Genomic DNA, 57,402 nt, shown 5'->3' on the forward strand with positions numbered 1-57,402 from the left:
GCCACGCCCTTCAGGTAGAACGCGGCCGGGCCGAACGGCGGCGACAGGAACGACACCTGCATGTTCACCGCGAACAGGATGCCGAACCAGATCGGGCTGTAGCCCAACTGGGTGATGATCGGCACGAAGATCGGCAGCGTCAGCATCGCCACCCCGATCCAGTCGAGGAACATGCCCAGCACCAGCAGGATCGCCATCATCACCAGGATGATCACGATCGGCGCCACGTCGAGCCCCATGATCATGCCCGAGATGAAGCGGTTGCCGCCCATCAGGTTGTAGACCCCGACCAGCGCCGCCGCGCCGATGCCGATCCAGATGATCATGCCGCAGGTCATCAGTGTCTGGCCCAGGCTCTCGTGCATGGTCCTGAACGAGAACTCGCCCCGCAGCACCACCGCCATCAGCACGCCGAACACGCCCATCGCCGCCGCCTCGGTGACCGAGGCCACGCCGCCGTAGATCGAGCCCAGCACCAGCACCGCGATCAGCGCCGGCACGATGATCGCCTTGAGCGCCTGGCCCTTGGTGGCAAACGTCTCGGCCCGCGCCTCATCGGTCAGCGGCGGCCCCATGGCAGGGTTCTTCAGGCAGCGCACCAGCACGTAGCCGATGTAGGAGAGCATCAGGATCACCGCCGGGGTGATCGCGGCGGTAAACAGGTCGGCGATCGACACGCTGGCGATCAGGCCGTAGATGATCAGTACGATCGAGGGCGGCATCATGGTGCCCAGCGAGCCGCCGGCACACACCACGCCGATCGACAGGTGCTTGTCGTAGCCCAGGCGCAGCATCTGGGGCAGCGCCAGAATGCCCAGCAGCACGATCTCGCCGCCGATGATGCCCGACAGTGCGGCGAGGAAGAACGCCACCACCACGGTCTGCACCGCGACCCCGCCGGGCAGGCGGCCGGCGAACACGCGCATGGCGTTGAACAGGTCCTTGGCGATGCCCGAGCGGTCGAGCAGCGAGGCCATCAACACGAACATCGGCACCGCCACCAGCGAATACTCGGTGACGAAGCCATATACGCGGCTGGTGACCAGCGGCAGGGCGTTGGTGCCGAACCAGCCGAAGGTAAAGGCCAGCGCCACCAGGCCGGTGATGAAGGCCAGCGGCAGGCCGGTGATCAGCAGGGCGAAGATCGCCCCGACCATCAGGATCGTTCCGTCGGCGATATCCATTACACGGCTCCCTCGTTATCGCTCGGGGGGATGGCGGGCTTGCCGCGCAGCGACTGGATCAGGTGGATGAACGACTGAATGCACATGAGGATCAGCGCGATCATGATGATGCCCTTGACCAGGGCGGGAAACGGCGGGTTCCAGGAGGTCCCGGAGCGCTCCAGCGACCACTCGCCCAGGGGATTGTGCGAGGCGTCCCAGAACATCACGTAGGCGGCGTAGCTCATCGCCAGGCAGAAGCCGAAGGTGACCAGGTCGTTGAAGCGGTCGAGCCACAGCTTGAGGCGCGGGCCGGCGCTGTCGTAGAGCACGCGCACGCGGATATGGCGGTTGCTGGCCAGGGCCGCCGGGCCGCCGAGGGCGAAGCTGACGGCGACCAGCATGACCACGCTCTCGTGGACCCACGAGGTGGGCGAGCCGAAGCCGTAGCGCATGATGACCTCGAAGACACTGATCGCCATGGCGGCGAAGACCAGCCAGGCGGCGCCGCGGGCGCACCACACCACGCCACGGTCGAAGGTGCTGCGCACGGGATCGGGGACCGTGGTGGTCTCGCCGGACGTCGGGCCGGCAATCTCGTCCTCATGCGTCACGGGGGACGCGTCTCGACGACGGGGATCTCGGGACATGGGTTTATCCTCTACATCAAAAACCAGGAAGCCCATCAAGGCTTCCCGGTGAGGTCTGGCAATGGGTGGCGAGGCCGTTCAACCACCTCGCCACCGGACGGTCAGTAATCCTTAGGATTTCTGATCGGAGGACTGAGCGCCGGAAGACTGCTCGCTCTGCATCAGGTTGTGGTTTTCCAGGTACTTGACCACGGACTCGTAGAACTCCTTGGTGATGTCGTTCTTCTCGGCCCAGACCGCCCACTCGTCCTTGGCGATATTACGGAACTTGGCGCGCTCTTCGACAGACAGATCGATGATCTCGATATCCGGGTTCTGACGCGCTTCACGCACTGCTTCCATATCACGCGTCTTCAGTTCGGCGACCATTTCATAAGCCAGAGCGTCGACGGACGTGGAAAGGATCGCCTTCAGGTCTTCCGGCAGGCCTTGCCAGATTTCGTTGTTGATCGATACCGATACCATCGGCAGCGAGTGGAAGCCGGGATACAGCGGATACGGCGCGAAATCATGCAGCCCCTGGGCCTGGTTGGTGGCAAATACGGTGTAATCGGCCGCGTCGATCACGCCCTTCTCGAGACCGGTGTAGACCTCGGAGCCCGGCAGGTTGACCGGTGTGGCACCCGCCTTTTCGAAGATGTTGTAAACCATGCCCTCCGGCGCACGCAGCTTGAGGCCCTTCATGTCCTCGACGGAGCGAACCGGCTTGGTGGACGGCAGCGACTCCAGACCGGTCGCGGCGGCGCCGATCAGGTGCAGGCCATAAGGTTCGACCAGCTTGTTGTAGAGTTCTTCGCCCCCGGCATTGTTCATGTAGTCGAGGAAATCGTACGGATCGCTCCAGGCACCGACCAGGTTACCGATCATGCCGAACGCCGGGTTCTGGCCGGTGAAGTAGCTGGGGTCGGTCAGGTGGCCCTGAAGAATGCCGGACTTGACGGCCTGCAGGGTCTGGTTGGCCTGAACCACCGCGCCTACCGGCAGGATTTCGATGGAGATGCGACCGCCGGACATCTGCTCGACGTTGTCGGCCCATTCCTTCTTCATTTCGAACTGCGGTTCCCCGGAGGTTTCCGAAGTCTGGAAAGTCCACTCGTATTCGGCTGCCTGAGCATTGAGAGCCAGGGCACCGAGTACGGCAGCGGTGAGCGTCTTGAGCGGAGTGCGTGACATCATGAGCGTTTCCTTAGCCAATTGTTGTCTGGTCTTCGAGGATGGGAAGTGCACGGATCAGGTCTTCAAGACCCAGATCCCGTCCGGTGCGTTCGAGCACCGCCAGCGCCGCTGCCGCGGCCTGTTCGGGTTGCCGCAGACGGATAGCTTCCATCACGCGGCGATGACGTTCCATACTGTCATTGAGTTCGTGCGCACTGTGGTTGGATTTCTCGACCAGCAGCGCGATCGCAGGCTTGAGCACGTGGCTGATCTGCGCCCAGACCAGATTATGCGACGCGGCAAACACGGCTTCATGGAACGCGACATCGTATTCATCGTGAGTTTGTCCCTTCCAGCGTAGATCGTCCCGCTCAAGAGCGTGAATCATGCCTTCATAGGCCGTCTCGATGGCCAGCAGGTCTGCAGCCGTGGCGTGCTCCGCCGCCAAGCGGGCAACGAAGGGTTCGACAGCGACACGAAAGGCGAAGATTTCACGTTGAATACGCGGGTTGGGCTGGGCGAACTTGGCCATCCAGGCACTGACCTGAGGATCCAGCAGGTGCCAGTTGGCCAGCTCGCAAACGCGGGTTCCCTGGCCCGAGATACGCTTGATCAGACCCGCCGCCACCAGAGTCTGCAAGGCACTACGCACCGTGCTGCGACTCACACCGAACTGTTCGCAGAGATCGAGTTCCTTGGGGACGAAATCACCCGGCCCGTAACGACCGCTGAAGATGGATTCAGCCAAGTATTCGGCAATGTCGGGCCGGGCGTTGCGGCTCGCTGTCGTTGCGGCGTGACTCATGGCGACTTGGCGCGCTCCTTGTAGGACGAAACTCCTAGTATGTCCGACATAGGATCGGACAAGTACGCAAAGATTGCCTTTAGACGTTAGTCAAAGGCGTCAAAGGCAGGTTTTATAGATTGGTTGCAAAAGAAAAGACCGCTCCGGCATCCGGAGCGGTCTTGTTCAGACGGGGGCCAAGTCAATCAGCCACGATACACCGGGAAACGCGCGCAGATGGCCTCGACCTTGCTCTTGACCTCGGCTTCGGCAGCGCTGGAGTCGCCCTTGGCCATGGCATCGAGAATATCGCAGATCCAACTGGCCAGATCGCCGCACTCGGCTTCGCCGAAGCCGCGAGTGGTGACCGCCGGGGTGCCGATACGCAGGCCAGAGGTAACGAACGGACTCTGCGGATCGCCAGGTACGGCGTTCTTGTTGACGGTAATATGGGCGCGACCCAGGGCGGCATCCGCATCCTTGCCGGTCAGGCCCTGCTTAATCAGCGAGAGCAGGAACAGGTGATCCTCAGTGCCACCGGAAACCACGTCATAGCCGCGCTCGATGAAGACTCTGGCCATGGCCTGGGCATTCTTGACCACCTGCTGCTGGTAAGCCTTGAATTCAGGCTCCATGGCTTCCTTGAAGCACACTGCCTTGGCAGCAATGACGTGCATCAGCGGGCCGCCCTGCCCGCCCGGGAACACAGCAGACTGCAGCTTCTTCTCGATGTCTGCATCGCCCTCGGCGGAGAGGATCAGGCCGCCACGCGGACCGCGCAGGGTCTTGTGGGTCGTCGTAGTCACTACATGAGCATGGGGCAGCGGGCTCGGGTAGCACCCTGCCGCGACCAGACCGGCAATATGTGCCATGTCGACCAGCAGATAGGCGCCCACCTCATCGGCGATCTCGCGGAACCTGGCCCAGTCGATGATCTGCGAGTAGGCCGAGAAGCCAGCAATGATCATCTTAGGCTGGTGCTCGCGTGCCAGACGCGCCACCTCGTCATAATCGATCAGGCCGCCCTCGCCCAGGCCGTACTGCACCGCCGTGTAGTGCTTACCCGAAAAGTTGGGCTTGGCACCGTGAGTCAGGTGACCGCCGGCGTCCAGGCTCATGCCCAGCACCGTGTCGCCCGGCTTGACCAGCGCCTGGAAAACCGCACCGTTGGCCTGCGAGCCGGAGTGCGGCTGCACGTTGGCGTAGGTGGCATCGAACAGTTGCTTGGCGTACTGGATCGCCAGGTCCTCGACCACGTCGACATGCTCGCAGCCGCCGTAGTAGCGCTTACCGGGATAGCCTTCCGCGTACTTGTTGGTGAGCTGCGTACCCTGGGCCTGCATCACACGCGGGCTGGCATAGTTCTCGGAAGCGATCAACTCGATGTGCGCTTCCTGGCGAGCCACTTCCTGCTGCATGGCATTCCACAGGGCGTCATCGAATCCAGCGATCTGCATGTCACGGGTGAACATCGGCGAGAGTCCTCGAATCACGGGAAAATCTGAGTTCGCAATGATACCTCAGCGGTCCCGCCCTTTCACATGAAAGGGCGTCATGCCTGGCCGAGAATTTCTCACGTTGGCTTTAGCACAGCTCAAGCCTCACCCAGCAAGCCCAGACTGGCCATCGGGGTCTGGCGACGTACCCCGCGTGACAGCGCGTGCCCGATCACCCCAATGAGCAAGGCTCCGCCCAACGGCAGCACTAGCCACATCATCCAGTGGATGCGCGGCACCAGGTCGAGCCAGCCGACATAGACCCCGGCGGCGGCTAGCTCAGCAAGCAAGGCTCCCATCAAGCCACTGGTGAAGCCGAGCAGTGCGAACTCGACGCCCTGAACGCGCGAGATCAGGCGATCCCCGGCGCCAAACACCCGCAGCAGGCCGCTTTCGTGGGTACGCAGCGAATGGCTGGCGGTCAGCGCGGCATAGAGCACACTGACCCCGGCCAGCAGCACGAAGGCCAGCACGAACTCCACGGCCCGTGTAACCTGGCTGAGCAGTTCACGGACCCGGCCGAGAATCGCCTCGACGTTGATCAACGACACGCCGGGATAGGCCGACACCAACTCGCCGAGCACCTGCCCGCCGCTCTCCCGGTCAAGGTGGAAGGCGGTGATGTAACTGTGCCCGAAGCGCTCGAGTACACCAGGCGGGAAGACGACGAAGAAGTTGGGTCTGAAGCTGTCCCAGTCGAGATCGCGCAGGCTCATGATTTCGCCGGTGACGTTCTGGCTGCCGATGGCAAAGGTCAGGGTATCGCCCAGCCCCATACCCAGGCGCCCGGCCAGGCCGCTCTCCATCGAGATGGGTACCGTCTGCGCCCCGCCTGCGTAACCGACGCCAGCCTCGGGGCCGAACCACTCGCCGGCCACGATGCGGTTGCCCTCGGGGATATCCTCCTGCCAGGTCAGGTTGAGTTCGCGGCGCAGCGAGTTGTCGCCACGGTGTTCTTCCGGTACCACGTCACGCGGCGGCTGTCCGTTGATGGCCGTGATGCGTCCGCGCACCATCGGATAGAGTGCCGACCGGCTGTCCACCGCATCATCGAGAATATCAATAAAGCCGTCACGTTCAGCGGGCTGAATGTTGATGGCGAAATAGTTGGGCGTGTCTTGGGGCAGCTGGGCCTGCCACGTCGTCAACAGATCACCACGCACCAGCGTGATAATTGCCATGGCGGCAAAGGTCACGGCAAAGGCCAGCAACTGACCCAGGCTGGCCTGGCGCCGCCGCGCCAACTGACGTGCCCCCAGGCGAAGTGCCTGAGCGCCGCCGCCCTGCCCGTTGCTCCAGCGTCCGGCCAGGCGCAACACGCCACCGAGCAGCAGCCACCCCAGCCCCCAGAGCACGACAAGTGCCACCAGACCGCCTGCCAGCAGGCCCAGAGACAACTGCAGATCGCCGGAATAAAGCCACAGCAGCCCACCGAACACCAGGCTGGCCACGCCGATCACCAGCCACGCCGAGGCTGGTAACGGATCGAGCTCGCGCCGCAAGACCTTGAGCGCGCTGACCTGCTTGAGGCGCAGCAATGTCGGACCGGCAAAGCCGATCAGCACCGCCACAGCAGTCAACACGCCCATCAGCAACGGCAGCCAGCCCGGCGGTGGCAATTCCATCGGCAGAAATTGCATCAATAAGGCCAGCAGACCAGCCTGTCCAGCCAATCCCAGCAAGGCGCCAACCGTCGCCGAAGCCAACGCTAGCCACAGCAGCTGCAGCGCGAACAGACGCGCCAGTTGGCGCTGGGAGGCGCCGAAACAGCGCAGCAGTGCAGCGGTATCCAAGTGTCGGTCGACATAGCGCCGTGTCGCCATGGCTACCGCCACACCAGCCAACAGCACGGCGGCCAGCCCCGCCAGACTGAGGTACTTTTCGGCACGCTCGAGCGCACTGCCCAGCTGCGGGCGGTCCTCGCGCACGTCCTCGACCTCGATGCCTTCGGCCTGCAGCCGCGACAACAGGCCTTGAACGCTTTCCACTGCCTCAGGCGAGCCCTTGGCCAGCAGCTCGAACTCCACCCGTGAGCCGGGGCGTATCAGGTCGGTCGCATCAAGGTCGTCGACGTGCATCATCAGGCGCGGATTGAAGCTGCCGAACCCGGCAGACTGGTCGGGTTCACGCTCGATCAGACCGCTCACCGCAAGCGACACCTGCCCCACCTGGATTTCTTGACCGATGCTGACATTCAGCAACTGAGCCAAGCGGGGTGCGATCCACACCTTCCCCCGGGCCGGGCCATTCGGGACCTGGACGACACCCTGCCCTTGGTCGACATGTACCTGCCCATACAGCGGGTAGGCATCGCCGACCACCTTGAGACTGGCCAGCTGGAAGGCATCGCCATGACTCGCCATCGACACCAGGTCAACCTGGTCGGCCAGGGTCAGCCCTGCCTGCTCGAGCTGGCGTCGAAGCTCGGCATCGAACGGCTCGTCCTGCTCGAGCTTGATGTCGCCGCCCATCAGCTGGCTGGCCTGTCGTGTCAGACCGCGGTCGAGGCGATCGAGAAAGAATCCGATCATCGTCGAGGCCGCCACTGCCAGCGCCAGGGCGACGAACAGGGCGCGAACGTCGCTGGCACGTAGATCGCGGCGCAGCCCTTTCAGGGACAGGCGGAAGATATCGTCGCGTCTCGCATGCCCTGTCATGCTTCCACCTCATCGCGGTCGAGTTCGACGAGGCGGCCACCATCGAGCTGCAGGCAGCGCTGACAGCGGCGGGCCAGGTGGTGGTCGTGCGTTACCAGGACCAGGGTGGTTCCCGCTTCCCGGTTCAGCGCAAAAAGCAGGTCAATGACCTTGCGGCCCGTGGTCCGGTCGAGGTTGCCGGTGGGCTCGTCAGCAAAGACCAACGCCGGCTCGGTAACGAAAGCACGTGCCACTGCGACACGCTGTTGCTCACCGCCGGATAGCTGCTTGGGCAGATGACCGAGCCGTTCACCCAGGCCAACCCGCTCCAGCCAGTCACGCCCGCGAGCCTGGTGGTCCTTACCAGGCGTCAGCTCGAGTGGCAGCAACACGTTTTCCAGTGCCGTCAGCGTCGGCAGCAGTTGGAAATTCTGAAACACGAAACCGACGTGTCCGGCCCGCAACTGGGCACGCCCATCCTCATCGAGCGATGACAGCGACTTGCCAAATAGCATGAGCTCGCCACTGGTCGGCGTGTCGAGGCCAGCCAGCAACCCCAGCAATGTCGACTTGCCAGCTCCCGAGCTTCCCAGAATCGCTACACTCTCGCCAGGGAATACATCCAGGTCGAGGCCTGTCAGGATATCGAGGCGGCGCTCGCCGCTATCGACCTGCTTGCCCAGGCCACGGGCATGTAGAATGGGAGTATTTTCACGCGCATGGGAGTCGGACATGGTGCAAGGTTTCCCTGTAGTGATCGGGTTCAGTAGGTCAATGCGATTAAAGCGACTCTGGCAACTGGCGCTGGCGACCGCCCTGCTGTGGGCGAGCGCGGCGCTGGCTGCCCCGACGACCATCATGATCATGGGCGACAGCTTGAGCGCCGCCTACGGTATCGAACGTGAATCTGGCTGGGTCAGTCTGCTGAGCAAGCGCCTGGGTAACGATGTCGAAGTCATCAATGCCAGCATCAGCGGAGAAACGACATCCGGTGGAGCGGCGCGTCTGCCCGAGCTATTGGGACAGCACGATCCCGACATTGTTCTGCTTGAGCTGGGTGGCAACGATGGCCTGCGCGGCTTGCCACCAGGCCAGATGCGCGCCAATCTGGCACGCATGATCGAGGCCAGCCAGGACGCCGGGGCCCGAGTCCTGCTGCTGGGCATCGAAGTACCGCCCAACTACGGACAGGCCTATACCGATGCCTTCCGGCGTGTTTACCAAAGTCTTGCCGAGAAGTATGACATTCCGCTGGTGCCATTCCTGCTTGAGGGCATCGCCCTGGATAAGACATTGATGCAGGACGACGGCATTCACCCCACCTCGGCGGCTCAGCCCAGGATTCTCGATAATGTCTGGCCGACTCTGGAACCGCTACTGAAAGAGCAGCAGCTCGCTGAACATCGTTAGGTGGCTTCGGCCGCCGGCGCCTTCTGCAATTGCTGAAGCCCCAATCCAGCCAGGATAAGTGCCAGACCGATCAGCGTCGAAGTCAGGATCGGCTCGCCGATGATGACATGTAGCAGGAATAGCGAGATGGGCGGCGACAGAAAGATCAGATTGGATATCTTGGCGGTACGCGAGACAGTATGCACCGCCATTTGCCACAGCACGAAGGCGACCCCCATTTCGAACAGACCGACATAGATGCCGGCGCCGACACCTTTCCAACCATACCAGTCGAAGCCCGGGCCAAGCGCCACGATAGCCGTCAGTACCGGTAGTCCCACAGAGAAATTCTGCCACTGGGCAACCAATGGTTCACGATGATCGCGCGCGTTGAGCAACCAGTACAGCGCCCACAGCAGCGTCGAGGCCAAGGCGGCCCCCACTCCCCATGGATCGGCGAAGGCCACGTTGAACACCTGGCCCCGAGTGGCAATGGTCCATACCCCGGCATAGGCAATCAGCCCGGCTAGCAGGTCGGTGCGGGTCAGCCGCTGACCGAGGACCGGCACCGCCAGGAATGCCATCGCCAGCGCCCAGGTATAGTTGAGCGCCATGGCTTCCTGGCCCGGTAACCGATCATAGGCGGCAAACAGCATCAGATAGTACGTTACCGGATTCATCAGCCCGGCCCATAGCGCCGTGCGCCAGCCACGACGCAGGGCGATCCCCATCTGCTTGCGACGCCAGACCAGCCCGCCCATCAGTAGCCACGAAACCAGGGCAGCAATCCACATCAGCTCCACTGGAGACATGCTCTCCAGTGCCAGCTTGAATGCCGTAGCCACTGTCGACCACAATCCCACGGCACCCACGCCGTACAGCATTGCCCGCTGATCCTGCGTCATCCCTGCTCCCATTCGGCTTTCGCGAAAACACGTTCCATTAGGTAAGGTGAGTAGCCTAACCGTACCGCGCGAGGCAGGCGAGCCTGTCGCGCCTGGTTTTCGCCCTTATTCATGAAGAGCTCATCTCGTCATGGCGACACCTTCCAGTACCGTGCCGGCTACCCCCACTACCGCACCTCCCGCACAGGCCCAGAATGGGGCCTTCGTGGTTGCCTACCGCCTGGATGGCAAGGGCGGAGGGCAGGCCCTCGATACGGCCCAACTGCACCAGGCCTGGAATCACGACGAGGCACCCCTGTGGCTACATCTGGATTTTCGCCACGATGACGTCATGGAGTACCTGCACTCGTTAGCTGGGCTCGACGAGGCGGTCATCGAGGCGCTGATCGAGGAAGATACCCGCCCACGCGTTGCACGTTTCGGACGAGGCGTGGTCACCACGCTGCGCGGCATCAACTTCAACCCAGGCGCCGCTCCGGAAGACTTGATCTCGCTTCGCGTCTGGGTCACTCCCAAGCGCCTTATCACCCTGCGCCGGCGCTCACTGCATGCCGTCAGCGTGGTGCGTGAGCGCATCGACAGCGGCCAGGGGGCGCTATCGGTGCCCGACTTGTTGGCCTGGATGGTGGAGACGCTGGTCGATCAGGTCGGCGACGTCACCCATCAGCTCGAGGAGCGAATGGCCGAACTGGAAGACGCTCAGCTCGCCGACGATGGCAACTTCGATGCCGATGACCTGACGCGCCTGCGCCGTCCGTTGATCACCTTACGCCGCTTCATGGGGCCACAGCGCGACTGTCTGGCGCAACTTGCCCAAGGACCGATGTGGCTGGACGAGGAAACCAAGGTGTCGATACGTGAAAGCGCCAACCAGCTCTCGCGCTACGTCGAGGACTTCAACGCCATGCAGGAACGCGCGCTGATTCTGCAGGAACAGCTATGGAGCGAGCACAACGAACAGCTCAACCAGCGTATGTACATGCTCGCCATCGTCACTACCGTGTTCCTGCCGCTGAGCTTTTTGACTGGCCTGCTTGGCATCAACGTCGGGGGTATTCCCGGTGCCGAAAGCCCGTATGGCTTCGTCATTTTCTTTGGCATTACCATGCTCGTCGGTGTGCTGGTGCTGGGGCTGCTCAAGCGCAAGCGCTGGTGGTAAGGCATGGCCGAGCGCAACCTTTTTAGCCAGCGCTAGCGATCGATATGGCCCAAGTCCCGCTCCGGGTCCAACCGGTCGCGAACCCGGCGCTTGAGCTCCTTGACGTCTGGAAAACCGCCGTCACGCTTGCGCTCCCAGATCACCTCGTCGTCGAAAAACACCTCGAAGTGGCCGCCGTGGCTGGGTGCCAGAGCGACCTGCTCGAGATCCTCGCCGAAGGTGGAGAGCAGTTCCTGGGCATACCAGCCCGCACGCAGTAGCCACTGGCACTGCGTGCAATAATGGATGCGAACCCGTGCCATCGTCTTTGTCTCCGCTGCGGTCTCGATGGCCATCATAACAATTCGCCATGAACCCGGCGAAATGACAGCAAGGAGGTCATGCATGGCCGAGACCGGCATCAGCCAGTCGAGACTGTTCGAGAAACTGACCGGCGATGAAGACAGCCGCCTGTGTCAGGACATTTCCGACGACGCCTGTCGCGAGCAACCGGGGAATTTCGTGCGCCAGTTGTTAGCTTCGCTGGGCAACAAGCTGGCTGATGAGTTATCCAGTGCGCGCCTGATCCTACCTTGGCTGCTCGGGGCGATCGGTGCGCCAGTGTGGATGGTCGGCTTGCTGGTGCCGATTCGCGAGGCCGGCTCACTCCTGCCCCAGATCTTTGTCGCCGGCGTCATCCGCGGCATGCCGCAACGCAAGTGGCTGTGGGTGGCCGGCGGTGTAGTGCAGGCGGTCTGCGCCGCCCTGCTCGCCCTGACTGCTCTGTTTGTCGGTGGTGCCTGGGGCGGAACCCTGGTCCTGGGATTGTTGATCCTCCTGTCACTGTCACGCGGCCTGTCTTCCGTTGCCACCAAGGATGTCATGGGCAAGACCATTGCCAAGGGACGTCGCGGCACTCTACAGGGCTGGAGCGGCAGCGTTGCGGGTGCCGTCACACTATCTGCTGGAGCGGTCCTGATTCTGCTCGAAGACCACGCCAGTACGCGCGCCCTTGCCGTCCTGCTCACTGTCGCTGCGCTGGGGTGGATAGCCTGTGCCTTATGCGTGGCTCTGATTCGGGAGGAACGCGGTGCAACGCAAGGCGGCGAAAATGCCTGGCAGAGCATCAAGCGCGGCATTGCCCTACTGCACGAGGATCGCGCCTTCCTGCAGTTCAATGTCGCCCGGACCCTGCTGCTTTCCAGTGCTTTGGCGCTGCCCTACATCGCCTTGCTCGGCCAGCAGCATAGTGGCGAAGACCTCGGTGGACTGGGTATCCTCATCGTTATCTCGGGTCTTGCCAGCATGCTCGCTAGTCCGTTGTGGGGCAAACGTGCCGATGCCTCGAGTCGCCAGGTCATGCGCGATGCCGGTGCCATCGCAGCGGTGTGCTGCCTGGCTGCGGCAACGATTGCCTGGGCACCGGGAAACTGGACGGCCTCGATCTGGCCGTTTGCGTTTGTTTACGGCCTTTTGGTCATCGCCCACGCTGGTGTACGCCTGGGCCGCAAGACTTATGTCGTCGACCTGGCCAGTAGCAATAACCGCGCCTTGTACGTCGCGCTGTCCAACACATTGACCGGGGCCCTGCTTTTGGTAGCGGGCGTTATCATCGGCCTGCTTGCACAATGGCTGGGCAGTGACATCCTACTGCTGGCCCTGGCACTGCTCGCTTTGGCGGCATCGATCACGGCGCACCGGCTGCCCGAGGTGGAATGACACCCCCTGCAATTGAAAAGCCCAGCGCGGCTGGCCATGATGAAAGTTGACCGAACTCACAGGACCGCCAGGCGCATGAGAAACCCTCCGATGATCAACGCAGAACTGCTGGAACGGATCGTTAACTCCTCGGAGGATGGCATCACCGTGGCCGAGCAGGAAGGCAACGACACCATCCTCATTTACGTCAATCAGGGGTTCGAGCGTCTGACCGGTTATTCAGCCGACGACATTCTCTACCGCGACTGCCGCTTCCTGCAGAACGATGATCGCGACCAAGCGGCATTGGCCAACATTCGCCGCGCCATCACCGAAGGTCACCCCTGCCGTGAAGTTATCCGCAATTATCGCAAGGACGGCAGCCTGTTCTGGAACGAACTCTCCATCACGCCGGTATTCAACGAGCAGGACCAACTGACGTATTACATCGGTGTGCAGAAGGATGTTTCGGCCTATATGGAGGCGATACAGGAACTGGAAACCCTGCGAAGCAAACCGGAGGGTATCGAGGGATGAAAAAAACTCTCACGGATCTTGTCATTGACTCTAACTAACGTTATATAGCGGACAAAGGCATCGATGGGATGCCGGCTCGCTATGCAGCGTCTGTGGAGGGTCTAGCATGAGCCGTGAAACACTTGTTGAAGAACAGCTTACCGATGAACAGGATTTCTTCGACGCAGTCAATGACGCGCAATTCTCCCGTTCACGCAGCAATCGCACCGATACCCTGCGGGCTCGTCGTCAAGTCGAGGCCCTGCTGGAAGAACGCCGGCTGAAGCGGGCCATCGAGGATGATTGGCTTAACGATTTCAGCGACGAGGAAGACGAATAATCCCGTTTCGTTTATCTATAAGGTCGCTTCCCGGCATTTAACATTCCCTTCAAAGACAACGGACGCTTCGGCGTCCGTTTACGTTCATCCGGGTGTCGACTGGCGTTTCGTCCGAGCGACCACTATCATCTGGCCATTCTTCACTTCAAACCAGACCGGATTTCCATGGCGCAATACGTCTTCACCATGAACCGGGTGGGCAAGGTCGTGCCCCCCAAACGCGAGATTCTCAAGGACATTTCACTGTCCTTCTTCCCGGGTGCCAAGATTGGCGTGCTCGGTCTGAACGGGGCCGGCAAGTCGACCCTGCTACGCATCATGGCTGGCGTGGATACCGAGTACAACGGTGAAGCCCGTCCGATGCCCGGGCTGAACATCGGCTACCTACCCCAGGAACCTGAACTCGACGACAGCAAGACCGTACGCGAGACTGTCGAGGAGTCAGTGGGCGAAATCAAGGCAGCCCAGGCCAAGCTGGACGAGGTCTATGCCGCCTACGCCGAACCCGATGCCGATTTCGACGCCCTGGCCGCCGAGCAGGCCCGCCTGGAGAATCTGATCGAGGCTGCCGACGCGCATAACCTGGAACGCAAGCTCGAGGTCGCCGCCGAGGCCCTGCGCCTGCCGCCCTGGGATGCCAATGTCGGTGTGCTCTCCGGCGGCGAGCGTCGGCGTGTGGCGCTATGTCGCCTGCTGCTCTCCAACCCGGACATGCTGCTGCTTGACGAGCCCACCAACCACCTTGACGCTGAGTCGGTGGCCTGGCTGGAACGCTTCCTCCACGATTACGCGGGTACCGTAGTGGCGATCACGCACGATCGCTACTTCCTGGACAATGTCGCCGGCTGGATTCTCGAGCTGGACCGCGGCCACGGCATTCCCTTCGAGGGCAACTACTCCAATTGGCTTGAAACCAAGGAAAAGCGCCTTCAGCAGGAGGCCAAGCAGGAGGCATCGCGCCAAAAGGCCATCAAGGAAGAGCTGGAGTGGGTACGCCAGAATCCCAAGGGCCGCCAAGCCAAGAGCAAGGCGCGTCTCAACCGTTTCGAAGAGATGCAGTCCGGCGAGTACCAGAAGCGCAACGAGACTAATGAGATCTACATTCCGCCCGGCCCACGCCTGGGTGACAAGGTGATCGAACTACATAACGTCTCCAAGCGCTTCGGTGACAAGCTGCTGTTCGAGGACCTGTCGTTCCAGATTCCCAAGGGCGCCATCGTTGGTATCGTCGGTGGCAACGGCGCCGGCAAGTCGTCGCTGTTCCGCATGATTACTGGCAACGAGCAGCCCGACGAGGGCGAGGTGATCATCGGCGAGACCGTCGACATCGCCTACGTCGAGCAGTTGCGTGACAACCTCGACAACAAGCAGACAGTGTGGGAGGCGGTCTCCGGCGGTCAGGACATCCTCAACATCAACGGCTACGAGGTGTCCTCGCGCGCCTACGTCGGTCGCTTCAATTTCAAGGGCAACGATCAGCAAAAGCGCCTGTCGGATCTGTCCGGTGGTGAGCGCGGTCGCCTGCAGCTGGCACAGACACTCAAGCAGGGCGCCAACGTACTGCTGCTTGACGAGCCCTCCAACGATCTCGATATCGAGACCCTGCGCGCCCTGGAAGAAGCGCTACTGGCCTTCCCCGGCTGCGCGATGGTGATCTCCCACGATCGCTGGTTCCTGGACCGTATCGCCACCCACATTCTCGCCTATGAGGGTGAGTCCCAGGTGGTGTTCTTCGAAGGCAACTACAGCGACTACGAAGCGGATCATCGCAAGCGAGTCGGAAACGACACACCCAAGCGGATGAAGTACAAGCGCATCGACGCCTGACGCACCTCCCTTGGTTCTGACCGACGCCCTGCCTCGTATCGAGGCAGGGCGTCGTCGTTTCAGCGCTGTTGCGAGGAAGGTGCCCATATCCGTACGCATCTCTTCTCGAAGCGTTACGGCTACCCTCTTATCCTGCTATCAATAAAAACCCGGCTCACCTCGCGGCCGTGTCTTGAAGCGACGGTGAAGCCACAAATATTGCTCAGGATGACGTCGTATCGCCGCTTCTATCACGGCATTGACTCGCGTCGCGTCAGCGACCTCGTCCCCGGTAGGAAAGTTTTCGAGGGCAGGCAGGTATTCCAGCGTATAGCTACGGTTGTCAGGGTTACGATGAAAGATCAATGGCATGACTGGTGCACCGGTCATGCGGGCGATCTTTGCTGTCAGCTTGACGGTTGCGGCCTCGACACCGAAGAACGGCGCGAACACGCTGGCCTCACGGCCGAAATCCTGGTCCGGCGAGTACCACACGGCATGCCCCGCCTTGATGCGCCGTACCACACCCCGCAGATCGTAGCGGTCTATGGCCTTGCCGAAGATGTGCGATCGCGCCCGGGTCATGAAGCGCTCAAACAGAGCATTGTCATGCGGACGGTAAACGACATCAGCGGGAAAGAACAGGGAGTGTAGCGCTCCACCGAGATCCAGCGTCGAGAAATGGATGCCGATGATCAGCGCCCCCTTCCCCTGCGCCATGGCCCGGTGCATATGCTCTTCGCCCTTGAATGTCACCCGGTGCCGCAAATGCTCGGGATCACGGCACCAGCCGGTGGCCGTCTCGACGATTCCAATGCCGTTGGCGACGAAGGTGTCTCGCACTAGCCGGCCCAGTTGCGACTCGTCAAGCTCCGGAAAGGCCAGGCGCAGGTTGGTCTCGGTGATATGGCGACGACGCTTGGCAAAGCGCCAGGCCAGCAGCCCGATCGCCTTGCCCACAGCGAGCTTCATTCGCCAGGGCAGCCAGGCACTCAGGCGCATCAGCCCGATCGAGCCCCAGGTCGGCCAGTAACGCGGATGCAGGAAGGAAGATGTCTTGGACAAACCGTATCCTTGGGTCAATTAAGTACCGGGCGTCATTGTAGCCGCCCGGGAAGATACCGTCAGGCCTCGTCAGCCTGAACGCCCCCATGATAGTGGCGCGGGACCCGCGGCAGGATGCCGGTGAGCAGGGTGTAGCTGATGGTGTCGCAGTAGCTGGCGACCTCGTCGATCGACAGGATCTCCCCATCGCGGTCCTGTCCCCAAAGCACGACCCGGCTGCCGATACCGGCCTGTGGCAGGTCGGTGAGATCTACCGTGAGCATGTCCATCGAGACCTTGCCCACTAGGCATGTTCGCTGTCCCTCGACCAGCACTGGGGTGCCGTCGATGGCATGCCGATCGTAGCCGTCACCGTACCCGGCGGCAACCACACCGATACGTGACCGCCGTGGCGCCTTCCAACGACCGCCGTATCCCACCGGTTCTCCCGCCTCGATGTCACGTATGGCGATGATCTCGGAACGCAGGGTCATGACCGGTTTCAACTTGCGGCTGGCATCGTTGCCCCCCTCCAGCGGGTTGCTGCCATAGAGCATCACTCCGGGGCGATTCCAGGCACCATGGGCCCGCGGCCAGGCCAGGGTGGCTGGAGAATTGGCCAGGCAGGTCGGAGCATCGAGAGAGGTAGCCAGTTCGTTGATCCGTGCCAATTGGTGCTGGAAATAATCGTCGTCAAGGAGATCGGCCGTTGCGAAGTGACTCATCAGATGAAGGCCGCTCACGCGGTCCGGTGCGTCCTGTAGGCGGTGCCAGACCGAGGGCAGATGCTCTGGCGCAAACCCGAGCCGGTGCATGCCGGAATCGACCTTGATCCAAGTGGGAATCGGCGCGCGAGGCCGGAAGGCCAACAGGGCCTCCACCTGCCACTCGCTATGCACCGACAACCAAAGACCCAACTCCTCGACTCGAGGCAGTTCATCGCGGGAAAAAATGCCTTCCAGCAGCACTATGGGCTTGTCGATACCGCCACGACGCAGCGATTCGGCCTCTTCGATGCAGGCCACGGCAAAAGCCGGCGCCAGATCGTTTAACGCATGTGCGCAGGCGACGGCACCGTGTCCGTAGGCATCGGCCTTGATGACCGCTAGCGCCTGGCTGGATGGTGCCAAGTCACGGGCCAAGCGATAGTTGTGTCGCAAGGCATCGAGATCGATATCAGCAACCAGCGGGCGTCCCATAGCACAGACCTCTCCGATGAAAGCCACAATTATTTGCTAAAACCGAGCATTTTTCATCTCGTAGCTCACTAAAAAGCGGCGGAATATCAGTCTTAACAACCAATATTCCACCGCTTTATAGAACAATCGCATCAAAATTATTACTGAGGCGGCCTGGGTGGCGCACCGATGTCTAGGTCAATACTCATGCCACTCGCCTGCTCTCCTTCCTGCAACTCGAGGCGCACCGCGTCATCTTCCCGTAGCCAGTCGTTGAGCGCACGCACGTTACTCGTATCAAGCACACCAGCCTGCTGACGCAACGCTATCATGTCGATCACATAGGCGTAGCGTGCCTCGGCATAGTTGGCCAGCGCATCGTAGAGATCCTGCTCGGCGCTAAGCACATCGACAATGTTACGTGTGCCCACCTCATAACCGGAGCGCGTCGCTTCCAGGGCGCTACGACTGGAAATGATGGCCTGACGCTGCGCTTCCACGGTCTGTACATCATTGACGACCTGGGTGAACAGCGAACGCACCTGCTGCACCGTTGAACGACGTTCGGATTCGAAATCGTACTGTGCGGACTCGAGCAGGTAGGTCGCCTGATTGACCTGGGCACTGGTTCGCCCACCGGTAAAGATCGGCAAAGTAGCGGACAGGCCGACTTCGCTCCCCGAGTTATGCCCCGTCACGTTGTCCTGATCGGTATCGGAAAAGTTGTACTGGGCATAGGCATCGAGCGTCGGCAAGTAACCAGCCTGGGCAATGTCGACGTCACTACGGGAAATTTCGACGGCCTCCTGACTGGCGAGCAGTGCCGGATAGTTTTCCAACGCCAGCGCCACCCAGGCATCGCGCGAACTCGGTTTCGGCGACTCGACGGGGAGCTCCTCGGTCAGGCCATTGATGGTTTCGTAGTCCTTGCCGGTCAATTGCTCCAGAGCTTCGAAGCTGATCTGCAGATCGCTTTTCGCAGCGATTCGCTGCGCGCGGGCCTGGTCAAACGACGCTTGGGCCTCGTGGACGTCGGTGATCGCGATCAGCCCCACTTCGAACTGCTCGCGCGCCTGCTCGAGCTGGCGCTCGATAGCCCGCTCCTGGGCGATGCGTGCTTCGAGCACATCACGGGCACGCAGGATCTCGAAATAGGCCTCGGTCACGTTGTAGATCAATTGCTGCCGGTCGCCTTCGAGTACCAAGGCTTGCTGATCGATCTGATCGGTGGTCTGCCTGTACTGGTACCAGTTGGTTGCGTCGAAAATCGCCTGGGTCGCCTCGATGCTGACGTTGGCGCCATTATAGCCATCGTCACTCGATCCCGCGGTGTTCCCCGCCTGCTGCTGGCTTTCGAAAGTATCGTTACGGGCGATGCCCGCAGAAGCACTGACCTGTGGCAGCAGGTCGGCACGCTGGATGTCCCGGGTCGCCTCGACACTGTCGTAGATCGAACGGGACGAGGCCAGCGCAGCGTTATTTTCCAACGCATCGCGGGTAATGGTCAGCAGGTCGGCAGCCTGCGCCTGGGGCGCGAGTGCGGCTGCGACTAGCAGGGAAAGCCACGTGCGGCGCAGCGGGTGCATTTCACTGCGGGTGCGCTGAAAGAGCCCTTGGGACGACATCGACGTTTTTCCTTTCATGAGACTTGCGCAATATCATACATACAATGACGCATGTTAGCTTGCCAATCAATCTAGCAAATGTCGTGCACGGATCGTGCAAGTCATAACGACAAACGCGAGCCCGTAGGCTCGCGTCTGCACCGAGAGACTCCTTTCAGAACACCCTCACTCGAAAATGGCATCCAGGGAGAGCCCCTGCTTTTCAAGTACACGGCGGAGTTTCTTCAAGGCTTCGACTTGAATCTGGCGTACCCTCTCACGGGTCAATCCGATTTCCTCGCCAACTTCCTCCAGCGTTGCCGCCTCGTGACCACGCAAACCGAAGCGCCGGATCACCACTTCCATCTGCTTATCGGTCAACTCGGCAAGCCACTCATCGACATGTTGCTTGACATCGACATCAACCAGTGACGACTCCGGCCCACTCTCGTTCTCGTCAGCCAGCGTCTCGATCAATGGCTTGTCGCTCTCGCCACCCAGCGGATAATCCACCGACGAGATGCGCTCGTTGAGCCCCATCATCTTCTTGACGGTACTCACCGGCTTGTCGAGAAACTCGGCGATCTCCTCGGCAGTCGCTTCGTGATCCAATCTCTGGGTCAGCTCACGCGCTGCACGAAGATAGATATTGAGTTCCTTGACCACGTGGATCGGCAGGCGAATGGTTCGGGTCTGATTCATCAGTGCTCGTTCGATAGTCTGACGAATCCACCATGTGGCGTAGGTTGAAAAGCGAAACCCTCGCTCCGGGTCGAACTTTTCTACGGCCCGGATCAAGCCCAGGTTGCCCTCTTCGATCAGATCGAGAAGCGAAAGCCCCCGGTTCAGATAACGGCGTGCAATCTTCACCACCAGACGCAGGTTGGATTCGATCATCCGCTGGCGTCCGGCGGGGTCGCCCTTCTGGGCCAGGCGCCCGTAATGTACTTCCTCTTCTGGGGTCAGCAGCGGTGAGAAGCCGATCTCATTGAGATAGATCTGGGTGGCATCCAGACTCTGGTGGTAGTTGTTCTCTTCTCGGCTCAGCGCCTTTTCAAATGCCTCTTCAGCCTCCTTGCCATCCGCTTCGTCGTCGACAACGTCTTCGACTTCATTGAGATCCACATCCTGAAGGTCCCGTTCAAGCATGCTCATTTCGCTACCCCGTTGTCTGCTACTCGTAAGATGCAGTCGTTGACCGGCTCATATTGTTGTTATGCCCTGTCTGGGGCGACCACCGGCAGGCCGGTGGCCGTCCTTTCCCTGCGATTACTGACCCCTCAACGTTGCGGAAGGAACTTGAGGGGATCCTGAGGCTGGCCATCCTGGCGAACCTCGAAATGTAATTTGACGCTCTCGGCATCGGTGTTGCCCATGGTGGCAATCACTTCACCCGCCTCGACGACGTCGTTCTCCTTGACCCTAAGACTGTCATTATGCGCATAGGCGCTGAGATAACGGTCGTTATGCTTGAGGAGAATGAGGTTACCGTAGCCGCGTACGCCGTTACCGGCATAGACCACGATACCGGGCCCCGCTGCCTTGACAGGTTGCCCCTTTTGGCCGGCGATATCAATGCCGGCGGTGATATTGGAACCGTCACCAAAACGGCCCACCACCTGGCCATCTACTGGCCACTGCCAAGGGATGTCCTCGACCGGCTGGAATGTCCGCTGCTCGCGGGAGGGGCCGCTCGCCTCGCCCGCCACGGCGGTCCCGGCATCGGCCGTCCCGCTATTCGTGGTCGTGTTGGTAGCAGTATTGCTCACCGATGATGACGGAGTGGTTGCAGCTTGACTACCAGCATCGGCGACATCCACAGAGGACGTCGACGCACTCTGATCGGCAACGCTCACGCCGCGCGTGCTGTCTGTCGTGGATCCCGCTTGCGACGCGCCTGTCGAGGAGCTTGCCTGCCGGGATGCACGCTGTTGCGTCACTGCCTCACGCTCGGCCTGATCACGTGCACTGAGCTGCCCGTCGGAGCCGGGGCTGTCGTAATTGTAGATCGGCCCGGGCGCATCGCTGCCGCCGGCACGGCCAGCGGCTGATAATGCTTCGACGCTGGGCTGAGTCGAGGCCGCCTGGGCAGGTGCCGCCTGTTGCTCATCTCCCAAGGGGCGGCTGGTCAAGCGACGATTACGTTCGATGGTCTCGGTATCCGGAGCCAGCCAGTCCGGCGTCCCGGTCGAGGCTGCAGTTGTGGAGCCATCGGTGCCGGCCACGGTGACACCCTGAGCGTTCTGGCTAGACGTTCCCTGGGGTGCGCTTCCGGCCGCCGCGCTGGCGCTCAGTCGCAGTGTTTGCCCGGGCTCCAGCCGGTAGGGTGGGCTGATGCTGTTGAGCTGCGCCAGCTCACGGAAGTCCATATTGTTTCGCCAGGCGATCCCGTAAAGCGTATCGCCGCTCTGTACGGTTACCGTATCGCCACTCGGCGTGCTGCGACTCGCTGACAGATCGCGCACCACAGGCGCGTGATTGGGGGGTGCGGCACAGCCGGCAATGCCCAGCATCAGCGCCGAAACCACGAATGCCTTGCGCATGTAAGGTCAATCCTCCTTGCGATTCGACGTGGAGCGTTCGCCCACGACCAGGACGAGCAGCAGCCCCAGGATCATCAATGCAATCACCGGCACCAACTGGGCGGAATCGCCGGTCAGCAGGGCATAATCGTCCGGCAGCAGGTAACGGTAGTCCAATGGAATCAGCTGATCGTCGGGACCAAGACGATAGCGGATCATCTCGCGCCATGGCCACAGCGTAGGTAACGACCCGACGATGAAGCCGATGAGTAACTGCAATGTCAATTCATGATAATGGCGAAACAACCACGACAACAGTCTCGAGAACGTGAACAGACCGATCGCACAGCCAGCCCCGAACTGCAGGATCAGCCCGATATCGAAGCTCTTGATCCCCTCCATGACGGTGCCGTAGAGCCCCATGGTGAGCAACAGGAAGCTACCTGACACTCCGGGCAATAGCATCGCACTAATGGCGATGGCGCCGCTCGCCACCAGCAGCAAACTTCCCAACCCGGTTAGATGCGGCATTAGACCGGGCAGGGCCTGGGCCACCAACAGGCCGGCCACTAGCGGCAGAATGTACCACCAGCGCCATCCTCTGACCTGGCGACTGACGACGAATGCCGATGCCGCAACCAGCCCAAAGAAAAAGGCATCAAGCAACAGCGGCTGTGCATCGAGCAGATAGGTCACCAGGTGCGCCACGCTGATCAGGCTGCAAGCAAGGCCGACTACCAGAGGAACCAGAAAGCGCAGGTTAAGATACTCGACCAACCCGGCCAGCCCTCCGCGCCGCCAGGCGGGATACGCTTCGGGGCCGAAGCGGCGAATGGTATGAATCAACTCCTCGTAAATCCCGGTAATGAAGGCAATGGTTCCTCCCGAGACACCGGGTACGGCATCGGCGGCGCCCATCCCGGCGCCCTTGAGAAACAGCGCTAGCGCTCGCTTCAACGTATGACTCCTTCCAATAGCGGCACGAAACGTACCTGTTCGAGCCGCTGATGATCAAAACCATCCCCTTGCCGCTGAATACGGGTCAACCATTGGTTGCCGTCCTCGTCCTCCAGCGGCGTGATCAGTACACCCTCTTCGCTCAACTGCCCCAGTAGTGCCGAGGGCAGCTCGCTGGCGCAGGCCGTCAGCAGAATGACATCGAACGGCGCCGCTTCGGGCCAGCCGTGGGCGCCGTCGGTGAGGCGCATGCGCACGTTGTGCGCCGCAAGTCGATTCAATCTCGCTCTGGCCCGAGATTGCAGTGCCAGGATGCGCTCCAGCGACCACACCTGATCGACCAGGCGCGACAGTATCAGCGTCTGGTAGCCAGATCCGGTGCCAATCTCGAGGACATTGCGCGGCTCGGCAGCCAGGACCAGCTCACTCATGCGTGCAACCATCCAGGGCTGCGAGAGGGTCTGCCCGTGCCCGATGGGCAGCGCAGTGTCCTCATAGGCGCGATGTGACAACGCTTCATCGAGAAACAGATGGCGCGGCTCGCAGGCCATCACTTCGAGTACGCGCCAATCCTGGATACCTGCCTCGAGTAGCCGCCCCACCATGCGATCGCGGGTGCGCTGTGAGGTCATGCCGATACCACTGAATTCAAGAGATTCGTGACAGCGCATCCAGCCAGTCCTGTACATCATGCAGTGCGGTATGCCGGGTCAGGTCGGTTTGCAGCGGCGTGATCGAGACGTAGCCCGCCTCGATGGCGGCGAAGTCGGTATCGGGACCATCATCGGCGTTCTCACCAGCCGCGGCGATCCAGTAACGAACACGGCCTCGCGGATCTCGCACTTCCAGCGGCCGTGCGGAAGGGCCACGGTAGCCCATGCGTGTCACCCGGAAACCCTGAATCTGATCCCAGGGCAGGTCTGGCACATTGACGTTGAGTAGGCTGCGTGGCGGCAGCGACAACTGATCGGCGGCACCGACCAGGCTCGAGGCCACACGCCCCGCCGTATCGAAGTGGCGCGAGCCGACCAGCGACATGGCAATCGCGGGCATACCCAAATTGCGGCCTTCCATGGCGGCGGCAACGGTACCCGAGTAGAGCACGTCGTCGCCCAGGTTACCGCCATGGTTGATACCCGAAATCACCAGATCGGGGCGCTCATCCCAGACGCCATTGACGCCCAGGTATACGCAGTCTGCCGGCGTTCCGTCGACACTGTAGAAGCCGTTTTCCAACGCCGTCAGGGCCAGCGGGCGCGATAGCGTCAGTGAATTGCTGGCACCACTCTTGTCGCGATCGGGCGCTACCACCCTGAGTCGCGCATGCGGCAACAAGGCATCGTGAAGCGCCTTGAGCCCCGGTGCATGAACACCGTCATCATTGGACAGCAAGAGCTTGCGCATCGTGTCTCCTCGGTCGACCCGTTAGTGAACTAGCAGATCGACTTCATTGTCCGTTCCGCTCTGTCAGGGGTGTGCCCGGTGACAGGGTCGGATGGTCCATCAATTCTCTTAGTACCGAGGTGGCGAACGCGCCTCGCGGCAGTTCGAAGCTCAGTTCGCACCCCTCGGCATCACACTGCAGCGAGGCGTCGGTCAGGCGAATACGCAGCGCTCGACGGGCCAGGCGTACTCCGGCTCTCTCCAGTCCGGCACACAGCTCGACATGGCGCTCGCCCAGACGGGCTTCGTAGGCTCCCGCCTCATCCCGCGCGCTTGACGCACCGATCCCCCAAAGCACTCCGGTGGGATGCAGGTCAAGATGTGCCGCCCGCGCCATCAGCGCGGGATCGGGCTGCTCGACCGAGAATATGCTGGCGCTGCCGTCAAGCATCAATACATCGCCATGGAGCGGGGTCGCCCAGCTTCCATCGGCCAGGCGCGCTGCCAGTAGCTCGTTGAACAGATAGCTACGGGCGGCGGAGAGCATGAGCCCTTCACGGTCGTCTCGCTTGCGCCAGCCGCGAGCCAGGGTCGCCCGGGCGCGCTCGAGGTTGCGCCCTTGGGGGCCAAAACGCTGCGGGCCGAAATAGTTGGGCACGCCATGCTCGCACAGCCATTGCCAGCGCGCCTCCAACCCGGGATGCTGGGCAACCGGCCCACTGATCCGCAACCGGAAGCGGTTGGCACGATGCACGCCTCGCTTGAGCTTGCGCGGATGACGGCGTTGCTTGAGCAGCCGCACCGGCGTTCCGGCCAAGCGTTCAGCCATAACCTCCGGCGCCTCGCGCCCCGGCAGATGGACCGACAGCCACTGGCGGGTCACCGCCGTGCGATCCTTCATGCCCGAGAACCCTATATCCCGGGGCGTCACATCACATGCCCGAGCCAGGCGACGCACCAGTTCCAACGTAGTCAGATCGCGCTTCTCGACCCACAGCCAGAGATGCTCGCCCTCTCCCTCCGGCTCGAAATCGAGTCGCTCCTCGACCACGAAATCCTCGGGCATTCCCCGGTACTCCCCCGCTGCCAGCGGTCCGCCGTGCGCATAGGGCCAGGCAGGTGGCCAGTCGACACTCACTGGCTGAGACCGGTGTCGCTGGCGGGCTGGGGCTCGAACAACGCCTCGGGCTCGAACGGTTGACGCGGCTGCGAATGATCGCCATGTGCTTCAAGCAGGGCTACCGCTTCGGCGGCAATGCCTTCGCCCCGACCAGTGAAGCCCAACCGCTCGCTGGTGGTGGCCTTGACGTTGACGGCTCCGATCTCGAGTCCGAGATCCTCGGCGATCGCGGCGCGCATAGCGGCAACATGAGGTGCCAACTTGGGTGCCTGAGCGATAACGGTGGCATCGACATTGCCGACCCGGTAGCCGGCTTCGCCGACCAGATGCACCACATGGCGCAGCAGAGCGCGGCTGTCGGCTCCGGCCCAGCGCGCATCGGTATCCGGAAAGTGATGACCGATGTCACCCAGGGCACAGGCACCAAGCAGGGCATCGCTCAGGGCATGCAGCAGCACATCGCCATCCGAATGGGCGATCACGCCCCGCTCGTAGGCGATACGTACGCCCCCGATCATTACATGGTCGCCCTCGCCAAAACGGTGCACATCGAAGCCGTGGCCGATCCGGATCATGTCAGTCCTCGATTACGAAATCCCGCTCCTGCGCCTGGGCGTCCAGAATGACGGCGGCCAGTTGCAAGTCTTCGGGATGGGTGATCTTGAGATTGTCGCGACGTGCGGCGACCAGGCGGGGCGCCAACCCCAGCGCCTCTATCGCCGACGCCTCGTCGGTGACAGCAATACCGGCGCGCCGTGCCGCAGCCAGCGCTTCACACAGCATGCCATAGCGGAACCCCTGGGGCGTCAACGCATGCCACAACCCGGCACGGGATTCGGTGCTTGCTACCCTCCCCGCATCATCGGCGCGTTTCATGGTGTCCGCTACCGGCGCGGCCAGCAGCGCCCCGACCCGCTCGTCCAAGAGTATGTCGAGCAGACGGCGCAGGTCCATGGGATGCACACAGGGACGGGCCACATCGTGTACCAGCACCAGATCCTCGGCGGCCGCGAGCCCGGCCAAGTCATCCAGCGCCCGGGTAACCGAGTCGACCCGCTCATCCCCACCGGCTACGCGTCGCCAGTCGGCGAATGGCACCCAGGCGGGATCGAACCAGGCATCCTCCTCATCCAGGCACAGACACAGGGAGGCCTGAGGATACGCGCCATGCAAACGAGCCAGCGTATGCGCCAGCACGGGCTGGCCATTAAGGTCCAGGTACTGCTTGGGCCGATCCGCTCCCATGCGTCGGCCCTGCCCGGCCGCAGGCACTACCAGCCAGAGTCTCGGCAAGCTCATGGCCGGCTCCCCTCGGACGTAACGGGCGGTGACGTGGCGGGCACACCGGACGGCGTCAGGCCCTCGCCTTCCGGCCCGTCGACCGGTGAATCCTCGGGCTCGACACCCGGCACCCAGAAGAACTGCTCATCGCTGCGCACCATGCCGATATCGCTTCGCGCACGCTCCTCGATGGCGTCCAGCCCATTCTTGAGATCCACCACTTCGGCGGCAAGACGCTGGTTGCGTGCCTCCAACGTTTCGGTCTCGGCGGCCAAGGTATCGACCCTGGAACGAATATGCGTCAGCTCGCGCAAGCCGCCTTCTCCCAGCCAGAGGCTGTACTGCAGCAGGCCGAGCAGAGCGATCAGCACGACCGCAAGCCACTTGAGCATCGGGATTTCCAGACATTGAAAAGCAAAGAACCAGAGGCCGGCATTATGCCATCATCATAGGGGGACGCGCAGGTCGAAATCGCCTGCCGAACCCACCGACCCTATGGCTATCGCGACAAGGAGAGCATATGTACAAGCTGGCATTCTTCGTACCCATCAACGAGGCCGAGCCAGTCAAGGAAGCCGTCTTCGCCACGGGGGCCGGACGCATCGGCGACTATGAGGCCTGCTGCTTCCAGACCCGTGGCGTCGGGCAATTTCGCCCACTTGACGGCGCCGACCCGCACATTGGACAGGTCGGCGACCTGGAGCGGGTGGTGGAACTCAAGGTGGAACTGGTCTGTCGCGACGACCTGATCCGCGACGCCATCGCCGCCCTCAAGGCCGCGCATCCCTATGAAGAGCCGGCCTATGAGGTATGGAAGCTTGAAGAGTTCTGAAGCCGAATCGGGGAGGCGTCATCAAATCGGCGAGTGAGATGCAGCACAAGGCGCACGGAGCACGGAAGGCGAGACATAGCTGAAGTTAGGCGAGTCTCGACCGGGCTGGCGCACCAGCACCGCGCCACGCCGTGATGTACTCGCGCAGCCATTTGATTCTCAGGCGGAGCCGAAATAACGCTCCCTATCCTCCTCGCCGATATCGCTGATATGCAGCGGAAACACCTCACCGAGCCTATCGTCGAAGTAATGGCGCAGGGTTCGCTCGATGGTGGGAAACGCCAGCTCATCCCAGGGAATCTCTTCCTCGGTGAACATGGCCACTTCCAGGCTCTCGGGACCGGCGGCAAAGCCTCCCTTGAGATCGGCGAGGAAGATCATGTAGACCTGATTGATATGCGGCAGGTTGATCAGCGTATACAGGTTATGAACCTCGACCCGGGCACAGGCCTCTTCCCAGGTTTCCCGTGCCGCCGCCTCGAGTGTCGTCTCGGCGTTTTCCATAAAGCCTGCCGGCAGGGTCCAGTAGCCCTTGCGCGGAGAGATGGCACGACGACACAACAGCACGCGCCCATCGCGCACCGGAAGTGTACCGGCCACGATGCGCGGATTCTGGTAGTGAATGGTACCGCAGCCGTCGCACAGGTAGCGCAAGCGATCATCGCCTTCGGGAATCGCGAAACGCACACGTTGACCACAGTGGCTGCAGAAATTCATGAGGCACCTCGCGACTTGGCTTGACGCTTCTCGGGGGGCTGGGTACAAGGAACGAAACCCGACGGATGCTCCATGTTAGAGAAACTCTACGAACGCCTGCAAGCGCATCGCCCACGCAAGCTCAGTCCGGCGCTTCGTCAGGCCGCCGTACTGATCCCTATCGTCGAGCACGACGAACCGACGCTACTCTTTACCCGCCGCGCAGCCCATCTCAAGCAGCACGGTGGCCAAGTGGCCTTTCCCGGCGGCAAGCGCGACCCTGAAGATCCCGACCTGCTGACGACGGCACTGCGCGAAGCGCAGGAAGAGATCGCCCTGTCGCCCCGGCGCGTGCGCCTGCTCGGCCAGTTGGGAGACCTGATCTCGCTGCACGGATGGCGCGTCACCCCTTTCGTCGGCCTGATTCCTCCCGGCCTGTCGTTACGCCCCGAGCCGGGGGAACTGGACACCATCTTCGAGGTGCCGCTATCGCTGTTCCTTGAAGATCAACGTAGTCACACCGATGTTATCGTTGCTGGGGATCGCACCTTGTACGTGCCCAGCTACGAAGCACAGGGTCACGTCATCTGGGGATTGTCGGCCATGATGCTGGTGGAACTGCTGGCGGTGGGGTTCGGCAAGTCGATCAGCCTCGATCACGCCCCGCCGGGCAGCCGATTGAATTATCGTCCCGAACGGCAGCGCGCCGTCCCGGATATCGATACCGACGTATAGGGCCTCTGATGAACGCGACACTCATGGTACCCGGCGGCCTGACTGGACTTGACGGCAATGCCCTCTCGCAACTGGTCGACGCTCTGGTCGAGCGTGGCTGGTTCGCGGGCGAGCGCTTCATTGACGCTACCCTGTGCCAAGCCCTGCGCGACGAGCTTCAGCGACTGTCTGCCAACCAGGCGCTGAACGAGGCCGGCATTGGCCGGGGCGATCAGCACCAGTTACGTCGCGATATCCGTGGCGATACAATTCGCTGGCTCGATCGCGAAAGCCAGGCGCAACGTCATTATCTGGCATTGATGGCGGAGCTCCAGCAGCAGATCAATCGTGCGCTCTACCTGGGACTCTTCGAGTTCGAGGCGCACTTCGCCGAGTACCCGCCCGGCGCCTTCTACAAGCGCCATGTAGACAGTTTTCAAGGTCGCGCCAACCGCATCGTCTCGACCGTACTCTATCTCAACCCGGACTGGCCGGACGATGGCGGTGGCGAGATGGCCGTCTATGCCGTGGAAGACGAGTCCCGGGAAGTCGCGCGAATCCGGCCCGAGGCCGGTACATTCGTGTGTTTCCTGTCTGACCGGGTCCCACATGCCGTGTTGCCGACCCGCTGTCCAAGAGCCAGCATTGCTGGCTGGTTCCGGCGCAACGCCTCACTGGGTGGCCTCATCGACCCGGCTCGCTAGCGGGACTCCGCTGGGCGCGAATGATGCGTGCCATCTTCCTCGTCCACGTATTCGATGATTCCATCTTCACGACGCGGTGGTCCATGCAGCGGCTCGGCAACGGGCACCTCGGGTACCGCATGGGACAGGTCCTCGACATGCTCATGCTCGATCGCGCCCTGCACCAGCTCATCGGTAATCACCAGCTCAGCCCCCACCGAGGTCATCGGAGACGAGGCCGTGAACGGCGCAACCGGTATCGGCGCTGGTTTCACGCTACGCCGCCAGAAGAAGAAACCAACCAGGACCAGGCCCAACGCGCCCAGCGACCAGAACAAGCCGCTATCGCCCACGGCATCCATCACCGGCGTGATCAGCGGTGGACTCACTGTAGAACCGACGGCGTTGATGAGCAGCAAACCCTGGCTCATGCGCACCAGCGCTCCGGCCGGTGCCCGGTCGGCAGCATGACTGACCGCCACAGGATAAAGGGCAAACACTCCGCCCCCCAGCAGGAATAATAGACTGGCGAGCATCCAGGCATTGAGCGGCAGCCAGAGCATGCCCGCGGAGATCAGCGCGCAGAAGGCCCCGATCAAGATCAGTACCAGCTGACGATCATGACGATCGGACCAGCGGCCAATGGGGTACTGCAGTAGCATCGCACCAAGCACCACTACCGCCATCATCTGACCGATCTGGCTTACCGATAGGCCGATCCGCTGTAGATAAAGTGGCAGCAGGCTGTAGACCGCCGCTACCGCCAGACCGGAGCCAAAACTGCCCATCACCCCGGTGGGGGTCAGGGTGATCAGGCGCAGCGGTGACAGCGGCTCGGCCTGCTCGAGCAGCGGTGAGACACGCGGGATCATCGCCATGGGCAGCACTGACAGCGAGGCCAGCAGGCCGATGACCATGAAGGGCGCCGTCACGCTCATGGCATCGGTAACGCCCAGCAGCAGTTGGCCGACTACGCCAGCGGCATACAGTGAAATCATGTACAACGCCAGCAGGCGTCCACGCACCTTGGTGTCCGAGGCGGTCAGCAGCCAGCTTTCGATGACCAGATACACGCCTACCGTTGCCCAGCCGCCGATCAGGCGCAGCACGAACCATGCCCACGGATCGAGCCACAACCCCTGCAGCAACACGGTAACCGCCACCAGCGAGGCAAAACAGGCATAGGCGCGGATATGCCCGATGCGCAGTAGTAGCCGGTCGTTGAGCATGGCACCCAGCGCCAGACCGATGAAATAGGCCGACGACACCCAGCCGATGACCACTGCGGGTTCGCCGGCGGCATCGAGACGCAAGGTGATCAGCGTAGCCAGAAAGCCATTGCCGATACCCAGGATGAATAGCCCCAGCAGGGGGGCCAGAGCCATGGCCAATAACTGCCGCGACATGAACGGAGCCTCACGCTTGTCTTGAACAAAACACACGGGGCGCGTCCACGCAGCCCCATCATCGAAATGGATGGATCGCCGCCGTGAACGCGCCCCGGTAGAAAACCGCTGCCGGCTCGCATATGTTGCGCCGAGCCAGAATTTCGCGCGGCGCAATATAGCCCCACGCCAGCCACCGGGCAACGCTTTTTTCACACCTCGGCATGTGCGCTTCACGGCCTCTCTACCTTGCCCACACCATTGTAGAAGATGCTAATAAGCGCAAGCGCCACGCAACGGCTACGGCTACGGCTACGGCTACGGCTACGGCTACGGCTACGGCTACGGTGCCAATAGCGGCTTGTAGAGCAATGCCACATCAGTGTCAGGAAACTCGACCTGCATGCCCAGGTGAGCCGCGAGCCACTCGAACGTTGCCTCGCTGAAGAAACTGATATGGGTCGGGTCGAGAATGTAGTGCCAGCGGGCGAAATCCTCCCGAACCTGGACACGCTTGGTCATCAATCCCAGCCAGCCACCCGGTGCGAGCCGATCGGCCAACTGGGTAAGCACCAGGCCCGGCTCGGCAAGGTGCTCGATGACTTCGCTGGCCGTGATGAAATCGTAACTGCCTTCAAGAACCTGGCGATCCGGCGCGTAATAGACGTCGTAGAGCGCCATAGGATGTCCCGCTTCCTCGAACATTACGGAAAGTGTCGGCCCCGGCCCGCAACCGAAATCCAGCCCTTGGGCGCCCGGTACCAGGCGTTCATTCAACGGCGTGAAAAGACGCGACAGAAAACGCCGATACCTGACGTCCTCTGGAGAGTTCTCATGGCGGTCGTAGACGGCTTTCTCCTCGGCGGGCGCCAGGTGCTGGCTACGTTCGACGTACACCAGCTGGCAGGTCTGGCACTGCCAATAGTCCCGGCGGCTATCGCCATGGTAATGGCAAATGTATGTGTTACTGCACAGGGGGCACGACAGGGACATGGACGGCATCGTATCCTTGAAGAAAACAGTCACGGAGTACGCCATGTTAACCGGCCCGGATCATCTGGTCGTCACCGTCGCCGATATTCCCGTTGCAGTGGATTTCTACACTCGCGTACTGGGGCTGGAAGCCCGTTATCGTGATAACGAGCGGGTGGACCTGATGCTCGGCGACATGGCACTGCGCCTGCATCAGCTCGAAACGCCGGTCAATCCCAAAGCCACGCACCCCACGCCGGGCAGCCTCGACCTGTGCGTCAGAAGCGTCCTGCCTCTCGAGGAGGTGCAGGCCCACCTGCGAGCGCTGCAGATCCCCATCGAAGTCGGCCCGGTTTCAAGACAGGGCGCCAACGGCCCCATCGTGTCACTTTACCTTCGCGATCCCGACGGCAACCTGATCGAGATCAGCCGCCCGGAGCGCGATTGAACTTATGCCGGTTATAATGATTACCCTTTTGATTCATCTTGTGGAGCCATGAGCCAGACCGATTCCGCTTCGTCCCTCCAGGCCAAGGCCAAGGCCATCGCCACGACATGGCGCGTGTTATCGTCATGTTCGCTACCTGTCCTTTGGTGCCTGGCACGCCTACTCGGGCCATTGATCTATCGTTTCAGCCGCCGTGAGCGTCAGGTTACCGACATCAACCTCCGTGAGGTCTTTCCCGAGCTGCCTCCCAAGCGACGTCGGGCCCGAGGGCGCCAGAGCATGGTTCATTCAACCGCCACCATGCTGGAACTGGGTTTTGCCTGGATGGCCGCCCCTCGCCGCGTCGAGGCTTCGGTGAATGCCGTGCACGGGCGCGAACTGCTCGACGAAGCGCGTGCCGAAGGCCGCGGCGTGATCGTGCTGGCGCCGCACTATGGCAACTGGGAAATTCTCAATTTCTGGCTGTCCAGTCATTTCCCCTTCACCGCCATGTACGAGCCGCCCAAGATCGCCGGGCTCGACCCCGTCATCCGTCATGGCCGTGAGCGCATGGGCGCCAGTCTGGTTCCCACCAACCCGCGCGGTGTAGCTTCGCTGCTCAAGGCCCTCAAGCGCAGCGAGGCCGTGGGCATCCTACCCGACCAGGTACCCAGCTGGGGCAGTGGCGTATTCGCCGATTTCTTTCATCGCCCGGCCTACACCGCCACACTGCTTCCCAAGCTGGTCGCCCGCACCCAGGCCCGAGTGGTGACCGGCGTCGCCAAGCGGCGTGACGGCCACGGCTTCGACATTCATTTCCTCGCCGCCGATGAGCGTGTCTATGCCACCGACGAGGTCACCTCGGCGCGCGGCGTCAACGCCAGCGTGGAAGCAGCCATTGGCCTGGATCCCGCGCAGTACCAGTGGGAGTACAAGCGTTACCGCAAGACGCCGGAGGAAGAGCAGGGTCACCCGGAGTTTCGACGCTTCCGGCTCTACCGCTAGGCAAACGCCGGTTCGGCTACACTGGGGGCAAACCGGATTCATGGAGTCGAATCATGCCCCCACACTACCCGCGGCACCGTCAGGAAACTCGGACACGTACAGTCCTCGGCCTGCTCGGAGCCATGCTGACCCTGCCCTCGGCAGGCCTGGCCCAGTCCGAGGCACTTCAACCGATCGATGTCGCCGGGACCGAGCATCGCCTCAATGTACCGGGGGACGTTCAGGTCGAGAAGGTCGTTTCCCTGGATGCCCCCCGCATGATCAGCATCGGCCCGGGTGGCGAAATGTTCATCGGCTCCAACGCCTATCAAATCTATCGGCTGGCCCCGCCTTATGACCAGGCCGAGACACTGGCCAAGTTCGATGCCTACCCCAACAGCGTGGTGCAGCGCGACGACTACCTGTACGTTGCGACGACCGATGCACTGCTGCGCGCACCCTATCAGGCAGGCGACTCGCTCTCACGCGATGATTTCACGACATATGCCGAACTGCCCGGTGGCAGTGGCCACGATACTCGCACGGTCACGGTGGGTCCGGACAACCGACTCTACGTATCGCTGGGGATTCAGGGTAACTGTTCCGATCAGTACATCGGTGAGAGCTACGACTTCGAGAACCGCCGGGGAGGCATTCTGGTACTCGACGAGAGCACCGATCCGCCGCAATGGCAGGCCTACGCCAGCGGCCTGCGGAATCCGGTCGGCCTCGCCTGGGACGACACGGGAACACTCTATGCCATCAACAACGGCCCGGATCATTGGGGATACGATGCTCCCCGCGAGGTGTTGGTACGCGCCGAACCGGGCAGCTTCCATGGCATGCCATGGTTTCAATGGATAGACGGCGAGTTTCAACGCGACGACTGCGTGTCCAGCGAACCGCCACGCCCGGCGAGCGAGATTTCGAAGCCGGTAGCGAGCTTACCGGCACGCAGTGCACCATTGGGCCTGGACTTCCTCCCCGAAGGCAGCATGCTCCCTCTTGATGCGGTCACTGCCGTACACGGCAGCTGGGGAACCCAGCCCGACGGTAGCGCTGCTGGCGATCCAGCCACGCGCCGCGAACCGCGCATTGCCGGCATTGTCATCGATGCGCAGGGCAACGGCCAAGTCAGTGATCTGATCACCGGTTTCCAAGACGATCAGGGTAATCGCTGGGCGCGTCCCACCGGGATTGCCTTCGGTCCGGATGGGGCGATGTATTTCACGTCGAACAGCGGCGAGACCGGCCTCTACCGGGTGACCTTTGGAAACGGCCCTGTCGGCGCCGAACCGGAACTGCTCGACACGACCACCGGCACCGAACAGGAAAATGCGCCACGCTCGTAACAACGATAAAGTAGTGGGAAACTAGGGTTTTGATTGCGGAGCCAGACGATGACGCAAACATCGCCCACCTCACAGGAAGCACAGCAGGAACGGCCGCAGGAGAGGCAGGAAGACCTCACTGTTCCCCAGGTGATCTATGTGCTGTACTTGGCCGGTTTGATTACCGTCAATGCGACCATGCTGATCGGGGTAGTCATGGCCTACGTCTACCGGGGCGAAGCCCCGCGCTGGCTACGCGCGCACTATCGCTATCAGATCCGCACCTTCTGGATCGGGCTGACCTATTCCATCGCCGCCTTTCTTCTCAGCCTCGTCGCGGTAGGCGCGCTGGCCTGGCCGCTGCTGGCCATCTGGTTGGTCGTGCGCTGCGCGATTGGCCTGCGCAACGTACGCCGGCGCCGGTCGCCACCCAACCCGTACAGCTGGCTGTGGTAAATACTGTGGAGTCAGGGAATGCCAGCTAGTACTGGCAACGTCACACCAACCTGCTAGACTCGAGCCGTTATCGAAAGCTTGACGGGGTGCCGGTGGAACCGGCTGAGATAATCCGTGAGTGTTTTGCACTCCAGGATTGATCCCGTAGAACCTGATCCGGGTAATTTCCCAACTTCCAGCAAGAAGGGAAAGTGAACCGGCGTAGGGATCAAGCCTGGGCAGACCTTCCCTTCGCGAGATTCCCTGCGTGCCTATTCGCGGCGCCGATGCGCCCCGACAGGAGCACGACGTGACCTACCGTTTCGCCGATCTCAAGGCCACCTGCCAGGATGACTGGCGTGCCTATTGCGAACATGACTTCGTCACCCAACTCGGCGCTGGCAACCTTGCACCCGAGGCGTTTCGTCATTATCTGCAGCAAGACTACCTGTTCCTGATCCACTTCGCCCGCGCCTATGCCCTGGCGGCCTACAAGAGCCGCACGCTGGCCGAACTGCGCCAGGCTTACGATGCGCTCAGGACCATTCTCGACGTAGAACTCGACCTGCATGTCGGCTATTGCCGCGAGTGGGGTATCAGCGAGGACGACTTGGCCAGGCTGCCCGAAGCCCGTGCCACACTGGCCTATACCCGCTACGTGCTGGATACCGGCAGCCGGGGCGACCTGCTCGATCTTCATGTCGCCCTGGCGCCTTGTCTGATCGGATACGGCGAGATCGCCAACTGGCTCACTGCCCAATCCTTCACACGCCATGACGGCAACCCTTACGCCAACTGGATCGCCATGTATGCCAGTGACGACTTTCAGCAGGCCATGCGTGCTGAGATCGCCTGGCTGGATGAGCGCCTCGCTGCACTCGATGCCTCGCGCTTCGAGCAACTCGTCACGATCTTCCGTGACGCCACCCGGCTGGAAATCGATTTCTGGCAGATGGGCCTGAATCAGTCTTTCTGAGTCCATCTGTCTAACGCCGGGCAAGGATGCTTGCCCGGCAAATCCGGCGCCGCCTGGCGGTGCCAACGCTTGACGGGGTGCCGGTGGAACCGGCTGAGACCACCCTACGGCATAGCAGTCGCTGCGTCGTCACGGTGGGGCCCGTTGAACCTGATCTGGCTAACCCTTTCCAGGGACGAACCAGCGTAGGGATCAAGCGACACGCAGGGCGACGCCGTACCCCCGCCTTGTCCCTGTCCTCCTCCGCTGTCCTCCCTGACGACTGTCTATTATTGGGAGAACAACTGTGGCAAAGACCGATCACTTCCTCGCCGAAACGGCCCGTGTGGACGAAGCGGCCATCCAGGCCCTGCCCGGCTCACGCAAGCTCTACGTCGAAGGCTCGCGTCCCGACATTCGCGTACCGTTTCGCGAGATCAGCCTCTCACCGACTAGAACATCCGGCGCCGACGAGGCGAATCCGCCGTTGCTGGTCTACGACACATCCGGCCCCTACACCAATCCTGACGCCCGTATCGACCTGCGCAAGGGATTGCCCGAACTGCGTCGTGCCTGGATCGACGAGCGCGACGACACCGAGTTTCTCGACGGCCCCACCTCAGAGTATGGCCGGCGCCGCGCCAACGATCCCATGCTGGCCCCGCTGCGCTTCGACCTGACCCGCACGCCAAGACGCGCCAAGCCTGGGCGTAACGTCACTCAGCTTCACTACGCACGCCAAGGCATCATCACACCGGAAATGGAATTCATCGCCATTCGCGAGAACCAGCGTCGCCAGGCGTTGGGCACGGAAGAGGTCGAGCGCATTCTCGGCCATCAACATCCCGGCCAAGGCTTCGGTGCCCGACTGCCCGAGGAGATCACGCCGGAGTTCGTGCGCCGCGAGGTCGCCGAAGGCCGCGCGATCATTCCCTGCAATATCAATCATCCCGAGTCCGAGCCGATGATCATCGGCCGTAACTTTCTGGTGAAGATCAACGGCAACCTGGGCAATTCGGCGGTCACCTCCTCCATCGAGGATGAGGTCGACAAGATGACCTGGGGCATCCGTTGGGGTGCCGACACCATCATGGACTTATCTACCGGCGCCAATATTCACGAGACCCGCGAGTGGATCATCCGCAACGCCCCGGTACCCATCGGCACCGTCCCCATCTATCAGGCCCTGGAGAAGGTCGGTGGCGTGGCCGAAGACCTGACCTGGGAAGTCTTCCGCGATACGTTGATCGAACAGGCCGAACAGGGCGTGGACTATTTCACTATCCATGCCGGTGTGTTGCTACGCTACGTGCCGCTCACCGCCAAGCGCGTTACCGGCATCGTCTCGCGTGGTGGCTCGATCATGGCCAAATGGTGCCTCTTCCACCATCAGGAGAGCTTCCTTTACACCCATTTCGAAGAGATCTGCGAGATCTGCAAACAGTACGATGTAGCGTTCTCGCTGGGCGATGGCCTGCGCCCGGGCTCGGTGGCGGATGCCAACGACGAGGCGCAGATGGCCGAATTGAAGACGCTGGGCGAACTGACCCACATCGCCTGGAAGCACGACGTGCAGGTCATGATCGAGGGTCCCGGGCACGTGCCCATGCATCTCATTAAAGAGAACATGGACAAGCAGCTCGAATACTGCGACGAGGCGCCCTTCTATACGCTCGGGCCATTGGTGACCGACATCGCTCCCGGCTACGACCACATCACCTCCGGCATCGGCGCGGCGATGATCGGCTGGTACGGCTGCGCCATGCTCTGCTACGTCACGCCCAAGGAGCATCTCGGCCTGCCTAACAAGGATGACGTCAAGACCGGCATCATCACCTACAAGATCGCCGCTCACGCCGCTGACCTAGCCAAGGGCCATCCGGCCGCCCAGCGCCGCGATAATGCCCTGTCCAAGGCGCGTTTCGAATTCCGCTGGGAGGATCAGTTCAATCTCGGCCTCGATCCCGACACCGCGCGGGAATACCACGACGAGACGCTACCCAAGGACTCGGCCAAGGTGGCCCACTTCTGCTCGATGTGCGGCCCCAAGTTCTGCTCGATGAAGATCAGCCAGGAAGTCCGTGACTACGCCAAGGACAAGGGTCTCGACGGTGATCAGGAAGCAGTAATGAAAGGCATGGAGGAGCAGGCTGAGAAGTTCCGCCGCGAGGGCGGCGAGCTCTACAAAGAGGTCTAGACGGAAAAGGTCTGAGCGACAGATAGCACGCGCCGGTCACCGACCGGCGCGTTTTTCATCGATGCTATTTGCTTGCCAGGCTCTCCTTGCCGTCCGGTTGCCACTGGCCCACGGTATCGGAGGTTGACGCCGCTGGCGCGGCCAGCGTTCCGGGGGTCGCCGACGCGATACCCAGATGGTGCCAGGGGTCGAAGCGCAGCAGGCGCAATGCGTTCAGGGTCACCAACACGGTGGCGCCGGTATCTGCCAGGATAGCCAACCATAGCCCGGTGATACCGAACACGGTAGTGATCAGAAATATCCCCTTCAGCCCGAGGGCAATGGCAATGTTCTGATGGATGTTGGCCATCGTTGCCCGGGCCAGGCCGATCTTGGCCGCAACATCGACTACCCGGTTTCTCAGTAACGCACCATCCGCCGTTTCCAATGCAACGTCTGTGCCCGATCCCATCGCCACCCCGACATGCGCCGTGGCCAAGGCGGGCGCGTCGTTGATGCCGTCACCGACCATCATCACATGCTCGCTGGCGGTCAGCTCTCGGATCGCTGCGACCTTGTCATCGGGCAATAGCGAGGCGCGATACTCCAGGCCGAGGCCATCGGCAATCGCCGCTGCCGTACGTGGATTATCGCCGGTAAGCATCACACTGCGCACACCCTGCGCCGAAAGAAATTTAACGCCTTGAGCGGCGTCGGTCCGTGGCTCGTCACGCAGGGCGATGATTCCTGCCAGCGCATCTTCACGGAACACCACGGCTACGGTCTTGCCCTGGTCTTCCAGCGCCGTTATCCGCGTCTTGACCGTATCGGTCAGGATGCCGGCCTCTTCGGCATAACGCGGCGAGGCGACAACGGTCCGCACATTCTCGACATGTGCCTCGACGCCATGACCAGCAATCACCCGGGCCTTGCTGACTTGAGGCACCCGGATGTTCTGCGTCTCGGCATGAGCCAGGATGGCTGCAGCCAGCGGGTGGCTGGAACCGCTCTCGACCGCGGCGGCCAAGGCAATGACCTCGTTACGTCCGCCCTTGAAGGTATCTACATCGGTGATCTCCGGCTTGCCGTTGGTCAGGGTACCGGTCTTGTCGAAGGCGACCAGTGTGGTGCGGGCGGCTGTCTCGATGACGGCCCCGCCCTTCATGAGCAATCCGTGACGTGCTCCGGTAGACAAAGACGAGGCGATGGACGCCGGCACCGAAATTACCAACGCACAGGGGCAACCGATCAACAGCAGCGCCAGGGCGCGATAGACCCATTCGCCCCAGGCGCCGCCGAACATCAGCGGCGGTACCACGGCGACTAACACAGCCGTGCCGACCACGGCCGGCATGTACACTCGGCTGAAGCGGTCGATGAATCGCTCGGTCGGCGCACGGGCCTCCTGTGCTTCCTCGACCAGACGGATGATACGGGCAATGGTGTTGTCCTCAGGCGCCTTGGTTACCTGCACACGCAGCACCGCGTCGGTATTGATCGACCCGGCATAGACCGACTGCCCCACGCCCTTGCTCTTTGGTAGCGACTCGCCGGTGACCGGCGACTCATCCAGCGACGCCGACCCCTCGATGATTTCGCCATCGGCGGGCATACGATCGCCTGGACGCACCTGAACGACCTGACCGATGCGCAGACGAGCAGCATCGACTTGGCGAACATCGCCGTTCTCTTCGACACGGGCGGACCTCGGCACCAAGTTCCCAAGCGCCCGAATACCGGCCCGTGCCCGATCGGCGGCAACCCCTTCTAGCACTTCGCCGACGGCGAACAGAAAGATGACCAACGCCGCTTCCTCGGCCGCCCCGATCACCAGCGCGCCGCCGGCAGCCAAAGTCATTAGCATCTCGATGGTGAAGGGCATGCCGGCACGCAAGGCGGCAAAGGCCCGTTGCGCCACGGGCACGACCCCGACCAGGCAAGCCAGTGCAAAGGCCCAATCGCCCCAGGGTGCCGGTGCCAGCAGGCTGACGACTAGCGCCCCCAGCAGCAGCGCCCCCGTCAAAAGCACCAGGCGAGCCTTGCCGCTGCGCAGCCCGCGCTTCATCCTTGCGAAGAAAGATGACGGTTCGAGATCATCGCCGGCACCTTGCGCATCGCCCTGCCTGGACATCCGATAGCCGAGTCTGGCGACCTCCCGTTCGACATCGGTACGTGAAATGCGAGCCTCGTCGAGGTGCAGGGAAAGCGTCTCGCGCATTAGTGATACTCGGACGTCCGCCACACCGGGCAACCGCTCCACCGCACCGCGTACCTTGGTCACGCAACTGGGGCAATCCATGCCCTCGACATGCCAGCTCAACATGTCGTCGGCGGGGGCGCTCTCAGCCTCACTGTTGGCAACCTGACTACCGCAGCAGGACGACTGGCAACAGGAGACTGCCGCTCCCTGTCGGCCGTCGGTTTGGAGAGCGATACCGTAACCCAAGGCCTCGACGGTGCGTTCGACCCGTGTCGGCGAGGTCTTGTCCGTATCAAGCCGTAGAGACAGCGTCTCGTCCGTGACCGAGACCTGCACGTCCTGCACTCCGGCCAGACGCTCCACGGCACCGCGAATCCTGGTGGCACAGCTCGGGCAGTCCATTCCCTGAACAATCCATTGATGCGTGATGTCGAATGAAGCGGATTCGGTTGCCATGGATAGGCCTCTGATTCATTTTGCCGGTAGTCTATTCCCTGTAGCGACTACAGACTCAAGCCAAGTTTCACGACGCAAGGAAGACAACCCATTGGACCCGAAGGTGCCGTTCGTTTAGTTTACGGCCTCCACCACGGCATTCCGCCCCACCGAAGGAAACGTTCGACAGGTCACGATGATGAGAGTATGGAAACGAGGGATGGGTTACTGGATGGCGCTGGGCATGTTGGCCATGCCGCGCATGCTTCTGGCGCAGGAGGACGAGTCATCAACGACCGGACATTATCCGCTTCCTGAGCAAGGTGATGTTGTCGGCCAGGTCCAGACGGTCGAAGCCTCACAGGAAGACACCCTCATCGATATTGGCCTGAGTCGCGGTATCGGCTTCAACGCCATGCGTGCCGCCAATCCAGACACCCGGACATGGCTGCCTGGCGAAGGAACCGAGGTCGTGCTGCCGACACGTTACATCCTGCCACCCGGCCCACGCGAAGGTATCGTCGTCAATCTGGCTGAGTTGCGTCTCTATTACTACCCTTCGGTGCAGGGTGACGAAACACCGCGCGTAGAGACCTACCCTATCGGTATTGGACGGTTGGACTGGCAGACGCCGCTGGGAACAACGACGGTCACCCACAAGCTGGAACAACCCGCTTGGTATCCGCCGCAAAGCATCATCAAGGAGCATGCCGAGCGTGGCGAAACGCTGCCGAGTGTTGTCCCCCCCGGGCCGGACAACCCGCTGGGTGAGTACGCTATATTGCTGGGCATTCCCGGTTACCTGATTCACGGCACCAATCGCCCCGAAGGGGTCGGAATGCGGGTCTCACATGGTTGCATCCGCATGTTGCCGGGCGATATTGAAGATCTTATCTATCGCGTGCCAAAGGGTACCCAGGTCCGCCTGATCGACGAGCCGGTCAAGATCGGCTGGACGCAAAGAGGCACACTGGAGGTTCAGAGTTACCCTATTCCCGAGACCACGCCGGAAGAGCTGGCGGAGCGCGTCGAGCAAACCTTCGCCTCCGTGACTCAGGCAGCAAACCAGCGTGGTGTACTCGTCGATTACGCTCGACTGAAGGAACTGGTGGTCAATCCCGATGGGATCCCCCACCCGGTGATGCTGACCGATGCACCGTTCGAGGTTCCCTATCATTTCTACGATCAGGTAACACTCGACCCGACTCTGTTCAGTCAACTCGACGCAACGCCGGTTCAAGCGACAGACGATTGATCCAGACCAGAGAAACGTGATGCCCCATCAGTAGGGTAAAGGCTCGCCGGGCAGACATTTGCCCGGCGAGTTGCCATTCGCCCTTCATCCCTGGTTTCGTCCCGCCCAGGACTGGCCGCCGGCCTCGCTAGCGAATATCCTCAGCTTTGTATACAGCGATTAGGAGATGATGCGCATGCCAGGCCTGCTGCCCGACGTGGACCCGGACGGTCTACTCGAATATTCCGTGGTCTACACGGATCGCTCCCTCAACCACATGTCCCAGAGCTTTCAGGACGTGATGCGGGATATCTCTCGCACGCTCAAGCAAGTCTATAACGCCGAGGCGGCAGTCATCGTCCCGGGCAGTGGCACCTTTGGCATGGAGGCGGTCGCTCGACAGTTCGCTACCGGTCAGTCGTGCCTGGTGATTCGCAACGGCTGGTTCAGCTATCGCTGGTCACAGATTTTCGAGATGGGCAACATTCCTGCGTCCCAAACGGTGCTCAAGGCCAGGCCCATCAGCGATGAACCTAAGGCGCCCTTCACCCCTGCGCCCATCGATGAAGTTATTGCCACCATCGAAAAGCAGCGGCCATCCATAGTCTTCGCCCCACATGTGGAAACCGCCTCGGGCATGCTTTTGCCCGATGATTACCTGCGCCGAGTGGCACAAGCCACGCATGACGTCGGCGGGCTGTTCGTGCTCGACTGCATCGCCTCCGGCACGCTGTGGGTAGACATGCAGGACATCGGCGTCGATATTCTGATCAGCGCCCCGCAAAAAGGCTGGAGCGCCTCCCCCTGCTGCGCCATGGTCATGCTGGGGATCCGTGCACTGGAACGCATCGAGTCTACCACCAGCACGAGCTTTGCCGCCGATCTGCGCAAGTGGCTAGCAATCATGCAGGCCTATGAAGGTGGCGGCCATGCCTACCATGCCACCATGCCCACCGATGGCCTGACTCGGCTGCGCGACATCATGCGCGAAACCGAAGCCTATGGCTTCGCCGAGGTCCGTGCCGAACAGCAACTGCTCGGCGACCGGGTGCGTACGTTACTCGCTGAGAGAGGCTTCTACAGCGTGGCCGCGGATGGCTTCCAGGCGCCCGGGGTGGTAGTCAGCTATACCGACGACCCAGGCATCGCCGCCAAGTTCGCCCAGGCCGGCTTGCAGGTGGCGGCTGGTGTTCCGCTGATGTGCGATGAAGGCGATGACTTCAGAACGTTCCGCATCGGGTTGTTCGGCCTCGACAAGCTGCACCATATCGAGCGTAGCGTCGAGACGCTAGAGCACGCGCTTTCTCGTCTTAAGGTGTAGAACCCCACCAACACGAAAAACGCCCTGGCCAGTTGGCCAGGGCGCTGATATTGCCCAATCAAGCTGTGATTGCGTTGCGCTGAGGGCTTACTGAGACAGATTAGTGCGCAGAAAGCTATCGATCTGAGGTTGAGCGTCGGCGAGCATGGTCGCCGGCGCTACACTAAAATCCACGGCCATCATTACACTCAATGCCGTGATCATCACGATCGAGAACGCAAACTGTTTCTTCGCCCAGGCGTTGTCGTCACCCTTGCGATAGCCCAGCGAGGCAAGGTAGAGCCAGTAGAGGCTCATCGTCGCCGCGACGGCAAAATAGCCGTAGCCGGCATAGCCCAACAACGACAAGGCCAGTGCCGCCGCCATGAAGGCTATGATGTACAGCACGATGGAGCGCTTCGCTGCGGCGATCCCCTTCTTCACCGGCAGCACCGGAATCGAGGCGGCACGGTAGTCGTTGAAGCGGAAGATCGCGATTGCGTAGGAATGCGGCATCTGCCAGAGACTGAAAATCAGCAGCAGAACCGCCCCCCCCATGTCGAACTGGCCACTGGCGGCGCAGTAGCCGATGACCGGCGGTGTGGCACCGGACAGGCTACCGACAAGAGTGCCATAGACCGAATTGCGCTTCAGGTAGAGGCTGTAGAGTACGACATAGACGAAGAATCCCAGCCCGGCGAACAGCGCAGCCAGCGGGTTCGCACCCCAATAGAGCAATGCGAACCCGGCTATCCCCAATGCCGTGGCATAAGCCAGCGCGACGCGCGGTGATACCAACCCACGGGCCAGAGCCCGGTTGCGGGTGCGCTCCATCTTGACGTCGATATCGCGATCGATGACGTTGTTGAACACGCAGCCGGAAGCGATTACCAACGCGACCCCAGCCAACGTAGCGAGAAACAGGGGAAGATGGAACTCCCCCCGGGCGGCTAGAAAATAGCCGCCCGTCACGGAAATCAAGTTACCGAAGATGATTCCCGGCTTGGTCAGGTTCAGATAGAGCTTGATCATCGCATTGCCAGCTTAGTCGAGCATCATGTTGGAGTGCAGGTTGTGCATGATCCACAGCGAACCACCAATCACCAGCACCAGAATCTTCACCGTGAAAACGAACGACATCAGATTCCAGCCCTCATCGGCCTTGGTGTTCATATGCAGGAACATGATCAGCTGCACGAGAAGCTGCAGTACCGCAGCACTAACGATAACAATCACCGTAGTCAGCGTACTGAATGCCCCGGTCATGACCATGCCGAACGCGACGATGGTCAGAACGATGGACAGGACCAGCCCGATGACATAGGACTTGACGCTGCCGTGGCTAGCCTCGCCGTGGCTTGAGTGTGAACCGCTCATGTCACATAGCCCCCATGAGATAGACGAAGGTGAACACGCAGATCCAGACGATGTCCAGGAAGTGCCAGAACAGGCTCAGGCACATGATGCGCGGACGCGTGATGTCGTTCAGCCCCTTGGTCTGGAGCTGGACCAGCATCACCAGCATCCAGATCATGCCGAAGAACACGTGCAGGCCGTGGGTGCCGACCAGCGTGAAGAAGGCCGATAGGAAGGCGCTGCGATCCGGACCATAGCCTTCATGAATCAGGTGCTGGAACTCGTAGAGTTCCAGCCCGATGAAGCCGGCCCCCAGCACGAAGGTCACCCACAGCCAGGCCTTGAGCTGGCCGAGCTTGTTGTCGTTCATGGCCAGCACGGCCATCCCGTAGGTGAAACTGCTGAACAGCAGGAAGAAGGTACCGGCCAGGATGAGCGGTAGATCGAAGATCTCTCCGGGCGTCGGACCATCCGCCGTGCCCCCAACGAGCACGGCATAGGTAGCGAACAGCGTCCCGAAGATAATCAGGTCGCTCATCAGGTAGACCCAGAAGCCGAACACCTTCATGCCAGCGGCATCGTGATGATCGTGGTCGTGCCCGTGCTCGCTAACTTCAACAATACGGTTGCCAAGAGTATCGGTAGCCATTACGACTGCACCCCCATGTTGCCAACCTGCGCGGTACCGCGGTTATCGCTGTCTACGACCTCAGAGAGGCGCTTGTGGTGTTCGCGCTCGATAAGCTCGACTTCCGAAGCAGGTACGTAGTAATCCACATCATCATTGAAGATGCGTGCCAAGAAGCTGACGAAGACACCCAGGGCACCAACGATGGCCAGCCACCAGATGTGCCAGACCAAGGCAAAACCGAGGATCGTCGCGAACAGGCTAATGATCGGACCGGCCGCAGTATTCTTGGGCATGTGAATGTCCTGATACGGCGGCTTGGAAGCCTCGAACTCGCCTGCCTGCTTCATCTCCCAGAAGCTATCGATGGACTTCACTTCCGGCAGGTGCGCAAAGTTATAGAACGGTGCCGGTGACGAGGTCGACCACTCCAGAGTACGTCCGTCCCAAGGATCGCCGGTCACATCACGCAGCTGCTCACGGTTGCGGTAGCTGACGACGAACTGGACCACAGTACATGCGATACCCAGCATGATGACGAGAGCACCAAGCAGAGACACGATCATGAACGGCTGCCACTCGGGGTTAGCATACGACTGCATGCGACGCACGGCACCGTGGAAGCTCAGTACGTAGATCGGTGTAAAGGCAAGGAAGAAACCAATCAGCCAGCACCAGAAGGAGCGCTTGCCCCACGTCTCGTCCAGTTTGAAGCCGAACGCCTTGGGGAACCAGTAGGTCAGACCGGCCAGCATGCCGAACACCACCCCACCGATGATGACGTTATGGAAATGGGCAATAACGAACACGGTGTTGTGGAGGACGAAGTTAGCCGCAGGCACTGCCAGCATCACGCCGGTCATGCCACCCAGCGAGAAGGTGACGATGAAGCCCAGCGTCCACAGTACCGGTGAGGTGAACTGCACACGGCCTCGGTACATCGTGAACAACCAGTTGAATATCTTCACCCCTGTAGGTATGGCGATGATCATCGTCGCGATGCCGAAGAAGGCATTGACGTTGGCGCCCGCCCCCATGGTGAAGAAGTGGTGCAGCCAGACAATGAAGGCCAGGAACGAGATGGCCATCGTCGCCCATACCATGGTGTGGTAGCCGAACAGGCGCTTTCTGCTGTACGTGGCGATGACTTCAGAGAACACGCCGAATGCAGGCAGAATCAGGATATATACCTCGGGGTGTCCCCAGGCCCAGATGAGGTTGACGTACATCATCTGGTTCCCACCAAGGTCATTGGTGAAGAAATTCGTGCCGAGGTAGCGATCCAGCGTCAGCATCGCGATGGTCGCGGTCAGGATCGGGAAGGAAGCAATGATCAGAATGTTGGCGCAGAAAGACGTCCAGGTGAAGATCGGCATGCGGAACAGGGTCATGCCCTTGGTGCGCATCTTGAGGATCGTCACGAAGAAGTTGATACCGGTCAGGGTTGTACCTATCCCCGATATCTGCAGTGCCCATATCCAGTAATCGACCCCGACCCCGGGACTGTAATCGATCCCAGAGAGCGGCGCATAGGCCAGCCAGCCGGTCTTGGCGAACTCGCCGATGAACAGCGACACGTTGATCAGGATCACGCCCGCCGCGAACAGCCAGAAGCTCAGGTTGTTCAGGAACGGGTAGGCCACGTCACGCGCACCGATCTGCAGCGGCACGACCAGGTTCATCAGGCCGATGACCATGGGCATGGCCACGAAGAAGATCATGATCACACCATGAGCGGTGAAGATCTGGTCGTAGTGCTCAGGTGGCAGGAAGCCTTCGGCCCCGCCTGCGGCAACCGCCTGTTGCGTACGCATCATGAGCGCGTCGGCGAAGCCGCGGATCAGCATGATCAAAGCGACAAGAAAATACATGATGCCGAGTTTCTTGTGATCGACGGAAGTGATCCACTCCGTCCACAAGTAGCCCCAGCTCTTGCGATACGTAATCCAAGCCACGATTCCAGCCATGATCACGCCCATGGCGGCAACAACCACCATAATTATCGGGTCGTGATAGGGAATCGAATCCCAACTCAATTTTCCTAACATAACTGTTACTCCGCTACCTCTGCGCTCATGGCTACGTCATGCCCATGGGCAGACTGCTCTGCTGCCTGATGGCCACCATGGCCGCCACTGTGCCCTGGCTGGACAGCCGTGCCGTTCTTGAAGCTCATGATGATGTTGTCGTAGAGCTCTGCTGGTACGCTCGAGAAATACTCGACCGGGTGAGCGACGCTCGGCGCTGCAAGCTCCTCATAGCCTTCGGCGAAGGAGAGGGATTTGGGCGACTGACGCACCTTTTCGACCCATGCCTCGAACCCTTCCTGCGAGGTGACTTGCGCCTCGAAGAGCATCTCTGAGAAACCTGCCCCGCTGTAGTTGGTGGAGCGGCCGGGATAGACGCCTTCTTCATTGGCGATCAGATACAGATTGTTGTCCATGCCGGCCATGGCATAGAGCTGGCTGCCCAGACGCGGAATCATGAACGAGTTCATCACCGTGCCGGACGTGATATTGAACTGCACCGGCGTGTCTACCGGGAACGCAACTTCATTGACGCTGGCGATGCCCTGGTCGGGATAGATGAACAGCCATTTCCAGTCGAGAGCAACGACATCGATTTCCATCGGCTCGACGCCTTCCTCGGCCTGGATGGGCGCACTGGGGTTGAGTGAGTGCGAGGTCTGCCAGGTAATGACCGCGAGGAACGCGATGATTACCAAGGGAATGAACCAGACGATCGACTCGATCACGTTGGAGTGGGCCCAGTTCGGCGTGTACTTGGCCTTGTAGTTGGTGTTGCGGTAACGCCAAGCGAACAGGAACGTCATCACGATGACCGGGATAACCACGATCATCATCAGCCAGAAAGAAGTGATAATCAGCGATTTGATCTCACTGCCGACTGCCCCTTTGGGGTCCATCAACGCCATACTGCATCCACTCAATAGCAGTGGAAGGATCAGGAATGGCAACGCTTTGAAAAAAATGAGGTTTTTTATCCTCATCCTACGGCTTCGTTCAGGCATGGAAGTGGCCATCTAATACACCCAAGCTAATGATTAGCAGGATAATAAGTTGACTTATCAGGGACCGGATGCTGTTCCGCCTTCCTGGCGACACCCGCACGAGAGTTCACTCGAGCGGCGCGTCCCGACACGTGAACACGCCTTTAGACAGACCCGCTTCGTCAAGGGAAGGGATGAAGAGGTCGCCAAATCGAGAGAGCGGCGAATTGTCGCGTAATCGGTGCGACACAGAAAGGGGCGTTTTGTCGCAGGCCCATGTTTGGCCTGGAAGGGAAGGATTCTATTGGCTTTTTCTGTCTTGCTTGCCCATCGAGAAAGGGCATTGGCCAACGCCCAAGCGATGGCCAATAACGTCTCAGGAGGTCGCTTCGAAACGCCGACGCAGGTAACGATTGATGTCCTCGGACTCGTACATCCACGTCACCTTGCCCTGGTCGTCGGTGATCTTCAGGCATGGCACCGTGGCGCGCCCGCTAGCCTCGATCTGTTCTTTACGGTACTCGGGGTTACGCCCCACATCACGCAATTCTATGGGCAGGTTGAGCCGATCGATTTCACGCCGGACCTTCACGCAAAACGGGCAAGACTGCGTCTGATAGAGGGCCAGGCCCTGGCAAAGTCTTTCCACTTCGGCCTGATGCTCGGGCGAGCGCTTCTTTGTCTTGCTTCCAAACATGGGCTATTCCATCCCTGTCCTGGGCAGGCGTACACCTGTCCGTTTGACTGAATGCCGTTTCAGGAATCGATTCGTTGCAACACCTAGCGGCCAGATGTGTCCTTCTGCCCGGTTTGGCTTCCCGATTGCAGGGTATCTTTCAAATCCCCCTTGGCTTGTTTGGCATGGCCTTTCGAGGTCTGGGCCTTGCCTTGAGTTTCGGTGTCCCGATCATTGCCGGCCTTGCCAAGCGCTTCCTTGGCCTTGCCGGCAGCGCGATCGATCATGCCTTCCGACTTGTCCGTCTTTGAGTCCTTCATGCGACACCTCCAATATCAGGATACACAGCGATGAGGACGATCCCTGTCGCTTAATTTCAGCGTAGCAGTTATGCCTGAGTATCAATACGCCACGAGCGCCAGGGTTCTTATCTACGTTACCGCTTCGATATCGATGATCCGCGAGCGGTTCATGACGATTTTCCAGCGCTGGATCGTGGCCTGACCATCCCCCTGAGTCTGCCTGGCCACCAGATTGACCAGATAGCGCTTCTCGACGGTTTCACATGCCACTTCGCCATCGATGAGTCGATAGACATCGTGCGCGCCCTTGTCCATGAGCTTGGACAGTACGTCGAGGTCAAGGAGCAGGGTTTCGCGTACTTCTTCATAACCGCTCAAAAAGCGAGTCGGCGACATGCGAGAACTGCTGCCGTAATGCAGTACGACTTCTTCCCGCTGGGTTACGTTGGCGCGACGTGCCACCAGAATATCGTCGTCGAGCTTGTGCACCCGCTGGTAATCGAACCACTCAAGTTGACGCCCGACGAGCTCCCCGCTGTTGGCATCGAAGTAATGCCTCCGCCACTTGGGGCGTCCTTTGCGTAACCAGCGCCATAGCGTGTTGCGCAAGTCATCCTTGAAGACCTCGCGCAGCGCATAGATGATCGCCAGCACAAAGACGAAAAGAGTCGTCAGATGGCTGAGCACATGGTTGGCCTGTAGCACCATTAACGTAACGAAGATCATGACAATTGCCGTGGCTGTTCCCTTGACCAGTTTCTCCTCGCCCTGACCCAACTCCTGGACTTGGGCGCCTAACGTGACCGGATGCTCGATGAGGCGACGCAGCAGGCGCATCTTGTTGGATATACGCTCGGGATCCTGAAGGGCGTGGCTGGAGTTGTAGTTCTGCTCGTAGCGGTAGGCACTTTCCGCTTCGCATATCTCCAGCAGCCGCTCACGAACGGGATGGTAGTCTTCGCTGTCAGGCAGACTGACAATCAGTGACAGCAGGCGCTGTTCGGTGGCCCACGAGAGATAGTTATCGATATTGACGTAATATTGCAGCATGCCGTCGTCGCTGGGCGTATTGCGTCGCAGCCGCTTGAGGATGCCCAGTGCCAGCTCGACCAGTTCTTGTAGCTGGTCGAGCTGGCTTTCCTCGTCGGCGCTCAGCACTTCACGTGTCGATGTTTCCAAGGCAACGATGTACTGGTAGGCATACAGGCTGAGGCTCAACCGGTACTGCTCGCTGGACAGCTTGCCACGGCTGGCCAGACGGCTATGCACCAGCGGTAAATGGTGCTTGTCGCTGTAATAGGTACGCTTGACGTGAATGGCGTTGTGGTAGAACTCGCTCTCCGGCACTACATGCGTCGTCAGGCCCAGTTCCCCGGGCACGAAAAGGTAAAGGTCCAGCTTGTGGGAGGTTGCCTCGCGCAACCGCCGCGATATCTTGATATTGAAACCATCTTTCTTCTCGACGCTGATCACGTTGCTGCCGGTTCTCCATAGGTTGAAGCTAATGATTTGTTATCGGCCATGGACAACCATTGCCCCGAAACGTGCGGTGAGGCGAGCGCTTTTCGTTGCGCTTTTCTCACAAGAGCGGCTGCCGACAAATACCATGGCCATTGGGTATACTGCAGCGTCCTTGACCATAACAACACGCTGGATCGGCCGGAGTCAGGCATGGCGACAACCCGCTTTTCACCGTTCGAATTGCTGCTGCTGAAAAGCAGGAATCAAACGGATACGGCTGCCCTGCTTCTGCTGACCTGGGTGGCAGCCAGCAAGGGCAGTCTGTCCGAGACGGACCGGCAGCGGCTGGCCGACATGTCGGCCAGCATGCGACATGGGCACGATTGTCAGGCGATTCTCGATATTGGCGCACGCCAGGACCTGGATGCTGTCCAGCTCGCTGCCGAAGTCCTGCAGAAGGATCGCTGGGGTACCCAGGCCTCGCCATTTTTGAGGCAGGCGATCGAAATTGCCGTCACCGAGGGCAAGCTGGCCGCGGCCACCAACCATATCCTGCGGTTTCTGGCTGATCTGCTGGGCACTTCCCCGCCCCAGTTCGCCCAGTTGTATCTCGAAGTGATAGGCAAGCCCTTCGAGAGCCCGGAAGACCCGAGCCGCGAAGCCTACTGGCAGGCGCGCGAGCATGCCCGACAACAGCAGCGTTCGCAATCCGAACAGCGTCAGCGCGAGCAGCAATCCCACCATAGGCAGCGCCATTCGCAGGAAGGCACTGGCGGGTCCCGGCAAGGCAGCGGGCGGCCCCATGGAGACAAGACCCTACGTGCGCTGGCCATTTTAGGCCTTGACGCCGGTGCGACACGTAGCGAGATAAAGAAGGCCTACCGGCGCCTGGCGCAGACCCACCATCCCGACCGGTTCTTTGCGCTCGGCGAGCGGGATGTGGCCTCGGCATCCATGCGTTTTCAAAAAATCCAGAAAGCCTACGAATACCTGATGCAAGATGCGCGATCTCTATAAACGCCTGGGTATCAGCCAGACCGCCTCCGACGCGGAAGTCGCTGCGGCCATCGAGGCTTGTCAGCACACGGCGTTGAAAACCGAAGCCAGCGTCGTGCTGGGCGTGAAGTCACGCCGTGAGGAGTATGATCGCCTGCACGCCCTGCTGTGCGACATTGGCCGCTTGCGTGCGCGACTCGGACTCACCCACGGCCAGTACTGGCTGGACAGTGCAGCCAACGACTTCTCGCTGGCACCCGATAACGACCGCTCTCGTCACGATGCACTGGTCAGCAAGGTCACGCAGGCTGTATCGCTTCACGATACCTTCCAGCGCTGGCGTCGCTATAGCCCTTGGATCGTCGCGGGCGGATTTGCCATGATCGCCACGGCGACCGTTGCCGTGGGCTTCCTTGCTGACTGAAGCGCCCTAGCTGTTTCAATGCCCCGATACGTCGCGCCAGCCAGTCCATCTCACTGCATTCTTCAGTACCCGGCGAATCGCCACGTCGTGATAGATGGGAAAGGTTTCGTGACCGGGTCGGAAATAGAAGATACGCCCACCGCCGCGTTGGTAGGTCAGCCCGGAACGGAACGCCTCACCACCTTCGAAGGCACTCACGAAGACCACCTCGTCGGGCTTGGGTACGGCAAAGGGTTCGCCATACATCTCCGCCTGTGGCAACTCGATGCATTCCCCTATGCCTTGCACGATGGGGTGCGCGGGGTCAACGACCCAAAGTCGCTCGCGCTCGCCATCTTCCCGCCAGCGCCCCAAGGAGCAGGTGGTTCCCATCAGGCGCTTGAATATCCGTGAAAAATGGCCCGAATGCAGTACGACCAGCCCCATCCCTTCCAATACACGGGCATGGACACGTTCCACCACGGACTCGGCGACCCGATCATGGGCGACATGCCCCCACCACACCAGAACATCCGTGCTGTCCAGCGCATCCTGGGTTAGGCCATGTTCTGGCTCTTGCAGCGTCGTAGTACGCGCCTGAATCTCGGGGTCCTCGCCGAGGCCGGCAGCGATGCAGCCGTGCATTCCCTGCGGATAGAGCCTGGCTACCTCGGCATCGTCCTGCTCATGAACGTTTTCACCCCAAACAAGAACCCGGATCGTCATTGCTGCTCTCCTGTCGTTGATAGATGCGCACCGCCTTCATGCCCGCCACGGCCATCAGCAGTATCAGCAGCGATACCAGGCTACCCCTGTGCCGACATGTGCTGTCGTGGTGTAGCCGGTCCTTGGCTGGCGTCGTCCCGAGTCTCCTGGAACTCGCCACCCGGTTCGGCGTTCTCCATCGTAACGTTCATGCGCGGCATGGCCAGGCTCAGCCCCTGTTCATCGAGACGCTGCTTGAGGCGCAGATTGAACGCGCGGGCCACATCCCACTGCATGACCGGGGCCGTGCGCATGCGAATACGCAACAATGCCGTGCCCTGCTCGAAAGCCTGCACACCCTGGACTTCCAGCGGCGACCAGACGTAGTGACGCATCATCGGGTCCTGGCGCAGATCGTCGGCGACCGATCGCATCAGTTCAATGGCGTCGTCGATCTTCATGTCGTGTGGAACATGTATGCGCATCAGTGCAATACCGAACTCGCGGGAGAAGTTCTGGATACCCTTGATCTGGCTGAAGGGAATGATATGCACGATCCCGTCCAGATCACGCAGACGCACCGTGCGCAGGCTGAGCCGCTCCACCGTGCCCATGTGACCGCCGACGTCGACGAAATCGTCGATGGTCAACGAATCTTCGATGAGGATGAATAGCCCAGTGATCAGGTCCTGAACCAGTGTCTGGGCACCGAAACCGATAGCCAGACCAATCACCCCGGCACCGGCCAGCAGCGGTGTGACGTTGACGCCGAGGTTAGCCAGCCCCACGATGACGGCGATCACGATGATGGTGATGAAGATCGCGTTGCGGATCATCGGGGTAATGGTCTGTGCCCGCGCACTATGTACACGCCGCCCCCGCGACCGGGCCGAGGTGGTCAATGCACGCTGGATCGCGGTATCGGCAAAGATCCAGGCCAGCCAGGCCAGCAATACCGTCACCCCGACGCCCAGCAAGGCCTGGCCGATTCGTGCACTGATCGCACCCTCCTCGCCTATGCCCAGGAACGACAGTCCCCAGACACGCAGTGAAAGCTCGGCGAAGATCGCCCAGAACACGAAATAGGACAGGGTGTAACCGAAGCGCTCCAATCGGCGCCGATACTGCGACTTGCGGCGCCGGTGGGTGGCCTTTTCGCTATGGCGATGTATGACGCCATTGATGACCAGCGTCAGCACCAGAAGCGCAGCGCAGACGATGGCGCGCGTAAAGGCGCCGTCAGCCTCGCCGGCGGAGAAGAAGATCGCCAGCAACGATGCGCCGATCAGCAGCAACGCCGGCACGTGCCAGAGCCGACCGATGATATTGATGACTTCCTGGCTGGTCGTTTTTTCGCGGCGTTGCGGATAGGGCCGATTGCTGATCAGATGCCTGACCGGGCGACGATAGCGGATAACCACACCACCACTGATGAGGCCGGCGAGGACATTGCAAATCACCGAGATCCAGCCTGCCAGCTCTGCTCCCATCTGCTCGCTCATACGCTCGCTGTTGGCGGCATCGCCCAGCGCAGCCATCGCACCGATGACAAACAGCCGACCCAACACCCCCTGACGCAGGATGGCCACCGCTACCCAGCGATGTCCCCGGGTAAACAGTGAAATCACCACATCGAACACGGTCGATAGCAGCTTGCCGCACATGGTGATGTAGGCCACCACCAGAACGATGGTGCGTGCTGCCTGAGACACCTCTATCCAACTCAGGGCCGCCAGCATGACCGCAAAGGCCAACATCCAAAGTAACGCCTTGCGCAGAAAATGCTCGACCAGCATCCATCCACGGGGTTCTGGCGGCAACACTCTAGGCCAGTCGTGGCGACGCGCCAAGAGACGCCCCGCCCCGATCAATACGAACAGCAGACCGGCCCACACGGCCAGTAGCATGGCTGCCTCAGCCAGATCCCTTAGCAACTCGCTACGGCTGGTGGCGGCCAGGATCGACTCGAGATCCTCGCCGGCGCGCAGGGTCCGCTGAGCCCAGATGTCCAAGGGTGCCTGTCCGGCCTGGGCCTGGTCACCATATTCCGTGAAGGAGTCGGCAAGGGCGCCCAACAGTCCACCCTGCCCCGTCTGGCTCCCGCCGCTACTGCCCTCTCCGTTCGCCACCGTTTCGGTAGCCTGACGCAGCTCCTTGAGTTTGGTGAGCAGCTCGCCACGCTGGGCATCGTTCTCAAGAGTTGTGATGATCTGATCAAGGGAAGCGCGCAACGCCTGGGGATCGACCTGAGCCTGTTGTTCGCCGGCCTCTCCTCCGCTACCGGTGAGCCCGGAAAGCGACAGGCCTTGCGCCTGGGCCGGCGTAGCCAGCGCCAGGCCCAGTAACGCCACGGCAGCCAGCATCAGTGATGCTAGCCACGTCAGAATCATTCGAGAGAACGGCATGCCACCTCCTGCGGCGGTAAGAATCCTGCCCGCAAGCGTGCCGTGTGGCGAGAGAAAATCCAAGCCCGCAGTAAGCTACCCGGAACGGTGCGGGCAGAAAGCAGGCGCCACTGCCCCCTCGGTGGCGCCTGGCTGCGATCAGCTTCCGGGGCGTAGCACTATCACACCCAGCGGCGGCAGCGTCAGCGAAATACTGGCCGTCTGTCCATGCAGTGGCGCGTCCTGAGCCTGGATCTGCCCCATGTTGCCCAGGTTGGTTCCACCGTACCGTTCCGAGTCGCTGTTGAAGATTTCCTCCCAGCGCCCCATGGTCGGCACGCCGAGCCGATAATCGTAGCGAGGAACCGGCGTCATGTTGGCCACCACCAGGAGCGGTTCGCCAATTAGGCTCCAGCGTAGCCAGGCAAACACGCTGTTGGTGCTGTCGTCGCCAACCACCCAGGCAAAGCCCTCGGGTTCCGTATCGCGTTCATGGAGCGGCGTCTCTTGCTGGTAAATCCGGTTGAGATCGCCTACCAGCCGTTGTATGCCGGCATGATGCGACTCACTGAGCAGCGACCAGTCGAGTTCGCGGTCATGACTCCATTCACGCCACTGACCGAATTCACAGCCCATGAACAGCAGCTTCTTGCCAGGCTGGGTCCACATGGTCGAGAGATAGGCGCGCAGATTGGCAAACTGCTGCCACTCGTCGCCGGGCATCTTGGCGATCAGCGAGCCCTTGCCGTGTACTACCTCGTCATGGGAAATGGGCAGTACATACTTCTCGGAGAAGGCATAGACCATCGGAAAGGTCAGCTCATGATGAGCGTAAGAACGATAGACCGGATCCTTCGCGATGTACTCCAAGGTGTCGTGCATCCACCCCATGTTCCATTTATAGGCAAAGCCCAGTCCCCCATCACGGGTCGGCTGGGTGACCCCCGGCCAGGCAGTGGATTCCTCGGCGATGACCGAGGCCCCCGGCACCTCCTCGGCGACGACGTCGTTGAGGTGGCGCAGGAACTCGATGGCCTCGAGATTTTCCTGTCCGCCGTACTGGTTGGGAATCCACTCCCCCTCGTTGCGCGAGTAGTTGCGGTACAGCATTGAGGCCACGGCGTCGACGCGCAGCGCGTCAACATGGTAATGACGCAGCCAGTGCAGCGCCGACGCCAGCATGAAGCCATGAACCTCGCGCCGTCCCAGGTTATAGATGTAGGTGTTCCAGTCCTGATGGAAGCCCTCGTAGGGGTGCTCATACTCGTAGAGTGCCGTGCCATCGAAGCGCGCCAACCCATGCGGGTCAGTGGGAAAGTGCGCCGGCACCCAGTCGAGGATCACTCCCAGCCCGGCCTGGTGACAGGTATCCACGAAGTAGGCGAAGTCTTCGGGTTTGCCGAAGCGACCGCTGGGCGCGAACTGGCCCAGAGGCTGATACCCCCAGGAGCCGCCAAAGGGGTACTCCATGATCGGCAGCAGTTCGACATGGGTGAAGCCCATCTCGAGCACATAGGGAATCAGGTGCTCGGCCAGGTCGCGCCAGCTGTAGGTGACCCCATCGTGCCCGCCATGCTTGCGCCATGACGCGGCATGCACTTCATATATGGAAATCGGTCTGTCGGGCGCCTGCCGCTCACCACGCTGGGCGATCCATTCGGCATCGTGCCAAGTGAACGGCGTCGTATCGGCCACCACCGATGCGGTATGCGGCGGCGTCTCGGTGGCCAATGCCACCGGATCGGCCTTGAGTGCGATGGCGCCGTGCGCATCGAGAATTTCATATTTATAGGACTCACCGGGCCCCAGCCGGGGCAGGAACAGCTCCCAGACTCCGGCAGGATGCCGCAGGCGCATCACATGCCGCCGTCCGTCCCAGGAATTGAACTTACCCACCACCGAGACGCGCCGGGCGTTGGGCGCCCAGACAGCGAAACGCACGCCTGGCACGCCATCC

Annotated in this window: 55 protein-coding genes and 2 riboswitches (1 of these 57 only partly in view); of the genes, 19 read left to right on the forward strand and 36 right to left on the reverse strand. The window is 61.2% G+C overall.

The window, feature by feature from the left end:
- The 7 genes from F568_RS0118715 to F568_RS0118745 form a co-directional block, all read right to left on the reverse strand.
- Positions 1-1,184, reverse strand: a 1,184-nt coding sequence (locus F568_RS0118715; protein ID WP_019020298.1) for a TRAP transporter large permease, incomplete at its 3' end; no start/stop codon positions are given.
- Positions 1,184-1,813, reverse strand: coding sequence for a TRAP transporter small permease subunit (locus tag F568_RS0118720; RefSeq protein ID WP_026300646.1), 630 nt, complete (start codon positions 1,811-1,813; stop codon positions 1,184-1,186). The genes F568_RS0118715 and F568_RS0118720, both read right to left, overlap by 1 nt.
- Before the next feature lie 111 nt (positions 1,814-1,924).
- The gene (locus tag F568_RS0118725; protein WP_019020300.1) at positions 1,925-2,989 is read right to left on the reverse strand and encodes a TRAP transporter substrate-binding protein; all 1,065 of its coding nucleotides are present in this window, start codon (positions 2,987-2,989) and stop codon (positions 1,925-1,927) included.
- A 10-nt stretch (positions 2,990-2,999) separates the two neighbouring features.
- Positions 3,000-3,773 carry a FadR/GntR family transcriptional regulator gene (locus F568_RS0118730; RefSeq protein WP_019020301.1) on the reverse strand — a complete coding sequence of 258 codons (774 nt, stop codon included), beginning with the start codon at positions 3,771-3,773 and terminating at the stop codon, positions 3,000-3,002.
- Positions 3,774-3,958: 185 nt separating this feature from the next.
- Entirely contained in the window at positions 3,959-5,224 is a 1,266-nt protein-coding gene (glyA, locus tag F568_RS0118735) for a serine hydroxymethyltransferase (RefSeq protein ID WP_019020302.1), read from the reverse strand.
- A gap of 122 nt (positions 5,225-5,346) precedes the next feature.
- The gene (locus F568_RS0118740) at positions 5,347-7,905 is read right to left on the reverse strand and encodes an ABC transporter permease (RefSeq protein ID WP_019020303.1); all 2,559 of its coding nucleotides are present in this window, start codon (positions 7,903-7,905) and stop codon (positions 5,347-5,349) included.
- The gene (locus tag F568_RS0118745) at positions 7,902-8,618 is read right to left on the reverse strand and encodes an ABC transporter ATP-binding protein (protein ID WP_019020304.1); all 717 of its coding nucleotides are present in this window, start codon (positions 8,616-8,618) and stop codon (positions 7,902-7,904) included. The genes F568_RS0118740 and F568_RS0118745 overlap by 4 nt, the downstream gene beginning before the upstream one ends.
- Between F568_RS0118745 and F568_RS0118750 the strand changes: the two genes are divergently transcribed.
- Entirely contained in the window at positions 8,617-9,294 is a 678-nt protein-coding gene (locus F568_RS0118750) for an arylesterase (RefSeq protein WP_019020305.1), read from the forward strand. The two genes, F568_RS0118745 and F568_RS0118750, sit on opposite strands and share 2 nt — an antisense overlap.
- Here the strand turns inward: F568_RS0118750 and F568_RS0118755 are convergent.
- Positions 9,291-10,178: a DMT family transporter gene (locus tag F568_RS0118755; RefSeq protein WP_019020306.1), complete on the reverse strand. Its 888-nt coding sequence runs from the start codon at positions 10,176-10,178 to the stop codon at positions 9,291-9,293. The genes F568_RS0118750 and F568_RS0118755 overlap by 4 nt on opposite strands.
- A gap of 130 nt (positions 10,179-10,308) precedes the next feature.
- On the opposite strand from F568_RS0118755, the gene F568_RS0118760 reads away from it, so the two are divergent.
- Positions 10,309-11,337: a zinc transporter ZntB gene (locus F568_RS0118760; protein ID WP_019020307.1), complete on the forward strand. Its 1,029-nt coding sequence runs from the start codon at positions 10,309-10,311 to the stop codon at positions 11,335-11,337.
- Between the two features lie 32 nt (positions 11,338-11,369).
- Here the strand turns inward: F568_RS0118760 and F568_RS0118765 are convergent, their stop codons facing one another.
- Positions 11,370-11,639, reverse strand: a complete 270-nt coding sequence (locus F568_RS0118765; RefSeq protein ID WP_026300648.1) for an Rdx family protein — start codon at positions 11,637-11,639, stop codon at positions 11,370-11,372.
- Between the two features lie 82 nt (positions 11,640-11,721).
- Here F568_RS0118765 and F568_RS0118770 point away from each other — a divergent pair, with 82 nt between their 5' ends.
- The 4 genes from F568_RS0118770 (at position 11,722) to ettA (ending at position 15,697) form a co-directional block, all read left to right on the forward strand.
- Positions 11,722-13,035, forward strand: coding sequence for an MFS transporter (locus F568_RS0118770; RefSeq protein WP_019020309.1), 1,314 nt, complete (start codon positions 11,722-11,724; stop codon positions 13,033-13,035).
- A 75-nt stretch (positions 13,036-13,110) separates the two neighbouring features.
- Positions 13,111-13,551 carry a PAS sensor domain-containing protein gene (locus F568_RS0118775; RefSeq protein WP_026300649.1) on the forward strand — a complete coding sequence of 147 codons (441 nt, stop codon included), beginning with the start codon at positions 13,111-13,113 and terminating at the stop codon, positions 13,549-13,551.
- 106 nt (positions 13,552-13,657) lie between these two features.
- Positions 13,658-13,870 (forward strand): PA3496 family putative envelope integrity protein, encoded by a 213-nt coding sequence (locus tag F568_RS0118780; RefSeq protein ID WP_019020311.1) that lies wholly within the window; start codon positions 13,658-13,660, stop codon positions 13,868-13,870.
- 165 nt (positions 13,871-14,035) lie between these two features.
- Positions 14,036-15,697, forward strand: a complete 1,662-nt coding sequence (gene ettA, locus F568_RS0118785) for an energy-dependent translational throttle protein EttA (protein ID WP_019020312.1) — start codon at positions 14,036-14,038, stop codon at positions 15,695-15,697.
- Between the two features lie 138 nt (positions 15,698-15,835).
- On the opposite strand, the gene lpxL is transcribed toward ettA, so the two are convergent.
- The 12 genes from lpxL to ftsB all read right to left on the reverse strand — a co-directional run bounded on the left by lpxL (position 15,836) and on the right by ftsB (position 27,157).
- Entirely contained in the window at positions 15,836-16,741 is a 906-nt protein-coding gene (lpxL, locus tag F568_RS0118790) for an LpxL/LpxP family Kdo(2)-lipid IV(A) lauroyl/palmitoleoyl acyltransferase (RefSeq protein WP_019020313.1), read from the reverse strand.
- 59 nt (positions 16,742-16,800) lie between these two features.
- Positions 16,801-17,919 carry an alanine racemase gene (gene alr / locus F568_RS0118795; protein WP_019020314.1) on the reverse strand — a complete coding sequence of 373 codons (1,119 nt, stop codon included), beginning with the start codon at positions 17,917-17,919 and terminating at the stop codon, positions 16,801-16,803.
- 140 nt (positions 17,920-18,059) lie between these two features.
- Positions 18,060-19,523 (reverse strand): TolC family outer membrane protein, encoded by a 1,464-nt coding sequence (locus F568_RS0118800; RefSeq protein WP_019020315.1) that lies wholly within the window; start codon positions 19,521-19,523, stop codon positions 18,060-18,062.
- Between the two features lie 165 nt (positions 19,524-19,688).
- Positions 19,689-20,657 (reverse strand): RNA polymerase sigma factor RpoS, encoded by a 969-nt coding sequence (rpoS, locus tag F568_RS0118805; RefSeq protein WP_026300651.1) that lies wholly within the window; start codon positions 20,655-20,657, stop codon positions 19,689-19,691.
- A 125-nt stretch (positions 20,658-20,782) separates the two neighbouring features.
- Complete coding sequence (locus F568_RS0118810) at positions 20,783-22,045, reverse strand: peptidoglycan DD-metalloendopeptidase family protein (RefSeq protein ID WP_019020317.1); 1,263 nt, start codon at positions 22,043-22,045, stop codon at positions 20,783-20,785.
- Between the two features lie 6 nt (positions 22,046-22,051).
- Positions 22,052-22,981: a DUF368 domain-containing protein gene (locus F568_RS0118815; protein ID WP_019020318.1), complete on the reverse strand. Its 930-nt coding sequence runs from the start codon at positions 22,979-22,981 to the stop codon at positions 22,052-22,054.
- Complete coding sequence (locus tag F568_RS0118820; RefSeq protein WP_019020319.1) at positions 22,978-23,652, reverse strand: protein-L-isoaspartate(D-aspartate) O-methyltransferase; 675 nt, start codon at positions 23,650-23,652, stop codon at positions 22,978-22,980. The genes F568_RS0118815 and F568_RS0118820 overlap by 4 nt, the downstream gene beginning before the upstream one ends.
- The gene (gene surE, locus F568_RS0118825) at positions 23,630-24,385 is read right to left on the reverse strand and encodes a 5'/3'-nucleotidase SurE (RefSeq protein WP_019020320.1); all 756 of its coding nucleotides are present in this window, start codon (positions 24,383-24,385) and stop codon (positions 23,630-23,632) included. The genes F568_RS0118820 and surE overlap by 23 nt, the downstream gene beginning before the upstream one ends.
- Before the next feature lie 43 nt (positions 24,386-24,428).
- A complete protein-coding gene (gene truD, locus F568_RS0118830) occupies positions 24,429-25,502 on the reverse strand; it encodes a tRNA pseudouridine(13) synthase TruD (protein WP_051088007.1) in 1,074 nt (357 codons plus the stop codon).
- Positions 25,499-26,059 (reverse strand): 2-C-methyl-D-erythritol 2,4-cyclodiphosphate synthase, encoded by a 561-nt coding sequence (ispF, locus tag F568_RS23315; RefSeq protein WP_019020322.1) that lies wholly within the window; start codon positions 26,057-26,059, stop codon positions 25,499-25,501. The genes truD and ispF overlap by 4 nt, the downstream gene beginning before the upstream one ends.
- Position 26,060: 1 nt before the next feature.
- Positions 26,061-26,783: a 2-C-methyl-D-erythritol 4-phosphate cytidylyltransferase gene (ispD, locus tag F568_RS0118840; RefSeq protein WP_019020323.1), complete on the reverse strand. Its 723-nt coding sequence runs from the start codon at positions 26,781-26,783 to the stop codon at positions 26,061-26,063.
- Positions 26,780-27,157, reverse strand: coding sequence for a cell division protein FtsB (ftsB, locus tag F568_RS23320; protein WP_019020324.1), 378 nt, complete (start codon positions 27,155-27,157; stop codon positions 26,780-26,782). Before ftsB ends, ispD begins: the two co-directional genes overlap by 4 nt.
- Before the next feature lie 128 nt (positions 27,158-27,285).
- On the opposite strand from ftsB, the gene F568_RS0118850 reads away from it, so the two are divergent.
- Positions 27,286-27,597 carry a YqfO family protein gene (locus tag F568_RS0118850; protein WP_019020325.1) on the forward strand — a complete coding sequence of 104 codons (312 nt, stop codon included), beginning with the start codon at positions 27,286-27,288 and terminating at the stop codon, positions 27,595-27,597.
- A 159-nt stretch (positions 27,598-27,756) separates the two neighbouring features.
- Here F568_RS0118850 and F568_RS0118855 read toward each other — a convergent pair whose 3' ends face one another.
- Entirely contained in the window at positions 27,757-28,314 is a 558-nt protein-coding gene (locus tag F568_RS0118855; protein WP_019020326.1) for an NUDIX hydrolase, read from the reverse strand.
- A gap of 72 nt (positions 28,315-28,386) precedes the next feature.
- Here F568_RS0118855 and F568_RS0118860 point away from each other — a divergent pair, with 72 nt between their 5' ends.
- Positions 28,387-29,028, forward strand: coding sequence for a CoA pyrophosphatase (locus F568_RS0118860; RefSeq protein ID WP_019020327.1), 642 nt, complete (start codon positions 28,387-28,389; stop codon positions 29,026-29,028).
- A gap of 23 nt (positions 29,029-29,051) precedes the next feature.
- Entirely contained in the window at positions 29,052-29,711 is a 660-nt protein-coding gene (locus F568_RS0118865; RefSeq protein WP_019020328.1) for a 2OG-Fe(II) oxygenase, read from the forward strand.
- Here the strand turns inward: F568_RS0118865 and F568_RS0118870 are convergent.
- Both F568_RS0118870 and F568_RS0118875 read right to left on the reverse strand, forming a co-directional pair.
- On the reverse strand, positions 29,708-31,096 hold the full coding sequence (locus tag F568_RS0118870) for an MFS transporter (RefSeq protein WP_019020329.1): 1,389 nt from the start codon (positions 31,094-31,096) through the stop codon (positions 29,708-29,710). The two genes, F568_RS0118865 and F568_RS0118870, sit on opposite strands and share 4 nt — an antisense overlap.
- A 321-nt stretch (positions 31,097-31,417) precedes the next feature.
- Complete coding sequence (locus F568_RS0118875; RefSeq protein WP_019020330.1) at positions 31,418-32,068, reverse strand: class I SAM-dependent methyltransferase; 651 nt, start codon at positions 32,066-32,068, stop codon at positions 31,418-31,420.
- 43 nt (positions 32,069-32,111) lie between these two features.
- Here F568_RS0118875 and F568_RS0118880 point away from each other — a divergent pair, with 43 nt between their 5' ends.
- From F568_RS0118880 to thiC, 6 genes are all read left to right on the forward strand, one after another.
- A complete protein-coding gene (locus tag F568_RS0118880) occupies positions 32,112-32,495 on the forward strand; it encodes a VOC family protein (RefSeq protein WP_026300654.1) in 384 nt (127 codons plus the stop codon).
- A gap of 48 nt (positions 32,496-32,543) precedes the next feature.
- On the forward strand, positions 32,544-33,479 hold the full coding sequence (locus tag F568_RS0118885) for a lysophospholipid acyltransferase family protein (RefSeq protein ID WP_019020332.1): 936 nt from the start codon (positions 32,544-32,546) through the stop codon (positions 33,477-33,479).
- Positions 33,480-33,532: 53 nt separating this feature from the next.
- Positions 33,533-34,810: a PQQ-dependent sugar dehydrogenase gene (locus F568_RS0118890; protein WP_019020333.1), complete on the forward strand. Its 1,278-nt coding sequence runs from the start codon at positions 33,533-33,535 to the stop codon at positions 34,808-34,810.
- Positions 34,811-34,858: 48 nt separating this feature from the next.
- Entirely contained in the window at positions 34,859-35,245 is a 387-nt protein-coding gene (locus tag F568_RS0118895; RefSeq protein ID WP_019020334.1) for a DUF4870 family protein, read from the forward strand.
- A gap of 72 nt (positions 35,246-35,317) precedes the next feature.
- Positions 35,318-35,470: riboswitch (TPP riboswitch) on the forward strand.
- A 64-nt stretch (positions 35,471-35,534) separates the two neighbouring features.
- On the forward strand, positions 35,535-36,200 hold the full coding sequence (gene tenA, locus F568_RS0118900; protein ID WP_019020335.1) for a thiaminase II: 666 nt from the start codon (positions 35,535-35,537) through the stop codon (positions 36,198-36,200).
- A 63-nt stretch (positions 36,201-36,263) separates the two neighbouring features.
- Positions 36,264-36,409, forward strand: a riboswitch (TPP riboswitch).
- A 77-nt stretch (positions 36,410-36,486) separates the two neighbouring features.
- Complete coding sequence (gene thiC / locus F568_RS0118905; protein WP_019020336.1) at positions 36,487-38,376, forward strand: phosphomethylpyrimidine synthase ThiC; 1,890 nt, start codon at positions 36,487-36,489, stop codon at positions 38,374-38,376.
- 64 nt (positions 38,377-38,440) lie between these two features.
- Here the strand turns inward: thiC and F568_RS23325 are convergent, their stop codons facing one another.
- Positions 38,441-41,011, reverse strand: a complete 2,571-nt coding sequence (locus F568_RS23325) for a heavy metal translocating P-type ATPase (RefSeq protein ID WP_019020337.1) — start codon at positions 41,009-41,011, stop codon at positions 38,441-38,443.
- Positions 41,012-41,210: 199 nt separating this feature from the next.
- On the opposite strand from F568_RS23325, the gene F568_RS0118915 reads away from it, so the two are divergent.
- Both F568_RS0118915 and F568_RS0118920 read left to right on the forward strand, forming a co-directional pair.
- A complete protein-coding gene (locus tag F568_RS0118915; RefSeq protein ID WP_019020338.1) occupies positions 41,211-42,245 on the forward strand; it encodes a L,D-transpeptidase family protein in 1,035 nt (344 codons plus the stop codon).
- Between the two features lie 175 nt (positions 42,246-42,420).
- Positions 42,421-43,545, forward strand: a complete 1,125-nt coding sequence (locus F568_RS0118920) for an aminotransferase class V-fold PLP-dependent enzyme (protein WP_019020339.1) — start codon at positions 42,421-42,423, stop codon at positions 43,543-43,545.
- Positions 43,546-43,632: 87 nt separating this feature from the next.
- Here F568_RS0118920 and cyoE read toward each other — a convergent pair whose 3' ends face one another.
- The 8 genes from cyoE to F568_RS0118960 all read right to left on the reverse strand — a co-directional run bounded on the left by cyoE (position 43,633) and on the right by F568_RS0118960 (position 50,969).
- Positions 43,633-44,556 (reverse strand): heme o synthase, encoded by a 924-nt coding sequence (gene cyoE / locus F568_RS0118925; RefSeq protein ID WP_019020340.1) that lies wholly within the window; start codon positions 44,554-44,556, stop codon positions 43,633-43,635.
- Between the two features lie 12 nt (positions 44,557-44,568).
- Complete coding sequence (gene cyoD, locus F568_RS0118930) at positions 44,569-44,901, reverse strand: cytochrome o ubiquinol oxidase subunit IV (RefSeq protein WP_019020341.1); 333 nt, start codon at positions 44,899-44,901, stop codon at positions 44,569-44,571.
- Position 44,902: 1 nt separating this feature from the next.
- Complete coding sequence (cyoC, locus tag F568_RS0118935; protein ID WP_019020342.1) at positions 44,903-45,529, reverse strand: cytochrome o ubiquinol oxidase subunit III; 627 nt, start codon at positions 45,527-45,529, stop codon at positions 44,903-44,905.
- Entirely contained in the window at positions 45,529-47,556 is a 2,028-nt protein-coding gene (gene cyoB / locus F568_RS0118940) for a cytochrome o ubiquinol oxidase subunit I (protein WP_040476631.1), read from the reverse strand. Before cyoB ends, cyoC begins: the two co-directional genes overlap by 1 nt.
- Before the next feature lie 5 nt (positions 47,557-47,561).
- Positions 47,562-48,518: a ubiquinol oxidase subunit II gene (gene cyoA / locus F568_RS0118945; protein ID WP_083933070.1), complete on the reverse strand. Its 957-nt coding sequence runs from the start codon at positions 48,516-48,518 to the stop codon at positions 47,562-47,564.
- 376 nt (positions 48,519-48,894) lie between these two features.
- On the reverse strand, positions 48,895-49,215 hold the full coding sequence (locus tag F568_RS0118950) for a glutaredoxin family protein (RefSeq protein WP_019020345.1): 321 nt from the start codon (positions 49,213-49,215) through the stop codon (positions 48,895-48,897).
- A gap of 83 nt (positions 49,216-49,298) precedes the next feature.
- On the reverse strand, positions 49,299-49,514 hold the full coding sequence (locus tag F568_RS0118955) for a CsbD family protein (RefSeq protein ID WP_019020346.1): 216 nt from the start codon (positions 49,512-49,514) through the stop codon (positions 49,299-49,301).
- Between the two features lie 111 nt (positions 49,515-49,625).
- Entirely contained in the window at positions 49,626-50,969 is a 1,344-nt protein-coding gene (locus F568_RS0118960) for a hypothetical protein (RefSeq protein ID WP_019020347.1), read from the reverse strand.
- Between the two features lie 198 nt (positions 50,970-51,167).
- On the opposite strand from F568_RS0118960, the gene F568_RS0118965 reads away from it, so the two are divergent.
- Both F568_RS0118965 and F568_RS0118970 read left to right on the forward strand, forming a co-directional pair.
- Entirely contained in the window at positions 51,168-51,974 is an 807-nt protein-coding gene (locus tag F568_RS0118965) for a J domain-containing protein (RefSeq protein ID WP_019020348.1), read from the forward strand.
- Positions 51,958-52,377: a hypothetical protein gene (locus F568_RS0118970; RefSeq protein WP_019020349.1), complete on the forward strand. Its 420-nt coding sequence runs from the start codon at positions 51,958-51,960 to the stop codon at positions 52,375-52,377. The genes F568_RS0118965 and F568_RS0118970 overlap by 17 nt, the downstream gene beginning before the upstream one ends.
- A 15-nt stretch (positions 52,378-52,392) precedes the next feature.
- Here the strand turns inward: F568_RS0118970 and F568_RS0118975 are convergent, their stop codons facing one another.
- The 3 genes from F568_RS0118975 to glgB all read right to left on the reverse strand — a co-directional run.
- On the reverse strand, positions 52,393-53,082 hold the full coding sequence (locus F568_RS0118975; protein ID WP_019020350.1) for a ThuA domain-containing protein: 690 nt from the start codon (positions 53,080-53,082) through the stop codon (positions 52,393-52,395).
- An 80-nt stretch (positions 53,083-53,162) separates the two neighbouring features.
- Complete coding sequence (locus F568_RS0118980; protein ID WP_019020351.1) at positions 53,163-55,466, reverse strand: mechanosensitive ion channel family protein; 2,304 nt, start codon at positions 55,464-55,466, stop codon at positions 53,163-53,165.
- A gap of 138 nt (positions 55,467-55,604) precedes the next feature.
- Positions 55,605-57,402, reverse strand: partial view of a 1,4-alpha-glucan branching protein GlgB gene (glgB, locus tag F568_RS0118985; protein ID WP_019020352.1) — the 3' portion only. The gene runs 431 nt beyond the window's last position; 1,798 of the gene's 2,229 nt are visible here — the last part of the coding sequence; the start codon falls outside the window, past its right edge — the gene reads right to left on this strand; the stop codon is at positions 55,605-55,607.

The sequence above is a fragment of the Modicisalibacter luteus DSM 23508 genome, from assembly GCF_000378505.1.
Taxonomy (GTDB): domain Bacteria; phylum Pseudomonadota; class Gammaproteobacteria; order Pseudomonadales; family Halomonadaceae; genus Modicisalibacter; species Modicisalibacter luteus.

Bases quoted from the DNA above. Each gene is read 5' to 3' on its own strand.
- cyoC (WP_019020342.1), bottom strand. From the start codon at position 45,529: ATGGCTACCGATACTCTTGGCAACCGTATTGTTGAAGTTAGCGAGCAC.
- F568_RS0118745 (WP_019020304.1), bottom strand. From the start codon at position 8,618: ATGTCCGACTCCCATGCGCGTGAAAATACTCCCATTCTACATGCCCGT.
- F568_RS0118765 (WP_026300648.1), bottom strand. From the start codon at position 11,639: ATGGCACGGGTTCGCATCCATTATTGCACGCAGTGCCAGTGGCTACTG.
- F568_RS0118730 (WP_019020301.1), bottom strand. From the start codon at position 3,773: ATGAGTCACGCCGCAACGACAGCGAGCCGCAACGCCCGGCCCGACATT.
- F568_RS0118950 (WP_019020345.1), bottom strand. From the start codon at position 49,215: ATGTTTGGAAGCAAGACAAAGAAGCGCTCGCCCGAGCATCAGGCCGAA.
- cyoA (WP_083933070.1), bottom strand. From the start codon at position 48,518: ATGAGGATAAAAAACCTCATTTTTTTCAAAGCGTTGCCATTCCTGATC.
- surE (WP_019020320.1), bottom strand. From the start codon at position 24,385: ATGCGCAAGCTCTTGCTGTCCAATGATGACGGTGTTCATGCACCGGGG.
- F568_RS0118800 (WP_019020315.1), bottom strand. From the start codon at position 19,523: ATGTCGTCCCAAGGGCTCTTTCAGCGCACCCGCAGTGAAATGCACCCG.
- F568_RS0118885 (WP_019020332.1), top strand. From the start codon at position 32,544: ATGAGCCAGACCGATTCCGCTTCGTCCCTCCAGGCCAAGGCCAAGGCC.
- F568_RS0118755 (WP_019020306.1), bottom strand. From the start codon at position 10,178: ATGACGCAGGATCAGCGGGCAATGCTGTACGGCGTGGGTGCCGTGGGA.
- F568_RS0118880 (WP_026300654.1), top strand. From the start codon at position 32,112: ATGTTAACCGGCCCGGATCATCTGGTCGTCACCGTCGCCGATATTCCC.
- F568_RS0118775 (WP_026300649.1), top strand. From the start codon at position 13,111: ATGAGAAACCCTCCGATGATCAACGCAGAACTGCTGGAACGGATCGTT.
- F568_RS0118860 (WP_019020327.1), top strand. From the start codon at position 28,387: ATGTTAGAGAAACTCTACGAACGCCTGCAAGCGCATCGCCCACGCAAG.
- F568_RS0118895 (WP_019020334.1), top strand. From the start codon at position 34,859: ATGACGCAAACATCGCCCACCTCACAGGAAGCACAGCAGGAACGGCCG.
- rpoS (WP_026300651.1), bottom strand. From the start codon at position 20,657: ATGAGCATGCTTGAACGGGACCTTCAGGATGTGGATCTCAATGAAGTC.
- F568_RS0118970 (WP_019020349.1), top strand. From the start codon at position 51,958: ATGCGCGATCTCTATAAACGCCTGGGTATCAGCCAGACCGCCTCCGAC.
- F568_RS0118770 (WP_019020309.1), top strand. From the start codon at position 11,722: ATGGCCGAGACCGGCATCAGCCAGTCGAGACTGTTCGAGAAACTGACC.
- F568_RS0118725 (WP_019020300.1), bottom strand. From the start codon at position 2,989: ATGATGTCACGCACTCCGCTCAAGACGCTCACCGCTGCCGTACTCGGT.
- ispD (WP_019020323.1), bottom strand. From the start codon at position 26,783: ATGAGCTTGCCGAGACTCTGGCTGGTAGTGCCTGCGGCCGGGCAGGGC.
- ispF (WP_019020322.1), bottom strand. From the start codon at position 26,059: ATGATCCGGATCGGCCACGGCTTCGATGTGCACCGTTTTGGCGAGGGC.
- F568_RS0118820 (WP_019020319.1), bottom strand. From the start codon at position 23,652: ATGCGCTGTCACGAATCTCTTGAATTCAGTGGTATCGGCATGACCTCA.
- F568_RS0118915 (WP_019020338.1), top strand. From the start codon at position 41,211: ATGGGTTACTGGATGGCGCTGGGCATGTTGGCCATGCCGCGCATGCTT.
- F568_RS0118865 (WP_019020328.1), top strand. From the start codon at position 29,052: ATGGTACCCGGCGGCCTGACTGGACTTGACGGCAATGCCCTCTCGCAA.
- cyoE (WP_019020340.1), bottom strand. From the start codon at position 44,556: ATGATCAAGCTCTATCTGAACCTGACCAAGCCGGGAATCATCTTCGGT.
- cyoB (WP_040476631.1), bottom strand. From the start codon at position 47,556: ATGTTAGGAAAATTGAGTTGGGATTCGATTCCCTATCACGACCCGATA.
- F568_RS23325 (WP_019020337.1), bottom strand. From the start codon at position 41,011: ATGGCAACCGAATCCGCTTCATTCGACATCACGCATCAATGGATTGTT.
- F568_RS0118810 (WP_019020317.1), bottom strand. From the start codon at position 22,045: ATGCGCAAGGCATTCGTGGTTTCGGCGCTGATGCTGGGCATTGCCGGC.
- F568_RS0118890 (WP_019020333.1), top strand. From the start codon at position 33,533: ATGCCCCCACACTACCCGCGGCACCGTCAGGAAACTCGGACACGTACA.
- F568_RS0118750 (WP_019020305.1), top strand. From the start codon at position 8,617: ATGGTGCAAGGTTTCCCTGTAGTGATCGGGTTCAGTAGGTCAATGCGA.
- ftsB (WP_019020324.1), bottom strand. From the start codon at position 27,157: ATGCTCAAGTGGCTTGCGGTCGTGCTGATCGCTCTGCTCGGCCTGCTG.
- F568_RS0118760 (WP_019020307.1), top strand. From the start codon at position 10,309: ATGGCGACACCTTCCAGTACCGTGCCGGCTACCCCCACTACCGCACCT.
- F568_RS0118855 (WP_019020326.1), bottom strand. From the start codon at position 28,314: ATGAATTTCTGCAGCCACTGTGGTCAACGTGTGCGTTTCGCGATTCCC.
- F568_RS0118980 (WP_019020351.1), bottom strand. From the start codon at position 55,466: ATGCCGTTCTCTCGAATGATTCTGACGTGGCTAGCATCACTGATGCTG.
- ettA (WP_019020312.1), top strand. From the start codon at position 14,036: ATGGCGCAATACGTCTTCACCATGAACCGGGTGGGCAAGGTCGTGCCC.
- F568_RS0118920 (WP_019020339.1), top strand. From the start codon at position 42,421: ATGCCAGGCCTGCTGCCCGACGTGGACCCGGACGGTCTACTCGAATAT.
- F568_RS0118720 (WP_026300646.1), bottom strand. From the start codon at position 1,813: ATGTCCCGAGATCCCCGTCGTCGAGACGCGTCCCCCGTGACGCATGAG.
- alr (WP_019020314.1), bottom strand. From the start codon at position 17,919: ATGGGACGCCCGCTGGTTGCTGATATCGATCTCGATGCCTTGCGACAC.
- F568_RS0118740 (WP_019020303.1), bottom strand. From the start codon at position 7,905: ATGACAGGGCATGCGAGACGCGACGATATCTTCCGCCTGTCCCTGAAA.
- F568_RS0118850 (WP_019020325.1), top strand. From the start codon at position 27,286: ATGTACAAGCTGGCATTCTTCGTACCCATCAACGAGGCCGAGCCAGTC.
- glyA (WP_019020302.1), bottom strand. From the start codon at position 5,224: ATGTTCACCCGTGACATGCAGATCGCTGGATTCGATGACGCCCTGTGG.
- F568_RS0118875 (WP_019020330.1), bottom strand. From the start codon at position 32,068: ATGTCCCTGTCGTGCCCCCTGTGCAGTAACACATACATTTGCCATTAC.
- F568_RS0118780 (WP_019020311.1), top strand. From the start codon at position 13,658: ATGAGCCGTGAAACACTTGTTGAAGAACAGCTTACCGATGAACAGGAT.
- F568_RS0118870 (WP_019020329.1), bottom strand. From the start codon at position 31,096: ATGTCGCGGCAGTTATTGGCCATGGCTCTGGCCCCCCTGCTGGGGCTA.
- F568_RS0118975 (WP_019020350.1), bottom strand. From the start codon at position 53,082: ATGACGATCCGGGTTCTTGTTTGGGGTGAAAACGTTCATGAGCAGGAC.
- F568_RS0118955 (WP_019020346.1), bottom strand. From the start codon at position 49,514: ATGAAGGACTCAAAGACGGACAAGTCGGAAGGCATGATCGATCGCGCT.
- F568_RS0118965 (WP_019020348.1), top strand. From the start codon at position 51,168: ATGGCGACAACCCGCTTTTCACCGTTCGAATTGCTGCTGCTGAAAAGC.
- cyoD (WP_019020341.1), bottom strand. From the start codon at position 44,901: ATGAGCGGTTCACACTCAAGCCACGGCGAGGCTAGCCACGGCAGCGTC.